This is a genomic window from Solimonas soli DSM 21787 (assembly GCF_000474945.1).
Lineage (GTDB): Bacteria > Pseudomonadota > Gammaproteobacteria > Nevskiales > Nevskiaceae > Solimonas > Solimonas soli.
Genome location: NZ_AXDW01000007.1, coordinates 280,168 through 320,703 on the forward strand (window position 1 = coordinate 280,168; position 40,536 = coordinate 320,703).

A 40,536-nucleotide genomic window follows, 5' to 3' on the forward strand; every position below is an offset into this window, starting at 1 on the left:
TGCGTGTTGTTGGCGATCGCCGCGTTCTCGGCCGGCAGGCCGAAAGCGTCGAAGCCGATCGGCTGCAGCACGTTCTTGCCGAGCATGCGCTGGTAGCGTGAGATCACGTCGCCGATCGTGTAGTTGCGCACGTGCCCCATGTGCAGCTTGCCCGAAGGGTACGGGAACATCGACAGGCAGTAGTACTTCTCGCGGCCCGGCTCCTCCTTCACTTCAAAGGAACGGTTCTCGGCCCAGAACGCCTGGGCGGCCTGCTCGACGGGGGATGGCTGGTACGGCTCGGACATGGAAGCGGCGGCGCTGGAATTCAAAAGAGCGACAGTTTATCAGCCGTTTGCCGGCGCTTCGGGGCGGCGTCAAAAACTTGACGACGGATCCCGTTCGGCGCGTATTGCGGATGGCATGAACAATGCCCGTAACTGGGCTGTCACAGGTTCAGGGACCGACGAAAATGGACAAGAGAAAAGCCGCCTACGGCTTCACGCTGATCGAGCTGATGATCGTGGTGGCGATCATCGGCATCCTAGCGGCGATCGCCATTCCGGCGTATCAGGATTACGTTGTTCGTTCGCAGGTGTCGGAGGGATTGAGCCTGGCGACCGGTGCAAAGGCTGCGCTATGGGACTTCATTTCGGATCGCGGCACGATGCCGCCCTCGAATGCCAGCGCCGGGCTCGCGAGCCCTTCGTCGATCACGGGCAGCTATGTGCAATCCGTCAACGTGACCGGGGGCGACGTGACGATCACCTTCGGCAACAAGGCCAATGCCAGAATCAACGGCAAGACCTTGTTGCTCTCGGCGAGCACCACAGGAGGGAGCATCACCTGGGAATGCACCGGCGGCGATCTCGACTCGAAGTACCGGCCGACGGTTTGCCGCCTGTGAGGTGACGCATTTTGTCACTCGATGACCCAAACGGCATGGCGATTTGTCACATCCGCCTGTGCATAAGCTTGCAAAAGCCCTTGCAGCGCCTGCCGTTGCGTTGGAGGCCCATGGCATAAGCTTTGCGGAAAGCTTGGCTACGCGGGGGACAACCCGGCGGGGGTATGAACCACTCATGGAGATCCAAATGAAGAAAACGCAGCAGGGCTTTACGCTGATCGAACTGATGATCGTCGTCGCGATCATCGGCATCCTGGCAGCCATCGCCATCCCGGCCTATCAGGACTACACCATCCGCTCGCAGGTTTCGGAAGGTCTGTCGCTGGCGGACGGCTCGAAGACGGCGGTCGCCGAGTTCTATACCAACTACGGATATGCGCCAGCCTCTAACGCTTCGGCTGGCGTTGCCGGTGCGTCCAGCATCGGCGGTAATTACGTCGGCTCGGTCACCATCGGTACGAATGGCCTTATCACGGTGAAGTACGGCACGGACGGCAATAGTGCTTTCGGCAAGAAGGCTAATTCGAAGATCGTTGGTTCGACGCTCGCGCTGTCTCCGATTCCTAGCACGGGCAGCATCTCGTGGACTTGCAAGACCGGCACCACGAACGGCTTGGCTTCAAAGTACCTGCCGTCGTCCTGCCGCTAAGTCTCCGCAGTTCAGCTGCAAGAAGGGCCGCCTCGTGCGGCCCTTCTTTTTAGTATCGATCAATCCAATCCGACCACGAGTTCGCAACTTGGCCCTTCGAAAAATCGTGCTGGATCGGGTTTTGACACCGTACATCGCATTTGTGGTGATCGCAGGCCTTGGCTGGATCGCCTACGCTCCCGGCCTGCACGGCGCGTTCCTGTTCGACGACTTCGCCAACTTGCCTGCCATCGGCGCTACCGGCCGCATCGACAACTGGCCGGCGTTCTGGCGCTACACCACCTCGGGAACCGCCGATCCAACGGGGCGGCCTCTCGCCATGCTGAGCTTTCTCCTTGACGCAAGGGACTGGCCGGCCGACCCCTATCTCTTCAAACGCACGAATCTCGTCCTGCACCTCCTGAACGGATTTCTTCTCTGGCAACTGCTGAGACGACTAGGCCATTTGCTCGCGCCCGCGTCGGCCCTCGTTTCACGTGTCGAAGGCGCGGCGCTCATCGGTTCGGCACTATGGCTGCTGCATCCGCTCCTGGTTTCGACGACGCTGTATATCGTGCAGCGCGAGGCCATGCTGCCGGCGACCTTCGCACTGCTCGGCCTGCTTGCGTGGCTGCGCGGCCGAGCCTTGTTGGTGTCCGGTCGGGCAGCGCACGGCGCTATCTGGATGCTTGCCGGCATCACGGCCGGAACCTTGCTCGGCACCCTGAGCAAGGCCAACGGTGTCCTGTTGCCGATTTACGTACTGTTGCTCGAAAGCGTGCTGCTCCGCGACGCTGCGCCATTGCCGGCCACGGCGAAGAGGCGCTACTACGGGATACTGGCCGTGCTCGCCGGCCTGCCCTCGCTCGCCGTCTTCCTCTATCTCGGATGGGAAGGCTGGCACGGCATCGCTTATGGCATCGATCGTCCATGGACCTTGAGCCAGCGCCTGCTGACCGAGCCGGGCGTCATCCTCGATTACCTGCGACTGCTGTGGCTACCCCATCCCTTCACTGCCGGGCTGTTCAACGATCAAGTGCGCGCCGCCCAGGGCTTCTGGTCGCCACCCTCTACGGGTGTGGCCATTATCGCGCTGCTTGCTCTGATGGCACTTGCCGTCTTCATCCGTCGCCGCGCACCGATCGTTTCCCTCGCCTTGCTGTTCTTCCTGGCTGGGCATCTCGTCGAGTCGACGACCATCGCCTTGGAGCTTTACTTCGAACACCGCAACTACGTGCCGGCACTGCTGATGTTCTGGCCGCTCGCGTGGTGGCTGGCAGGACTCGATCTGCGAAGCCCTTCGCACGCGGCCTGCGGCGGCTGGCGAGTGCCACGTCTTGCGCTGACGGCGATCGTGCTGGCCGGATTGTTCACCATGACACGTCAAAACGCCGGCCTCTGGGGTAATGTGCGGGATCAGGCGGTACTGTGGGCAGAATTGAATCCGGACTCGCCCAGGGCACAAGCCTACGCCGCGCAGACGGAGATCAACTCCGGTCATCCCGAGCGTGCCGAGATGCGACTGCGCCGTGCCATCGCGGTGCATCCGGATGAAACGCAACTCGCGCTGAATCTCGTGGCCGCTCAATGCGCGATGGGTGCCGTCACGGCACAAGCATTGCACGATGCGGAAACATCGCTGCGTACCGCACGCGAGGGTGGTGTATTGTTGGCCGGTTGGTTCGAGCGCGCGTTCAACATGAGTGACGGCCGCCGCTGCGCCGGTTTAGACCTTGCGGCCGCGGAGCGCTTGCTCGACGCCGCCTTCGCGAACCCGAACAATGCCCGAAGAGGCAGGATGCAGGATCTCTTCTATCTGAGAGGTCTCGTCGCACTCAAGCGGCAGGATGGAGCAGGGGCGCTGCAGGCACTCGTGCAATCGATCGACCATCAGCCCCGGCCCGGCGCCGCGCTGAGCTATGCGGCGCTCCTCGGTTCGCACGGTTACCCGCGCGAAGGCATCGCGCTTCTGGATCATTACGAAGCCATCAAACGCCACGGAGGCGGTGCCGGCTTGAACATGGCCGCCGTGAACGCGTGGGTGTTCGCTCGACAGGGCTATTGGACGCATGAATTCGGTCATCTGCGAAGCGTCCTGATGGACGATGTCCGAGATTTGAATGACAAGGCCGGGACGTCGCCATGAACGCAAGAGCGAATGGCGCAAGGTTCATGTTGCTCGCGATGCTCGTGACCGTGGCCATCTACTGGTCTGGCCTCTACGGCGGATTTCTGTTCGACGACTATCCGAACATCATCGAAAACACCGCCGTCCAGCCGGAACGGCTCGGCGCCGCCGAGTTGGTACGCGCCGCGCTCTCCTCGCCCGCCAGTGAATTCAGGCGCCCGCTTGCGTCGCTGAGCTTTGCGATCAACTATCTGACGGGCGGCCTTGATCCGTTCTGGATGAAGCTGACGAATCTACTCATTCACCTCGTCAACGGCATTTTGTTCTACCGTCTGTCGCAGCGGTTGCTGTCGCGCTGCGGCACACGAGATGCTGGCCGTGTTGCCGCCTTGATTGCCGCGAGCTGGCTCGTGCTGCCGATCAATCTTACAGCGGTGCTGTATGTCGTGCAGCGCATGGAGAGTTTGGCCAATCTTTTTGTGTTGCTAGGCCTCATCGGCTATGTGGCTGGTCGCGAACAGATGCTACGTGACAAGCGCGCTGGCGGGTTCCTGCTCAGCGTCTTCAGCGTGATTGCCGGCACCTTGTTAGGGCTAACCGCCAAGGAAACGGCAATTCTGCTGCCCCTGTACGCAGCGCTGATCGAATGCTTCGTCTATGGCTTTCGCGGCGCAAACGGTCGGCACGATGCGCGCCTGTCCGTATTGTTCACACTGATACTCGCCCTTCCCTTCGCGCTTGGCTTCGCATGGCAATTGCGCATTGTCTTGAATCCGGCGGCGTGGGCGTCGCGCCCCTTCACACTTGACGAGCGCTTGTTGAGCGAAGCACGCATCGTCGTCGATTACATTGGCTGGACACTGCTGCCCATGCCAGGAGCGCTGTCGTTCTATCACGACGACTTCGTCATTTCGCGCGGCGTGTTGCAGCCATGGACGACTGCAGCAAGTCTCGTCGCGCTCCTGGCACTGTCCGCCGGCTGCGTCGCCATGCGCAAGCGCTGGCCGCTCGCCGCACTGGGTATCGCCCTGTATCTCGGCGCGCATACGTTGACGGCGACCATCCTGCCCCTCGAACTCATCTACGAGCACCGGAATTACTTCGCAAGCTTCGGTCTGCTGCTCACCCTAGTCCCGCTCCTCATGGCAGGCGGGCCGATGTCCGTCGCCCGGCGCGCGCTGCTATCCGGTCTGCTGCTGCTGTGGACGATGCTGACCGCCATCACGGCCTACGCCTGGGGCGAACCCCTCCGCCTCGCCAGGGAATACGCCGCGCGCGCCCCCGATTCGCCGCGCGCGCAGTACGACCTGGGCCGTACCTACGTCGTCCTGTCGCAATATCAGTCGGACTCCCCCTTCGCTGCGCTGGCCTATGAGCCGCTGGAACGAGCCGCCGCGCTGCCCGGCTCGACCAGCCTGCCGGAGCAGGCGCTGATCATGATGAATGCGCGCATGGGCCGGCCTATCGACGAGCGCTGGTGGGACAGCCTGTCGGCGAAACTGGCGGCAAGAACGCCCGGAGCTCAGGACGACAGCGCCATGGGGGCGCTTACGAAATGTGCCCGCGAAGGGCTTTGTGCCTTGCCGCCGCAAAGGATGGTGGATGCTTTTCTCGCCGCCCTCTCGCACGGTCAACCCAGCGCTCGTATGCTGTCCGCCTATGGGGACTATGCTTGGAATATCCTTGACGACCGGCGGCTGGCTGAGCAGCTGGCGCGGGACGCCGTCGCTGCTGCGCCGCGGGAAACTATTTATCGTATTACTCTGATTCGCATGCTCCTCGCGCAAGGCAAAGTCGACGAAAGCCGAGAGCAGCTAGACGCCCTTGAGGCCTTGAATACACAGGGACGTCTCGATCGCGACATCATCGAATTGCAAAGCCTTTTCCCCGCCGATGCACATGCTGGCTGATCTGCGAAAAATCGGTGCCATCTTCACGCCTGCGGAACGCGCGCGCGCGAAGTGGATGCTGCTACTGATTATCCTGATGGCAATGGTCGAGACCGCCGGCGTGCTGTCCCTGGCGCCGTTTCTCTCGGTCTTAAGCAGGCCCGGCATCATCGTCGAGAACCCATGGCTTCATGCCGTTTACGAGCGCTTCCGGTTCGGGAGTGCTCGCGAGTTCATCGTCGCGCTGGGTTTCGCCTCCATCGCGATGGTCATCGCGTCGTCGCTATTCAAGCTCGTGACACAGCACGTACTGAATCGCTTCATCCATCTAGCCCGGCATTCGATCAGCGTACGCCTTCTGAGCCGCTATCTGAATCAGCCCTACGAGTTCTTCCTGGCCCGCAATTCGGCGGAACTGAGCAAGAATATCCTTTCCGAAGTCGACGGCCTGCTTTTCAATCTCGTCCAGCCGCTCGCGCAAACCGTGGCGCAAGGCGCCGTGGTTCTGGCAATGGCGCTTGTGATCGTGCTCTACGATCCATGGATCGCCTTCGGCATCCTTGCCGTCATAGGCCTCATGTATGCCGCCATCTACGGGATCGTACGAAAGAAGCTTGGCCAGATCGGCGGCGAAATCGTCGAAGCCAATGCGGAGCGCTATAAAGCCTGCAACGAGGCCCTGGGCGGCATCAAGGATGTGAAGATCACCCACGCGACGTCGGCATATTTGACAAAGTTCGATGGATCGGCGCGACTGTTCTCCCGCCACCTCGCCGCCAATGAAACGCTCGGTCAAGTGCCGCAGTACCTCGTCGAAGCCGTTGGCTACGCGGGGCTCATTGTCATCGCCTTAATCTTGCTGGTCCGAACGGATGACGCTGCTCACGTTATGCCAGCCCTGGGCCTGTATGGTTTCGCCGCGTATCGCATGCTGCCGGCAGCGCAGATCATTTACCGCGGCTTTGCTCGATTGAAGTTCTCTTCCGTAGCACTCGACACTGTGCACCGTGATCTCACGCTACCAGTGGAGTCATTCAAGCCCCCCCCCATCGCGCTCGCGCTGCGGCAGGAAATTCGATTGGACCGCATTAGCTATGCATACCCTTCCGCACCTGACTCGCCAATCCTTGACAACTTCAGCCTTGTAATTCGAGCCAACACGTGCGTCGGCATCGTTGGCGAAAGTGGCGCGGGCAAGAGCACGCTGATGGACATTTTACTTGGCCTGCTTCATCCACAAGCAGGCACTCTACGCATAGACGGCTCGCCTCTCACTTCTGCCACTGTCGGCAACTGGCAACGAACTATCGGATACATACCGCAGCATATTTATCTCTCGGACGCGACTGTGGCTGAGAACATTGCGTTTGGCGTGCCTAAGGAAAAAATCGACATTGATGCGGTCGAGCGAGCGGCTAAGGTCGCGCAAATTCATAACTTCATCGTTAATGAGCTTAGTGACGGTTATAAGACCGAAATTGGGGAGCGCGGCATCCGCCTTTCCGGAGGCCAGCGACAGCGCATTGGTATCGCTCGTGCGCTGTATCGTGATCCAGCCGTACTATTGATGGATGAGGCGACTAGCGCATTGGACGCGCAGACTGAAGAAGCCTTGAACGAAGCTATACGCAACCTATCGGGGCGCAAAACGATTGTCATCGTTGCCCATAAGGAGACTTCTCTACAGCTTTGCCAAAAAATAATCTCAATATCTCAACGCCAATTCGACTCTTCAGAAAAGAACAGTTCGAATTAGGCTGGATTTAACTTCCAATAGCCGTGCTGAAGAATCTTATAAAGAAGCTAAACCAGTGGAGCGCGTACTGGCTTCCTACCGTCATAATCGGTTTGTTTGCCATTGCACTTTGGAGGCTCATGCCCAAGAAGCGAACATTGCCGGAGCAATCGCGCATTCTCGTCCTAATGATCGAGCATTTGGGCGACATTGTGGTAAGCACGCCTTTCCTGAAAGCCTTACGCGAAACTGAAACGGCTGCCAAGATAACCGTCGTCGTTTCGAAGGGCCCGGCGCAATTCTTGGAGCATTGTCCATATATCGATCATTTGATTATCGCTGAACCTGCAACGGGTTGGCTGAGTCGGCTCGCGCGCGCGTTTGTAATTGCACGCCGCTTGCGCCCGTTGACCGTCGCGACGGCCATTGTGCCGAAAGACGCTCCAAACTATGACTTCAATGAACTCATTTGCCTCCTTTCGGGCGCGCAAACACGTATCTCTCGAGTTCGCCCTCAGCCCATCTATCGCATTAAACCTCTGAAGTTTTTCCCTTTTTACACCAAAATTGTTGTGCATCATGAGGTACGCCATGAGGCCGAGCATAGACTTGAACTCATTCAAAATAGCGCAGGCTTCGACACGCATGAAGCTGTGCTCAGCGCATGGCTAACTTCAGAGGATTTTGATTTCGCCAACAGATTCATTTCCCAGAATGCAATTAGTAAGTCAGCGCCCCTTATCGCCATCGGCATCGGCGCCTCGGCGGCTGGCCGCCAATGGCCCCTTGAAAACTACGCTCAGGTAATCGAAACGCTCGGAAAAGAATTCGGCGTCGGCGTCGTTTTGATCATTGGCCCTTCCGAGCTTCATCTTGCACAGCGAATGGCAATGCTCACGCGGCATCCTATCCATTTTACGCCTCATGCTAGTGTACGTCAGAGTACGGCTTTAATCGGTAAGAGCTCTCTTTTCATCGGCAACGACAGTGGTCCAATGCATTTGGCAGCATCTGTTGGCACGCCAATCATAGAGATTTCAGGGCATTCGATGGGCGCGTCCGCGTGGAGTATCAACAGTCCTGAGCGATTTGGTCCTCTCGGTGTTACCCACAAAATTCTGCGGCCTGCCAGAGTAAGCACGAAATGCAGTAATGGGTGCGTTTATGGGCATGAACCTCACTGCATTAAGAGAATAGATCCAAGTCTGGTCGTTGAAGCGGCAAGAGAGTTGCTTTCCAACCGCATAAAACAGAATTCACGCCGCCAGCACACCCACAAAACACACTTTTCCCCGCTCATTGCAACACAGAGCAAGTGAGTCCTTGTGCAATTGCTCGCCTTAGTCGTTGGTGCAGGCTTCGCCGGCAGCATATGCGCTCAAGAGTTGGCAGATGCTGGGTGGCTCGTGCATGTAATCGATAAGCGGCCACATATCGCTGGCAATGCGTTCGATGAATACGATGAAAGCGGAATACTGATTCATCGCTACGGCCCGCACATCTTTCACACCGCGAGCGAGCGCATTTTTCGATTCCTTTCCCGGTTCACGGATTGGCATCCCTACGAGCATCGCGTACGTAGTGTGGTCGAGAACGAGCTATATCCGTTCCCCATCAATCGTGACACGTTGAATCGTCTATACGGCTTGCGTCTCGACGAAGCCGACGCCGCCGCGTTCTTCGAGCGCGTGCGCGAGCATCGAGATGCTATCCGCAATAGTGAAGACGTCGTACTGAACAGCGTAGGCCGCGACCTCTATGAGAAGTTTTTTCTCAACTACACGCGCAAGCAGTGGGGATTGGAGCCTTCGCAGCTAAAAGCCGGCGTGGCGGCACGCATCCCCACACGAACAAACACGGATGATCGTTACTTCAGCGATACCTATCAAGCCATGCCGCTGCATGGGTATACACGCATGTTCGAGAACATGCTTGATCATCCGAATATCCGCGTGGAAACAGGAGTGGACTTCATCGACGTGAGCGATCGTGATCGCTACTCGCACATCGTTTATACCGGCCCCATCGACGCATATTATGGATATCGCTTCGGCCCACTACCTTATCGATCACTGCGCTTCGAGCATGAGCACTTGCCCAAGGTCGAATGGTTTCAGCCGGTTGGCACGGTGAATTACCCGAACGACCACGCTTATACGCGTATCACGGAATTCAAGCATCTGACCGGCCAGCAGCATGCTGGAACCTCCATCGTTCGCGAATATCCGCAAGCGGAAGGCGAACCTTATTATCCGATCCCGCGGGATGAAAACGAGGTGTTATTCAAACGCTACGAGGCACTGGCGCTTGCGGAGCATCGTGTCACTTTCGTCGGTCGCCTTGCTCAGTACCGCTACTACAACATGGATCAGGTCGTCGGCGCGGCATTGGCGGCAGCCAAGCGGATTCTTGAGCGTCCTTGATGCGCATCGCGTTCCTTTGCAAGCGTCGCTACATGGGCAAGGACGTGATCCTCGATCGTTACGCACGCTTGTATGAAATCCCTCTGCAGCTGGCCAAGCTTGGTCACGATGTCGTTGGCTTTTGCCTCGACTATCACGCAAGCGGCGCCGGAGAATGGACGCATGATGCGGCGCCAGGCTTACTGCAATGGAGGTCATGCTCGCTTGATGCGCTCTTAATCCCGACGCTGGCAAGCTACCCACATCGGCTATTGCGTCGCTTGCGCACGTTCGCTCCGGATATCCTCGTTGGTGCGTCGGACATCCCTCACGTGGTGCTGACCGCTTGGCTCGCTCGCAAGCTGCAGATTCCGTACGCGGTGGACCTGTACGACAACTTCGAAGGATTCGGGCAGGCCCGCATACCGGGCTTCGTGCCGTCGCTCCGGCGCGCAACACGTGGTGCCGATCTGATCATGACGACGAGCGAGCCGCTGCGGCAGTTCGTCATGGAAACCTATCGCGCGCGTGGCTCGGTAGTCGCGATGCCGAGCAGTGTCGACAAATCCGTATTCAAGCCCCTGGACCGCCAGCATGCTAGATATAGGTTGGGCCTTCCCGATAAGGCCCGGCTGATTGGCACGGCGGGCGGCTTGTACCGAGACAAGGGCATCGCGCCACTTTACGAGGCGTGGGCCGCAATCGAAATCGCTCGTCCGGACGTGCATCTGGTAATCGCCGGCCCGCAAGACGCCGGCCTTCCTCCGCCGAGCGGCGAGCGCGTTCATTATCTTGGGCACTTGGCTCACGCAAGTGTCGCTGAGCTATTCAACGCCCTTGACGTTGGCGTGATCTCGGTTCTCGATACGCCGTTCGGCCGCTATTGTTTCCCTCAGAAGGCGTATGAGATGCTGGCCTGCGGACTCAACGTAGTTGCCGCAGACATCGGCGCCTTGTCGAGTCTTTTCGCTGATACGCCTCAGCTCCTGTTCCGCGCCAATGATGCAAGTGCACTCGCAGACGCCGTGATACGGCAGCTGGAACATCCCGTCTCGCCCAATTTGCCGATTCTCGACTGGGCACAACTCATACAAGGCATCGAGCCGCTGCTGAGCCGCCTCGTCAATCCGGCGGCTCCTTGAGCCCTTACCGCCGCGAAGAGGCAGCGAGCAACAGGCTTGCGTAGGCTTGTGCGATCTGATCCCAGTTGAAACGCTTTCGAACATCGTCCCGCATGGCGAGCGCGCGAGTCCGATGCGTTTTGGGATTTGACAGCATGTCTACCAATCGCTTGGCTAAAGCTCTCGTGTCTCTTGGATCGAACAGCACTTCGCGGCGATGCTCGCCCAGCAGATCGGACAGACCGGCAACGTCACCAACGAGAACCGGGCATCCGCATGCGATAGCCTCCATCAGTGCGACGGGCAGGCCTTCCTGATCGCCGGAAGATGCGCGCACGAATGGCGCCACAAAGACTGCTGCCCGGCGATACAGTGCCGGCAAATCGGCCTGTGGCAATGCTCCCAGGAAATGTACGCGCTCAGAAATGCCCAGGGATTCGGCCAATGACTTTAGCTGCTCCTCCTCCGGGCCGAATCCGGCAATGGTCAGGTGCGCGAAAGGCTTTTCATGAAGAACTATCGGCAATGCGCGAAGCAGATAGCTGAGACCCTTCTTCTCCACCAGGCGACCGACAAACAGAATTTCATCCGACGACCGGGACTGCCCACCACCGACGGTGAAACGACCCTCGACATCAACACCCATCGATAGCACGGACACTTTGTCCATCTGCACGCCGATACCGCGCAGAGCGTCCGACATTGCGCTGCTGACCACGGTAGCTGCCACGGCGCGGCGAAGAACGAATCTCTTCAAAGTATCCAGAAACTTTCCAGATAGCGCGTATAGATCAGCTCCGTGCGAAGTAACCACAAAGGGTGTCCGCACAATCGCAGCGATGAGGCCTTGAGGCAGTAGCCAATGGGCGTGGATGACGTCAATGCCCCTCGCACGTGTCAAGCGCCACGCCTGCCAGGCTTGCGCGAACACAAAACCCGGCACCAGCAGGAACTTCCACTTCGCTCGCTTCAGATTGGTAACGATGCCGCCATCATTGACCAGCGTTTCGAGGTGACACGGCGCGTAGCGATACCGTAATACTTCCACGCCATCCATGTGTTCGGACTTCAATGCTCCCGGTGCGTGCGGACATAGCACCAGCACGTCGAACTGCATTGTGAGCCGCTTCGCCAGTTCGTGAACGAAGCCCGGCTCTGCGTCATTTGGCCATCGTGGGTAAGTCGAAGCGAGTACCAGCAGCCGTGGCTTACGCACAGCAGAATTGTCGTGCTCAGGAATCGACATCGCGCTTGTAGCTCAGCGCCGTAATTTGCTCGGAGATCAGGCCGATGAGAAACACGATGACCGAAGCGCTGAACAACAGCGCGCTCATGTTCGTGAAGCGATGCGCGGTCATATAAGTGTAGACGTACTGCGCCAGGCCCAGACTGAAGAATACGAGGCTCGCCGGCGCGAACAACTTCAATGGCGAATACAACGTGGCGATCTTGAAGATGATCAGTAGAAAGCGCACGCCGTCGCGTAGCGGCCGGATGTGGCTCTTGCCCACGCGTTGACTGACGGCGATCGGAATGTAGGCGACCGCATACGCGCTGCGAAAGAACGCCATCGTGCTGGTCGTCGGATACGAAAAACCGTTTGGCAAGAGATAGAGGAATTCGCGGAATTTCTCGGCACGCGCGGCGCGGAAGCCGGAGGTGAGGTCGGCGACCTTGTAATTGGTCATGCGCGAGGCGAGCCAGTTGTAGAGCGTGTTGGCGAGGCCGCGGCCAACGCCGGCCTGGCCTTCCCAGTCGCGGGCGCCGACCACCATGTCGTAGCCTTCGTCCAGCTTGGCCAGCAGACGCGCGACGTCGGCGGGATCGTGCTGTCCGTCGGCGTCCATGAAGACGAGGACCTCGCCCTTCGCGGCACGCGCGCCGCGCTTGATGGCGGCGCCATTGCCCATCGAATACGGCGAGGACAGGCACTGTACGCCGGCGCCGGCACATAGCTCGCGTGTCTCGTCCGTCGAACCATCGTCGATGACGATGATTTCCGCGTCCGGCTGCGCCGCGCGCAGGCGCGGCAGCAGCGTCTTCAGCGCTGCGGCTTCGTTCTTGGCGGGCAGGATGATGCTGATCTTGCTCAAATGAAATCTGCCTCTACGGGAAGGATACTACGGGCCTGATTGTGCTCAGAGTCGCGCGTCGGCGAATCCCTGCGGCAGGACACCTTTGACGTCGAACACCACGTGTTCGGCGCGGCCGAGTTCATGCAGCCGTGTCGTCCCCATTTCCGCGAATGCCGAATGGGCGACGGCGAGGACGATGGCATCGTACGTCGCCGGCGCCGGCTCTCCAAGCACGTGGATGCCGAATTCCGCCTTGGCTTCCTGCGGATCGGCCCAGGGATCGTGGACGTCGACCTCGGCATGCAAGCGCTTCAGCTCGTTGACGATGTCGATGACCTTGGTATTGCGCAGATCGCGGCAGTTTTCCTTGAAGGTCAGGCCGAGCACGAGAATGCGCGAGCCGACGATGTGGATCTTGCGAGCGGCCATCAGGCGCATGACCTGATTGGCGACGTAGATGCCCATCTTGTCGTTGATACGCCGCGCGACGAGCAACAGCTCGGGGTGGTAGCCGAGCACGGTCGCCTTGTGCGTGAGGTAATACGGATCGACGCCGATGCAGTGTCCGCCGACGAGTCCGGGGCGGAACGGCAGGAAGTTCCATTTCGTACCGGCCGCGCGCAGGACCTCGCCGGTATCGATCTCCATCTTGTTGAAGATCATCGCCAGCTCGTTCATCAGGGCGATGTTGACGTCGCGTTGCGCGTTCTCGATCACCTTCGCCGCCTCGGCGACCTTGATGGAACTTGCGCGGTGCGTGCCCGCCTTGATGATGCTGCGGTACACCGTATCGACGAAGGCCGCACATTCCGGCGTGGAGCCGGACGTCACCTTGACGATGTCGGCGACGCCGCGCTGCGCGTCACCGGGGTTGATGCGCTCCGGGCTGTAGCCGCAGAAGAAATCGCGATTGAAGACCAGGCCCGATTCGCGTTCCAGGATCGGTACGCAAACCTCCTCGGTGGTGCCGGGATAGACCGTCGATTCGTAGACCACCGTGTCGCCGCGCTTGAGGCGTTGTCCCAGCAGTCGGCTGGCGCCCTCGAGCGGGGCCAGATCGGGCCGCAGCGCGCTGTCGACCGGCGTCGGCACGGTGACGATGTAGAAATTGCAGTCGTTCAGTGCCTGCGGATCGTCGCTGAAGTGCAGCTGCTGTGCCGCGTGCAAGCGGTCCGCGTCGAGCTCGCCGGTACGGTCATGGCCGGCACGCAGTTCGGCGATGCGTTGCGCCTTGATGTCGAAGCCCACGCTCGGATAGCGCTGACCGAACGCCACGGCGAGCGGCAGGCCGACGTACCCCAGCCCGACGACGCCAATGCGGAGGGCGGCAAGATCGGCTTCCTGACTCATGGATCGAATGCGATGCGTGGACGATGGACCGCGGCCAGGAACGCGCGACCGGCAGCGCCGGCTCCCCTCGCGCTCGGCGAACGCCGATGCCTCGATCCCCTGTCGGAGTATGCCGGGCCGTGGACCGCACGTCATCCGGCCTGCGCGGCCCGCGCGGGCGAGGCGACGGCGATCCGGGCCGTCGCGCGCGGTCGCGAATGTGCGCTTTGTCGCGTTCGGCACGCAGAAGTCCGCCAAACCGCGCAAGAGTTCACAGAATCGGCCAGTAGAGCTTTATGAAACTGGCCCGGCACCGATCTGCGTGCACAAGCCAAAGGGAGCCGTCATGAAAGCAATGCTCGAATCCGCCCTGCTGGCGCTTGGGCTCGGCCTGTCGACGTCGGCGCTGGCCGTGGTCGACATCAATACCGCCGACCAGAAGGCGCTGGAAAGCCTGCCCGGCATCGGCCCGGCGAAGGCCAAGGAAATCATCGCTCACCGCCCCTACAAGTCGAAGGAAGACTTGAAGAAGGTCGACGGCATCGGCGAGAAGACCTACAAGGCGCTGGAGTCCGAAATCACGGTGGGATCGAAGCCCGCCAAGTAGAACCGCGCGCGTTTCCTGAGCGGGCGGCGTGCCGCCCGCTTTTTTGTTGGCGGCGGCCTCTGGCAACATGCCGCAATGAAGCATCTGCTGATCGTCTACAGCGGCCGCGGCGGCCGCACGCGCGCGATGTGTGAGGCCGCACGCGAAGGCGTCGCGCCGGCGGATGCCGAACTGCGCTGCCTCTACGCGCCGGACGCTGGTCTCGATGATCTGCTGTGGGCCGATGGTCTGCTGCTCGGCACGCCGGAGAATTTCGGCTACATGAGCGGGCTGCTCAAGGATTTCTTCGATCGCACCTTCTACCCGGCGGAGGGCAAGAGCGTCGGGCTGCCGTATGCGCTGTTCATCAGCGCCGGCAACGACGGCAGCGGCGCGGCGCGCGCAGTCGAGCGGATCGCGATCGGTTATGGATGGAAGGCGGTCGCCGAACCGCTGATTCTGAAGGGCGAGCCCGATGCCGAGGGTTTGCGCCGATGCCGCGACCTCGGCGAGGCGATGGCGGCGGGCCTCGCGGCCGGCATTTTCTGAGTTTGGGAAGCTGCGCCGCGGCACTCTCCCTCACCCAACCCTCTCCTCCCGGTGGGAGGAGAGGGCTCGCGGCCTGTAGTAGCTGCAGCGTTCAGCGACCGCTGAGGCGCGGACCGAAGTTGTAGCGCAGGCCGACGTCGAAACGATCGTCCTCGCCGCCCTGCACGCCGCCCTCGAGGTCGAGCGCCGGCGTCAGCGCGTAGAGCGCGCCGAGCCGCAGGGACACGCCGTCGGCCTTGTCGTTGTCGATATCGACGTAGCGCAGTTCCGGATTCAGTTCGAGGCGCGTGTTCGGCACGGCCCAGCGCAGTCCGGCGCGCAAGCCGAAGCCGGTGTCGTCGCCACCATGATCGTGGTCGAACTGCTCGAGCGAGGCGCCGAGATTCAGATCCAGATCGCGCGTCAGCGGCGTGTGCCACAGACCGCCGATGCTGAGCTGGCTGAAGTTGTCGACGTCGCCGTACTCGGCGAAAACGGCGATCGGCGACAGGATGTCGAAGGAGCCGGCGACGCGGAAGCCATCCTCGTCGCCCGCCTGATCGCGATGCAGATAGCCGCCTTCGAGGTAGTTGTAGTTGTGCGCCAGCGCCAGACCAGGCGCCAGCAGGAGCACCGCCACGCCGAGCTTGAGCGCGGCACGCGCCCGATTCGCCTTGTAATTCATGTGTCCTCCCGGACGATTCTTAATGGCGGCGCGAGAATCGCGTCCCGCAGCTTGATCGGGGCTGAATCCGGAGCGCTGCAAGCACACGGCGTCGACGGGGAAAGCCGGCGATCAAGACGCCTTCAGGCGATCCACGATCGCCGCCGGACACGCATCCTCCGAGGGCAGGCCGTCGCGCGTGCGGGCCAGCACGGCCTTGTAGCGGCCCTCGGCGTCGAGCGCGGCGGCGCGCTGCAAATCCAGCTCCGCGAGTCGCGCGCACTGCAGCCGGCCGAGCGCGTCGGCGCGATTGTTGCGCGTCGCCACCGTGTCCTCGCGCGCCAGTGCCGCGCTATAGGCGGCGATCGCCGCCGCATTGTCGCCGGCCCGCGCCTGCGCATTGCCAAGCGCGGTCCACGGCAACGCCGTATCCGGCCAGCGCGTCGCGGCGGCCGCATATCCCTTCAGCGCCAGATCGAGTTCGCCGAGCGATTCGAACGGCGCGACCGCGGCCAGCCAGGCGTTCGTGGATGTGGTCGCGGGAATCCGCTCCGGCTCGGTGATGACCACAGCCCAGTGCGCGCCGTAGGCCCAGGCGCGCTCCAGGCGCTCTGCGCCGAAAATGGCGCGGCGCTCGGTGCCGGAGCGCAGGATGAAGCGCTCGTTCGCGGGTTCGTAACCGACGACGACGGCGTAGTGCCAGACCGGCAGCCAGGACAGACCGAGATTCAGAAGCACCAGCACCGGCCGACCGGCACGCAACTCGGCGACGAGTGCCGCGGCATCGCCGCGCACCGGCGCGGCGACGCGCCCATGCCGCCGCGCCGCCGCGACCAGCTCCGTCTGCAGGCTGCCCTTGCGGCCGGGCAGATAGACCTCGGCGGTCAGCGCGTCGGCGCCGATGTCGACGCCGCTGGCGCCCAGGCTGGTCGCCAGGGCGGCCGGTCCGCATTGATGTTCGCGCTGCGGGAAAAACGGCGTCGCCTGCAGTTCGACCGGCGCGCCCTCGCGCGGCAGCCCGACCGGACCTTGCGGACCGGCGCAGGCCGCCAGCAGGACCGCTGCCAGCAGCGCGGCGAGCTGCCTCAAAAGCGGCTGAAGATGTGCGTGACGCCAACCAGCTCGAGAATGATCAGCACGACGAACACGACGCCGATGACCGCAAGCACGTCGCCGCCGGCCGGCTGCTGATCGATGTTCTGCGCCAGCTGACGCAACTCCGCATCGCTGAGCGCGGCGACACGCTGGCGCGCATCGGCCGGATCGACGCCCAGTTGTTCGAACTGCGCGATAACGACGTCGCGCGACATGAAAGCCTGCACCTGCTGCAGGTCATCGGCGCGCGTCGACTCGGCGACCAGTTGTTCGGTGCCGATCATTTCGGCGCCGGCCGGCGCCGTGGACAGCGCAAGCCCGAGGCACAGCAGGCCCGTGAACGCACCGCGAGCAAATCCGTACATGGCAGTCTCTCCTTGCGCCGCTCCCCGGCGAATTGACGCAGGCTGTCGCGGTGCGACTGAACGGCGGCTGAAATGCCCCTCGCCCTTCCCTGCACGGATTTTGCGGGACACAATGCCGGCCCCATCTCCGCTTCGCGTTTCCATGCCCCGCAATCTCACCCTGCGCCGGTCGCCGATTCACGGCAACGGCGTATTCGCCGCGCGCCATCTTCCCTCCGGAACCCGCCTCATCGAGTATCGCGGCAAGCGGCGCAGCCACGACGAAGTCGACGACTGCTATGGCGGCGACTACGACTCCGGCCACACCTTCCTGTTCACCCTGAACGAGGAATACGTCGTGGACGCCAACGTGCAGGGCAATATCGCGCGCTGGATCAACACCAGTTGCGATCCGAACTGCGAAGCGGTCATCGTCGAAGACCCGAAGGGGCGTCGCGATCGCGACCGTATCTTCATCGAAACCATCAAGCCGATCCGCGCCGGCGAAGAGCTGACCTACGACTACGGCATCACGCTCGACGAGCCGCATACGCCGCGATTGCGGAAAATCTGGGCCTGCCGCTGCGGCAAGAGCAACTGCACCGGCACCATGCTGCGCCCCAAGCGGCCACGCAAGAAGAAATAGCGCGGCGCGTCAGGCGCCCAGCGCGCGGCGTCGGGTCCAGCAGAAGACCGACAGTCCACCCGCGAGGACGAGGCAGGCGATATTGATCGCCATTTCGAGCATCATCGCGCCGCTGTGCCGCGCGTACATGCCGTTGCCCAGGTTGTAGTTGATGTCGATCAGGCCGACGAAGAAGAAGCCGCCGGCGGTGAGCAAGGCCCACGCCACAGCGCTGGCGCGGCGGCGACGCAGCCCTTCCGCCGCCAGCACGGCGCACAGCGCCACGAAGCCGTCCGGCAAGGGAAAGCTGCGCTCGAAGACCAGGTAGCAGGCATCGCTCGACGCCTGCACGCTACCGCCCAGGAAGAACGCCAGCCAGTACGCAACGATGCACGTGGCGCCAAGCCAGAGCAGGACGATGACGGTGGCGCGTGCCGCGGGTGAAACGGTCTGGGCTTCCATGTGCGCCTTCCTTCTCCTCGCTGTGATCCCGAGATGACTTGGGGCAAAGACGTCGTGCCGCGGACGAAAAAAAACCGCGGCTCGCGCCGCGGTTTTTGACCGGCAAAGTGCCGAAGGCGAAACCGCTCAGAGCGGGCGGATCGCGGCGGCCTGCAGGCCCTTCGGGCCGCGGCGCACTTCGTACTGAACCTTCTGGCCTTCCTTCAGGGTCTTGAAACCGGTGCCCTGGATTTCGCGGAAGTGCGCGAAGAGATCTTCACCACCGCCTTCCGGCGTGATGAAACCAAACCCCTTGGCATCGTTGAACCACTTGACGGTGCCGGTCGAGACATTAGACATGCAACTTTCCCTCTGACGTCAATTGAAAAACGGGCTTACACCCACTCCAGTGCAAGTAGCGCTCAAGAAACGTAGCCGGAGGTTCGTACCGCATGTCGAAGCCACCTGCCGCCGAAACCTTGCTTGAAACACGACTGCGAGTCCGACTGTACACCGACATCCGGGGCGCCGCCAACAAGGGACTTGCGGGTCGTCGGCGACTGCGTCACGGATCGGCAGCCGTGCCCGCATCGGCCGCAGCGCACGCGGATTGGCCGTGGCGAAGGGCAAATATTCGCGCCTCACGTCGTTACGCAGGCGACCACAAAAAGAACGGCCCCATGAAGGGGCCGATCGTCATTGCACAATCGACAAGGAAACGTCAGTCGCGCTGCCGGTTGACCTGCACGACGGCATGCTGCTCGATGTCGCCCACGTCGCTGTCGGTGCTGGTGATCGTGGCGAATACGCGCCCGACGCCGCCGACGTTTCTCGGCGTCAGCAAGCCCCCATCGGTGCCGCCCGATTGCACGCTGAAAAGGCCGGCGGCATCCGTGTCGAAGATGCTCCACGTCACGAAGCGCGTGATCGGCCGCTCGATGCCGTCCTTGAACATGCCATAGGCCTGCAGCCGACCGAGGTCCGGGAAATTGAGAACCAGCGGCGTATCGGTATCGGTGGCCGGATCAAGACGCACGCTTTCGAGATCGATGTCGGAGAACCTGTAGACGCGCGAGTTCGTCGTCAGCTTGAGCCCCTCATCGTCGAAAGTGAGCTTCAATGCGATATCGCGGTCGAGGCGATCGCCGTCGCCGGACACGATAAGGTACGGAGTCGATTCGAGACGCGTGCCGCTGCCATCGGTCACCGTACTGGCCGTGACCGTCGAAGTTGTCGCATTGGCTTCGTTGTAGCCGTCAGCGGCATCGACCGTGAGCTGGTCGGAGATGTTTTGCGGCGGGGCGCTGGCGTCCTCGAAAACCGCATCGACGCGTACACGGTCGCCGATGCTGATCGGCACCGGCTCGCCTTCCGGCTGCTCGTAGCTCAGCTTGAGCGACGAAACGTTGCCGAGGCTCATCGTCTGGTTCAGGTACTGATTGCACGCCGGCAGACGCGCCTCCAGGGTAAACGGCTGGTCGACCGGGGAACGCGACGCCACCACCGTCGACGCCCCCGTCACCACCGCCGGAGAACCGGAATCCGTGATCGTCCACACCGCGCTGCTCGTCAGGTCCTGTTCGAGCTGATCGACCTTCGGCTGCACATAGAGATGGAAAGTCGTCTGCGAATCCGGCGCCATGCGCGTCAGCACGGGCGAAATGCGCATGCTGGTCATTTCGCCGACGCTGACACCGATCGAGGCTGTCATCGCATCGGCGTAGGTGGCGGTAATGACGGCACCGCCGGTCCCGCGGGCGATGATGGTGCCGACGGGATAAAAGGCCCCCGATCCGGCATAGGTCTCTATATCGCCGTTGCTGACGTCGATGACGCCCGGCGCGCTGCTGCTCCACACCACACGGCTCGTGACCGGCGCCGTGCTTTCGTGGCCACCGTCACCGTCAGCGAATGTCACGGTCGCAGCCAGCTGCGCCGTCTGGCACTCGACCATGTCGACCGCATCGGTGCTTGAGCCAAAGGTGACCGCCAGCGACTTCGGCCCCTGGCCGGAACCGACCGGAGATCCGTTGCTGCCGCTACAAGCCGCCAAAAAGACTGCGGCGCCCATTACGGCGCCGCAGGACATGCGAAGGACCATCACGGCGAGTACATCTCCACGCGGCTGTTGCCACGATCAGTGATGTACAGCACGCCACTTTCAACGTAGACGCCGGTCGGACCATTGAGCGTGTGCTCGGTCGCCGCTCCGTTCTTCTGGTCGTCGTCGGTATTGTCGGTCTTGCCGTTCTGGTCGTCGTCGTTCGCTGCGGAAGCGGTGTAGTTCTGGTTGTCCTGGCCGTACACGAGCGAGGCACTCATGCCATTGACGGTCGGCATCGCGCTGAACTTGAGGACGCGGTTGCTGCCGGAATCCGCCACCCAGAACTGGGCGCCGTCCGAGGTCACGCCGGTCGGCGACTGGAAGGTCGATGAGGACGTGCTGTGCGTCGAGCGCGAGAAGTCGGTCTGCCCGACCACGTTGAGCGCCGCCGTGCCGGACACCTGCGGGAACGTTCTCCAGTAGAGGACACGATAGTTCTGCGTATCGGCGACCAGCAGCTGAGCACCGTCGCTCCACACCGAGCTCGGCTGGTACATGCTCTTGGCGTCGTCATCGTCGCCATTCGACGTGAAGTTGGTCTGACCGAGAACGAGGTTCGCATCGGTGGTGCCGCTCTTCGTCGTCGGGATGGTGTTCCAGATCAGCACACGGTTGTTGCCCGTATCGCAGACGATCAGCTTGTTGTTGACGATGATGGCCGAGGTCGGACCATTGAGCGTGTGCGCCGTCGGGCTTGCGCCGCCGTCGCCCACCACCGCGTCCGGGCCGGCGTCGATTGCCGCCTGAGTCGTCGGCGCGGTATTCCAAATCAGCACGCGGTTATTGCCCGTATCGGCGATCACCAGCTGGCCGCCGTTGCCAATCGAAACCGTGTTCGGCGTCGACAGCTTGCCGAGCGCCGTACCGCTGGTCTTCGTGGTGAAGTCGGATTGACCGATCACCAGGTTGGCAGCGCCGCCATTGGCGTTCGGAATGCTCGTCCACACCAGCACGCGATTGTTGGCGGTATCGGCGACGTAGAGCTTGGTGCCGTCGGTGCCCACATTGCCATACGGGGTCGCCAGCGTGTACGCCTGCGGCGTCGAGCCGTCATTCGGATCGTCTTGCTGGAAATTCTTGTGACCGATCACCTGAAAGGCCGTTTCCCAATCGGTCTTGTCGCCGCCGCCGCCGCCGCAGGCGGCCAACAGCAGGCTCGCCGCCACGGCCGCGAGCGCGGCTCCTGGACGGCTTCGGGACAGGAAGGACTGAGCCTGAAAGGCACGACGGAAATGCATGGAAACTCCTAAACGCAGGCAGGACTTACGACCAATGGTCGCCGACCCTTGCATCGTGCAGGCACGCCGCGCAAGGGGCTGAAACATTATGTATCGGGTTGTATCTTTTAACACATTGCCGCCGATCGACACCATCGCTTTACAAAAAGTTCAGTGTGCCGACAGCTGCGGCGCTCGGGACGCGAAGGGTAATCGCAAACGCCTGGTTCTTGCAGGCCGGCCGCATGCGCAAATCGCCGCCGTGCTGCTCGGCGACGCGTTGCACGATGGCCAGCCCCAAGCCCGCACCACCCGGATTCCGGGCTCGCGATCCCTGTGCGAACGGCTTCAACAATTGCTCCCATTGTCCGGGCTCGATACCCGGTCCAGCGTCTTCGACAGTCAAAGTCGCCATTTCGTTCTCGGCCCGCGTCGAAACGCGGATCGGCGACGCCCCGTGCAGGGCGGCGTTGTCGAGCAGGTTACGCAGGGCCCGGCTCAGGGACTGGCGCCGCAGGCGCAGCGGCAACGACGCCCGCAGGTCGAGCTGGACGCCGGCATCCGCCGGCTGGCGCAGGACGCCGCGCACCAGATCGTCGAGCGACAGCGACACGGTCGGCTCGTCGCGACCGTCACGGACGAAGTCGATGCATTGGCCGACGATATGATTGATCTCCTGCACGTCGCGCAGCACCGGCGCCCAGTCCTCATCCGGCCGCGCCCGCAACTCGACGGCAGCCTGGATGCGCGCCAGCGGCGAGCGCAGGTCGTGCGACATGCCGGCCAGCATCAGCTCGCGCTCCTGCGTGTTGCCGCGCAACTGGCGCGCGAGACGGTGCAGGGCCACGCCGATCTGCCGCAATTCGCTCGGCGCCACCATGCCGCCGGCGCTCGGCACCCCGCCATGCTCGATGTCCTCGATCGCCTGCAACAGGCCGCGTACCGGCCAGCGCACGATCAGCGTGAAGGCGACCATCGCCAGCACCACGACGATGCCGAGACTGACGATGTTGATCCACAGGAAATGGCGGCGCAGGGCGGCAAATTCCGGCGGCTCGGGACCGCGCCCGCTCGCGATCAGCGGACTGAAGGCGCTCGCCCCGAGCGCCGATTCGCCCAGGGGGCCACCCGGCTCCGCATCGGGCGGCGGGCTGCGCGGGTCGCGGTCGGGCGGTGGCGGCGGCCCGCCACGATCTCCCGCCTTTCGAGTTTCCGGCCTGAACGGCGACACGCCTCCGGACAGCGGGCCGCCCGGTAAATGACCGTCGGCATGATCGGCCGGCGCGCGCAGGCACGAACCCGAGGACGCTTCGCGGCTCTCGCCGGGCGCACAGCCGGACAGGTGCAGGGAAACCGACGGCGGCGGAAACAGCCTGAGCAGCATCCAGTTGACGGTCGGCACGGCCACCACGGCCGCCGCCACGAACAGGCCGAGCCACCAGCGCAGGCTCATCGCCGTGCCGGGCCTGCTGTGGTGATCTGCCGCGGGCTGGTGCGGAAGCGCCGTGCCGGCGCCCGCCACCTCATGCCGGCTGGTCCGGCACGAACATGTAGCCGCGTCCCCAGACCGTCTGGATATAGCGCGGCGTCGTCGGGTCCGGCTCGAGCACCTGACGCAGGCGCGAGATCAGGATGTCGATCGACCGCGACAGCGCGTCGCTCGGCCGGCCGTTGGTGAGCGTCATCAGCTCGTCGCGGTTGAGTACGCGCCGCGCGTGCTGGACCAGCGCCTCGAGCAGCTGATATTCGCGCGTCGTGATGTGCACGGCCTCGCCGTCGCGCGTCAGCGCCCGCGCCCAGAGGTCGAGCTCGAAAGCCCCGATGCGCACGGTTTTCGGCGTGCTGACGGCGTCGGCGCGCGCGGTCTGGCCGATGCGACGCAGCACGGTGAAGATGCGCGCGACGAGCTCGCGCATGTTGCAGGGTTTGGCCAGGTAGTCGTCGGCGCCGACTTCGAGACCGACGATGCGGTCGACGTCGTCGCCCTTGGCCGAAAGGATGATGATCGGCACCGGCGAGGCCGCCGCGCGCAGGCGCCGGCACAGGGCGATGCCGTCATCATCCGGCAGCATCAGGTCCAGCACGATCAGGTCGAAACGCTCGCGCGCCAGTGCACGCACCGCGGCGGCCGCCGTGGAAACGCCATCGGATTCGATGCCATGCCGCAGCAGATACTCGGCCATCATCTGACGCAGCCGCACGTCGTCATCGACCAGCAGGACCTTGGCTTTCATCACAGTGCTTCCGCGGAAACTCCCGGCAGTCTGACAGCCTGCGCGCTATGCTGTTCCATCCCGATACACTTCGAAACAAATTCAACGGCCACGACAACGCCGTCGGCGTCGCCGCGGCGCTACCGTACCGGCACTCACCGCGACCCGACCATGCATCCAACTCGTCCCTTGCTGCCGCTCGCCGGCCTGCTCGCCGCCCTCCTGCTCGCCGGCTGCGAAGCGCAACTCAAGGTCGACCTCGCCGTCTCGGCACCGAGCGGTGCCAGCAAGGTCGTGCTGAACGTCACCGAAGTCGATCTGAAGACCGACAACAACGCCGTCAAGGAATACAGCACCGACATCGACGATCCGTTCGATCTGCTGCCCTACGGCCACGACCAGGACTTCAACAACAAGGACGGTTACGAAGACCGTCTCGAGCTGACCAACAAGGACAACGTCTCCGGCGATTTCATCGGCGTGCGCCCGGTCTTCGACGCGACCGATTCGTACGTGCAGCTCAGCAACGGCACGAAGCTGCCGATCACCCTCAGCGCGCAGGCCGACTACGCCGACGTGAGTTTCTCGCTGTCGGACAGCGCGACCTCGGGCAGCGATTCGGAAGACATCGTCACGACGCTGGAATTGCCGTTCTCGCTGATCAAGGCCGATGACGGAAACAGCTACACCTTCAAGCCGGTCGTGCGCGCGACCAGGAAGGACAATGCCGGCGCGATCAGCGGCACCCTGCCGGCCAGTTCGGTCACCGGCGGCAGCTGCGACAGCTCGGCCGGCAGCGGCGTCGCGGTCTACGTGTACAGCGGCTCGGGCATCACGCCGGTCGACTACTACGACAGCGGCACCACCACCAATCGCAACCAGCCGATGGCTTCGTCGATCCTGACCTTCGACTCGGCGAACGACGACTATCTGTTCGAGATCCGCTACCTGCCGGCCGGCGACTACACCGTGGCCTGGACTTGCGACGCCGGCAGCGATGCCCCGAACAGCGCCGATACGCTGCAGTTCCTGGACAGCAAGAACGTGACGGTGTCGGCCGGCAGCGAGGCAAGCGTCAGCCTGGACGACTGATCGCCTCGCCGCGTTCGCCGGCGCGCGCGGCTACGGTCGCGGCGCGCCCGCCGCCGTCAGCGCGCGGATTCGCTCGCGCAGCCAGGCGTGACCGGGATCGTGTTCGGCGTTGCGGTGCCAGTACAGCATGATCTGCAGGCCCGGCAGCGCGAGCGGCAGCGGCACGAGCTTCAGCGGCAGGTGCGCGGTGAACCACTCGCCGTAGTAGCGCGGCAGCAGGAGCAGCAGATCGCTGCCGGCGACGACATGGCAGGCCGCATAGTAGTGCTGGCAACGCACGGCGACATCGCGGCGCAGGCCTTCGCGCTGCAGCACCACGTCCTCCAGCACCAGCCCGGCGCGGCGCGACGACACGGCGACGTGGCGCGCCGCCAGCCACTGCTTCGTCGTCAGCCGTCCGCGCGCCAGCGGATGCTCGGGCCGCATCGCCACGCACAGCACCTCCTCGAACAAGGGCTCCTGCACGATGCCTTCGCCGACCGGCGTCGGGATGTCGATGGACAGGTCCAGCGTGCCGGCCGCCAGTTCGCGGCCGGTGCGCCGCCGCTCGATGCGCGCGCTCTGCAGCTGCAGCCGCGGCGCATCGGCGAACACGCTCTGCGTCAGGCGCGGCAGCAGCGCGAACTCGATGAGATCGCGCATGCCGATGACGAAGCGGCGCGAAGCCGAGCCGGCATCGAAGACCTGCGGCGTCGCCAGCGCTTGCTGCAGGGTCTGCAGCGCCGCGGTGATCTCCGGCGCCACCGCCCGGGCGCGCGGCGTCGGCGCCACGCGGCGGCCGTCGCGCACGAACAGCGGATCGTCGAAATGCGCGCGCAGGCGCGCCAGCGCATTGCTGATCGCCGGCTGCGTGAGGTGCAGCTGCGCCGCCGCCTGCGTCAGGCTGCCGGCGCGATAGACCGCTTCGAACACGCGGAACAGATTGAGGTCGACACGGCTCGTGCCCGGCTTCATTCATTCACTCCATGAATGAAAAATGATTCAGAAATATTAGTGGATCGAATGGGAATACGGGGCGTATCGTGGCGCCCATCGAATCGCAGGAGACCGTCATGGATTTCGCCCACAGCCCGCGCGCGCAGGAGCTCATCAAGCGCGTGCGCGCCTTCATGCGTGAGCGCATTGCGCCGGTCGAGGCGGAACTCCTGCGGGAGCGGCAGGCCGCCGGGCACGGCGGCGACTGGCGCGGCTGGCAGGTGTCGCCGCAGGTCGAGGCGCTGAAGGCGCAGGCACGCGAGGTCGGGCTCTGGAATCTGTTCCTGCCCGATCCGGCACTCGGCGCCGGCCTGTCGAACGTGGAGTACGCGCCGCTCGCCGAGGAGATGGGCAGGAGTTTTCTCGCGCCGGAGATCTTCAACTGCAACGCGCCGGACACCGGCAACATGGAAGTGCTGTGGAAGTACGGCACGGACGAGCAGAAGGCACGCTGGCTCGAGCCGCTGCTCGCCGGCAAGATCCGCTCCGCCTTCTGCATGACCGAGCCCGACGTCGCCTCCAGCGATGCCACCAACATGCGGGCGACGGCCATCGTCGACGGTGACGAGATCGTCCTCGACGGCCGCAAGTGGTGGTCGACCGGCATCGGTCACCCGAACTGCCAGGTCGCGATCTTCATGGGCCTGTCGGACCGCGGCGCGCACCGCCATCAGCAGCACAGCATGGTGCTGGTGCCGCTCGACGCGCCGGGCGTGCGGATCCTGCGCATGCTGCCGGTGTTCAACGAGTACGACGAGCCTTACGGCCACGGCGAGGTGCAGTTCGACCAGGTGCGCGTGCCGAAAGCGAACCTGATCAAGGGCGTCGGCAAGGGCTTCGAGATCGCGCAGGGTCGTCTCGGGCCGGGTCGCATCCATCACTGCATGCGCTGCATCGGCGCCGCCGAGCGCGCGCTCGAGCTGATGATCGAGCGCGGCCTGACACGCGTCGCCTTCGGCAAGCCGCTGATCCAGCTCGGCGGCAACCGCGAGCGCATCGCCGATCTGCGCATCGCCATCGACCAGGCGCGCCTGTTGACGCTGTACGCGGCCTGGAAGATCGACAAGATCGGCGTCCACGCGGCGCTCAGCGAAATCTCGGCGATCAAGGTCGTGGCGCCGAACGTGCTCGAGCAGGTCGTCAGCGAAGCGATCCAGCTGCACGGCGGCGCGGGGCTCTCCAACGACTTCCCGCTGACGGCGCTGTACGCGACGGCGCGCATCCTGCGCCTGGCCGACGGCCCGGACGCCGTGCATCGCGGCATGATTGCCCGCGTCGAGCTCGGCAAGCACGCCAGGCTGATGGCGCAGGCCGGAGTGCGCGCATGAGTCCGCGCGGCGCCGCGCAGCGCGCCGGAACGCAAAGAGTGTTCATCACCGGCGGCGCCTCCGGCCTCGGCCGGGCGCTGGCCGAGCGCTACGCACGGGCCGGCGCCCGGGTCTGCATCGGCGACGTCAACGACGCGCGCGGCGCCGAAGCGCTTCAGGCCCTGCGCGCACGCGGCATCGAGGCGCATTACCTGCACTGCGACGTGACGCGCGAGGCGGACCTCGAAGCGGCGGCGCAATGGCTGCGAACGCAGTGGGGCGGCGCCGATGTCGTCGTCAACAATGCCGGCGTCGCCGCCAGCGGCGGCATCACCGAGCTGCCGCTCGCCGACTGGCAGTGGATCGTCGACATCAACCTGCTCGGCGTGGTGCGCGGCTGCAAGGCCTTCACGCCGCTGCTCGCCGCGCAGAAACGCGGCCACATCGTCAACGTCGCCTCGATGGCGGGCCTGATCCATCCGCCGCTGATGTCGGCCTACAACGCGGTCAAGGCGGCGGTCGTCGCCCTCTCCGAAACGCTGAAGGTCGAGCTGGCGAAGGACGGCATCACGGTCTCCGTCGTCTGCCCGGCCTTCTTCCGCACCAATCTGACCGAGACCGCGCGCGCCGGCGATGCCGATTCGAGCCGCATGATGAACAAGCTGGTCACCCAGGCGCGGCGCGGCGCCGACGAGATCGCGGCGCAGGTCTACGACGGCATCCGGCGCGGCGATTTCCACATCCTCACGCATCGACGCGAGGCGCGCATCTGGCGCCTGAAGCGCCTGCTGCCCTACCCGCTCTACGCGCGCATGATGATCAAGGCGACGCGGCAGATGATGGGCAAGGCCGCGCGGCGTGCGGTGGCCGACTGAGCCGCCCGTGAGCCGCGATCCGCGCCTGAGGTCGCAGCGCGTGCCGAGCGTGCTCGGCGAGCTGCACGTGCGCGTCGGCGGCACCGGACCCGCGATCCTGTTCTGGCCGAGCCTGCTGATGGACGGCTCGATGCGGGCCGCGCAGGCCGCCTGCTTCACCGCGCGCGGCTACCGCGTGGTGCTGATCGACCCGCCCGGCGCCGGCGCCAGCGAAGCGCTGACGCGCTCCTTCAGCTTCGACGAATGCGCGCGCTGCATCGTGCAGATCCTCGACGCGCTGCGGATCGAGCGCGCGCACTGGGTCGGCAACAGCTGGGGCGGCATGATCGGCGGAACCTTGGCGGCCCGCCATGCGGAGCGCATCGGCGTCGCGGTGCTGATGAACGCGACCGCCTCGGGCGCCGGCCTGCGCCATCGCGTCGAGTTCCCGATCCGCGCCGCCATCACCCGCCTGCTCGGTGGCATCCGGCCGCCGCTGACCGCGCGCGTCATCGATGCCTTCGTCAGCGCGCACGATGGCGCAGGCCATTCCCGGCGCGCGCTTCGAGCTGCTGTCCGGTACCGCGCATCCGGCCGGGCGCGAATGCGCGGAGCGCGTCAAGCCGATGATCGAAGCCTTCATTCGCGACCATGAGCACCACTGATCGTCCGCCTGTCGATCGCGCCGGCGTCGTGCGCGCCGGCGAGGAACTCGATGGCGCCGCCGTCACCGCCTGGCTGCAGGCGCAGGGCGTGGCGCTGCACGGCACACCGCAGGTGACGCAGTTCGCCGGCGGTGCCTCGAACTGGACCTATCGCCTGCAGTACGAGAACCGCGATCTGATCCTGCGTCGCCCGCCGTCCGGCACCAAGGCCAAGTCGGCGCACGACATGAACCGCGAGTACTCGGTGCAGAAGGCGCTGAAGCCGGTCTATCCGGCGGTGGCCAACATGGTCGGCCTGTGCCGCGACGCGGCGGTGATCGGCTGCGAGTTCTACGTGATGGATCGCATCGAAGGCCTGATCCCGCGCAAGAACATGCCGCCCGGCGTGCACCTCACGCCGGAGCAGAACCGGCGGCTGTGCTTCAACGTCATCGACAAGCTGATCGAGCTGCATCGCGTCGACTGGCGGGCCGCGGGCCTGGAGAAACTCGGCAAGGGCAGCGGCTACGCGAGGCGGCAGATCGACGGCTGGTGCGATCGCTGGGAAAAGGCGCGTACCTGGAACGTGCTGCCCGGGCGCGACGTCATGCGCTGGCTGAAGGCCCATGTCCCGGACGACGTCGCCACCTGCGTGATCCACAACGACTGGCGGCTCGACAATCTGGTCTTCGACGCGAGCGATCCGACACGCGTGATCGGCGTGCTCGACTGGGAAATGGCGACGCTCGGCGATCCGCTGATGGAGCTCGGCACCACGCTCGCCTACTGGGCCGAGGCGAGCGACGACCGCTTCATCCTCGGCATGCGCCGCCAGCCCACGCACCTGCCCGGCATGCTGACGCGCCGCGAGATCGTCGACTACTACTGCGCGCAGATGAAACTCGCGCCGGACAACTGGGCCTTCTATGAAACCTACGGCCTGTTCCGCCTCGCGGTGATCATCCAGCAGATCTACTACCGCTATCACCACCGGCAGACGCGCAATCCGGCGTTCAGGCCATTCTGGCTGCTCGCCAATTACCTGATCTGGCGCAGCCGCCGCGTCATCAGGGAGGCCCGGGCCTGATGGGCGCGATCTATCTCATTCGCCACGGGCAGGCCTCGTTCGGCGCCGGCGACTACGACAAGCTGTCGCCGCTCGGCGAGGAACAGGCCGCCGTGCTCGGCCGTGCGCTGGCGGCGCGCGGCGTGCGGCCCGATCTCGTCGTCTGCGGCGATATGCTGCGCCATCGCGAAACCGCGAGCGGCTGCCTGGCGGCCATGGGCCTGGCGACGCCGTGGCAGACCGATCCGGCCTGGAACGAGTACGACCACGAGATGATGATCGAGGCCTACCGCCCGCGCTTCCGCAGCAAGGCGGTGATGATGGCCGAGCTCGCCGCGACGCTGCAGCCGCGCCGCGCCTTCCAGGACATCTTCGCGGAGGCGATGCGGCGCTGGATCTCCGGCGAGCACGACGCCGATTACGCCGAGAGCTGGCCGGCCTTCTGCACGCGGGTCACCGGCGCGGTACAGCGCCTGCGCGAGCGGCTCGGCAAGTCGCAGACCGCGCTGGTGTTCACCTCCGGCGGCCCGATCAGCGCGGTGATCCGCGATCGGCTCGCGCTCGCCGATGAGCGCACGGCGCGCCTCAACTGGACCCTCGCCAATGCCGCCGTCACCAAGCTCATCTACAGTGAACGCGGCCTGTATCTGTCGAGCTTCAACGAGCACGCGCATTTCGAACACGAGGCGCGCCTGATTTCGTACCGCTGAAACGAACCTTGAGGCGAGCGGTCGCGCGCCGACCGCTCGCCTCAACGATCGTCGGAGTGTTCGATGCGCAAGACCATTCTCATCACCGGCGCCAGTTCCGGGCTCGGCCGCGGCATGGCGCGCGAGTTCGCCAGGCGCGGCCACGATCTGGCGCTGTGCGCGCGCCGCACCGAGCGCCTGGCCGAGCTGCAGGCGGAACTGCTGCAGGCGCATCCGGCGATCAAGGTGTCGAGCCGCGCGCTCGACGTGCTGAACTACGAGCAGGTGTTCGAGGTGTTCCGCGCCTTTCGCGACGAGTTCGGCACGCTGGACCGCGTCATCGTCAACGCCGGCCTCGGCAAGGGCCGGCCGCTCGGCACCGGCTATTTCTGGGCCAACCGCGAGACGGCCGAAACCAATTTCGTCGCCGCGCTCGCGCAGTGCGAGGCGGCACTGGAAATCTTCCGCGCACAGAACGCCGGGCATCTGGTGGTCATCTCGTCGATGAGCGCCCTGCGCGGCATGCCGCGCAACATGACGACCTACGCCGCGACCAAGGCCGGCGTCGCCGCGCTCGCCGAAGGCATCCGCGCCGATCTGCTTGCTACGCCGATCAAGGTCAGCACGATCTATCCGGGCTACATTCGCTCGGAGATCAACGAGAAGGTGAAGCACACACCGTTCATGATCGACACAGAGACCGGCTGCCGCCTGCTCGCGCGCGCGATCGAACGCGAACCTTCGAGCGCCTGCGTGCCGCGCTGGCCGTGGGCACCGCTCGGCATCGCCATGCGCCTGCTGCCGCTGCGCATCGTCGCCAGAATGAACTGAGGAGCGTACCGACATGCAATGGATGATCTATGGCGCCAACGGCTACACCGGCGAGCTGATCGCGCGCGAAGCGCTGAAGCGCGGGCAGCGGCCGGTGCTGGCGGGACGCAGCGCGGACAAGCTCGCGGCGCTGGCCGCCGAACTGGGTCTCGAATCGCGCGCCTTCGGGCTCGACGACGAGTCGGCCTTGCGCAAGGGTCTGGCCGGCATCGAGCTGGTGCTGCACTGCGCCGGTCCATTCTCGGCGACCAGCGCGCCGATGATCGAGGCCTGCCTCGAGGCGAAGGCGCATTACCTCGACATCACCGGCGAAATCGCCGTGTTCGCGCATGCGCACGCCCAGCATGCGCGTGCGCAGGCGGCCGGCATCGTGGTCTGCCCCGGCGTGGGCTTCGACGTGATTCCGACCGACTGCGTCGCCGCGCAGCTCAAGGCCGTGCTGCCGGACGCCACGCATCTGGCGCTCGGCTTCGATTCGCGCTCGGGCTTCTCGCCGGGCACGGCGAAGACCTCCGTCGAGGGCCTCGCGCAGGGCGGCAAGGTACGCGAGAACGGCGTGATCCGCGCCGTGCCGCTCGCCTACCATGTGCGCCGCATCGACTTCGGCGACGGCGAGAAGCTGGCGATGACGATTCCCTGGGGCGACGTCTGCACGGCGTACTTCAGCACCGGCATTCCGAACATCGAGGTCTTCATTCCCGGCTCGCCGGCCATGATCGCCAACGCCAGGCGCGCCAACTACTTCCGCTGGTTCCTCGGCCTCGGCTTCGTGCAGCGCTTCCTCAAGAACCGCATCGGCAAGACCGTCAAGGGTCCGAACGCCGCGCAGCGCGACAAGCTGCCGACCTATGTGTGGGGCGAGGCGCGCAATGCCGCCGGCGCAACGAAGACGGCGCGCATCAAGGTCGCCAACGGCTACGCGTTGACCGTGACCGGGGCGCTGGCCGTCGTCGACTTCCTCGCGCAGGGCCGGCCGGCCGGCGGCGCCTACACGCCGTCGAAGCTTTGCGGCGCCGATCTGGTCGCCCGGCTGCCCGGGTCGGGGCCTTTGCAGATCAGCTGAAGCGGACTCGGGAATGCGCCAACTAATGGTGGCAATTCCCAAGCGCGTCGCCGATCTCGCCACGTCAAGATCGGCGACGCACATAACTCATTGATTGAAAAGGGTCGAAAAACTGGCAAAGGCTTTGCGGACTCCCTGGCACACGCACACCGTTCCGGGAGTTCCAGCCATGCTCAAGCCCTTCGCCCTCGTTCCGCTCGCCGTCCTCGTCGCTTTCACCGCCACCCCGGGCCGCGCCGCGGCGGCGCAGACCGCCGAGTGCCAGTTCAGCCTGCAGGCGGATGTCGCGCTCAAGGGCGACAGCGTCGAGCTGCATGGCGACGGCGGCGACTATCGCTTCGACGGCGACCGCGTCTGGCGCAACGGCAGCGAGCTGGCGCTGAACGGCGAACAGCATGCCGCCGCCGACCAGTATCGCCGCGGCCTGCAGCGCATGGTGCCGGCGGTCAGCGCGATCGCGGTCGACGGCGCCATGCTCGGCCTCGAAGCGGTGACGGTGTCGTTCGCCGCGCTCGGCGGCGACGCGCATGATCTGCACAAATACGAGTCGCGCATGGCCCGGCTCAGCGAGCAGATCCACACGCGCTACAACGGCCGCGAGCTGCTGCGCGGCGCGCTCGGCGAAAACGTCGACGACGCGGCGCTCGACGGCGAGATCGATGAACTGGCGGAGGACATTGCCACCGACATGAGCGGCAACATCGCCTCGATGGTGTTCACCGCGCTGGTCAACCCGGGCAAGATCGAGGCGCGCGCCGACGCCACCGAACGCATCGTCGAACGCCGCCTGCAGCCGAAGGCGGACGCGCTCGAAGCGCGGGCGCGGCCGCTGTGCGCGCAGTTCGTGCAGCTCGACCGCCTGGAGACGACGCTGGGCATCGACGCGATCGAAGTCGAACAGAAGGCCGCCGCTGCCACGAAGGCGAAGCACGGCGTTTCGTTCCCGTTCTGAGCCGGCGTGCCTAGCGAATTCCCTCTCCTCATCGCTCCGCGATGGGGAGAGGGAATCATTTTGTTGGATCCGTGGAAGATTGCGCACGGTGATTCGATACGGCTTGCATCGCCCGCCACGCGCTGGCACCGTGCGCGCCGTTCCCCGCCACCCGCAAGCACACCTCCACCATGCGCATCCTCCACACCATGCTCCGCGTCGGCGATCTCGATCGCTCGATCGCCTTCTATCGCGACGTGCTCGGCATGAAGCTGCTGCGCCGCCACGAATATCCGGACGGCAAGTTCACGCTCGCCTTCGTCGGCTACCAGGACGAAGCCGAGGGCGCGGTCCTCGAGCTCACCTACAACTGGGGCGTCGACCGCTACGAGCTCGGCAGCGCCTACGGCCACATCGCCCTCGAAGTCGACGATGCCTACCAGGCCTGCGCACGGGTCCGGCAGCGCGGCGGCAAGGTCACGCGCGAAGCCGGGCCGATGAAGCACGGCACCACGGTCATCGCCTTCGTCGAAGATCCGGACGGCTACAAGATCGAGTTCATCCAGAAGGGCGCGCATTGAAGCCGGTTGACGCGATGGAGGCCGGCGCTTGCGCAGGGTTCGCCCGCGCCGCTAGACTGCGCGCGCTTTCCCTCGAGCGAATGCAATGAACTTCAAGCAGCAGACCCTCATTCTCGTAGTTGCGGTCGTCGTTACCGACGCGCCGTAGGGGCTGCTGCACGCATCGAACCCCCGCCGGCGCATCGACCGGCGGGGGTTTTCCGTTTCAGCGTTCAGGAAACCGCCGGTCCATCGCCAAGGGCTTCACCTTTGGAACCGACATGGACCTCAATGGCGCACAACTGATCACCCGCTTCCTCGAAGACCGCGTCGACGCGGTCGGCCCGAGCGCGGCCTTCGTCGCCGGCATCCCGGGCGGCGCACTGCTGCCACTGTATCGGGCGCTCGCCGATTCGAAGCTGACGCACGTGCTCGCGCGCCATGAACAGGGCGCGGCGTTCATCGCCCAAGGCATCGCCCGCGTCGGCGGCCGCGCCGGCGTCTGCTTCGCGACCTCCGGGCCCGGCATCACCAACACGGTGACGGCGATCGCCGACGCCAAGGCCGATTCGGTGCCGCTGGTCTGCATCGCCGGCCAGGTGCCGCGCGCGCTGATCGGCACCGACGCGTTCCAGGAAGTGCGCACCTGCCACATCGTCGATTCGATCACGAAAGCGCAGTTCCACGTGCGCTCGGCCGACGAGCTGGTCGATCTGCTGCCGGAAGCGTTCCGCATCGCCGAGAGCGGTCGGCCCGGCCCGGTCGTGCTCGATGTGCCGAAGGACGTGCAGACCGAACGCCTGCGCATCGAGCGCATCCCGCGAAGCATCACGCCGCAGCGCGCACCGGCGCCGGACGCCACGGCGATCCTGCGGGCGGCGGACCTGATCGCGCGGGCCCGGCGGCCGGTCCTGTATCTGGGCGGCGGCGTCACGCAGGCGCGCGCGCAGTCGGCCGCGCAAGCGCTGGCCGAATGCGCCGGCCTGCCGACGACGACGACGCTGATGGCGCTCGGCACCCTGCCGCCGGATCACCCCTTGGCGCTCGGCATGCTCGGCATGCACGGCGCGCGCTACACGAATCGCGTGATCGACGAGTGCGATCTGCTGATCGCCGTCGGCGCGCGCTTCGACGATCGCGCCACCGGCCGTCTCGATCGCTTTGCGCCGAACGCGCAGGTGATTCACGTCGATGCCGATCGCCGCGAACTCGGCAAGCTGCGCAAGCCGACGCTCGCGATCGAAGCCGACGCCGGCGCCGCCCTGCGTGCGCTGGCCGGGGCGGTGAAGCCGCAGCTGCGCGCCGACTGGCTGGCCCGCGTCGGCACGCTGCGCCGCGAATGGCCGCTGGCGCAGCCGGGCCGCGACGACCCGCGCCGGCCGTATGGCCTGATCGCGACCATCGCCGCGCTGATCGACCCGGAAACGGCGATCACCACCGACGTCGGCCAGCACCAGATGTGGGTCGCGCAGGCTTACCCGTTCCGGCGCGGCGATCGCTGGCTCACCTCCGGCGGACTCGGCACGATGGGCTTCGGCCTGCCGTCGGCGATCGGTGCGGCGCTGGCACTTCCGCACGCCGGCGCGGTCTGTTTCTCCGGCGACGGTTCACTGCTGATGACGGTGCAGGAGCTGGCGACGCTGGCCGAGACGCAGGCGAACGTGAAGATCGTGGTGATGGACAACAGCGCGCTGGGCCTCGTGCGGCAGCAGCAGAATCTGTTCTACGACGCGCGCTACAGCGCCTCGCTGTACCGCGCGCCGCCGTCCTGCTGCGCGATCGCCGAGGGCTTCGGCATCCCGGCGCTCGATCTCGGCTTCGTGCGCGATCCGGCGCAGGCGCTGCGCGACGCCTTCGCGCAGCCGGGTCCGCTGCTGATCCGCGCGCCGATCGCCGCCGACGAAATGGTGCTGCCGATGGTGACGCCCGGCAGCGCCAATACCGAAGCACTTGGTTAACCTTACGAATGACAACGGAGCTGAAGATGCACACGCCCCCGCCCGGGTCCTACCAGGCGCTCTACGAAGCCGCCCTGCCGGCCGACTGGCCGCAGCCCGAGCAGCTCGGCTTCGGCCGCCTGCTCGGCCCCTACCTCGTGCACGCCCAGCACGGCGACGACAGCGGCTGGCACGCACCCAGCGTCAGCGCCCGCAGCGCGCTGCCGGTGCCGGTCGCCAGCGGCGGCCTGCAGTACGGCTTTTCGGTCTTCGAAGGCCTCAAGGCCTATCGCGATCCGCAAGGCAACATCCACCTGTTCCGGCCGCGCGATCACGCGCGCCGCCTGCAGCAGAGCGCGCGGCGTCTGGTCATGCCGGAGCCGCCCGAAGAACTGTTCATGACGCTCTGCCAGCTCGCCGTGCAGGTGCACGCCCGGTACGTGCCGCCGCACGGCCGCGGCGCGCTCTACCTGCGGCCGACGCTGTACGCCGAGGAAGATGCGCTCGGCTTCCGGCCGGCGACGCGGCATCGTCTCGCCGTCGCCGTCACGCCGTGCTCGGACCCGGCGCCGAAGACCGTGCGCCTGTGGGCCGAACTCGAACTGACGCGCGCCGCGCCCGGCGGCCTCGGCGCCGCCAAGACCGGCGGCAACTACGCGGCCGGCCTCGCCGGCCTGCAGCGCGCCAAGGAACGCGGTTACGACGACGTGGTGTGGCTCGACGCGCTGACACATCGCCAGCTCGGCGAAGCCGGCACCATGAACATCTTCGTGCAGATCGGCGACGAGGTGCTGACACCGCCGCTCGACGGCACCATCCTCGCCGGCATCACGCGCGACAGCGTGCTGCGCCTGCTGGCGGCCTCCGGCGTGCGCGTCTCCGAGCACAACCTCAGTCTCGACGAGCTGATGCACGCGCAGATGGCCGGCCAGCTCGGCACCGCCTTCGGCGTCGGCACGGCGGCGCGCACGGTGACGATCGCCGAAATCGGCGACGGCTCGCGCTCGATCCTGTTCAGCGATACCGGCCTCGCCGCGCGCGTCTACGAAGGACTCAAGCAAGTCCAGGAAGGCAGCACGCACGCGCTGCGCGAATGGCGCGCCGCCGTGCCGACGCCGCAGGCCTGAGCATGGTGCAGCACGTCATCGACGGCGACGCCCTGCCGTATGCGCCGGACAAGCTGCCCCGCAAGGACGTCTGCGGCGTCGACGGCTTCGTCGCCGTCGACCTGCGCGTCGGCACGGTGCTGGCCGCCGAACCCTTCCCGCAGGCACGCAAGCCCGCCTACCGCCTGCGCGTCGATTTCGGCCCCGTCGTCGGCGTGCTCGAGACCAGCGCGCAGATCACGCACTATCCGGCCGAGACGCTGATCGGCCGCCGCGTGGTCGGTGCCCTCAATCTCGGCGAGAAGCGCATCGCCGGCTTCAAGAGCGAGTTCCTCGTGCTCGGCGCGCTCGCTCCGGACGGACGCGTGCATCTGCTGGCGCCGGATCGCGGACCCGAAGGCGGCCCGCCGGACGGCGCGCCGATCGCGTGACACCCGCCCGCGCCCACCTCCCCTGACCCCTCCGCCCGCTACGGGCGGAGGGGAACGGCATCTCGCGGCATCGCTCGCCACGCGCCTCCGCGCCCGAGCCCTCTCCTTCTCCGGAGGAGAGGGTTGGGTGAGGAGGGGCCAAACCCTCCGCCCGCTGCGGGCGGAGGGGAACGGGGATCACGGCGTCGTCGCTTGCAGATGGCAGGCGCGCCGGGCGTCGCCGATGCCTTGCGCCGCCGGCCGCAGTTGCACGCAGACTTCCATGGCCTGCGTGCAGCGTGGCGCGAACACGCAGCCGCCACCCGCCTGGCCGGCCCGTGGCGGCGCGCCCGGAATCGCGTACAGGGGCACGCGCGTATCACCGTCGAGGCGCGGACGCGCGCGCAGCAGGGCCTGCGTATAGGGATGCGCCGGCCGCGCGAGCACGTGTGCCGTCGCGCCCGTCTCCATCATGCGCCCGGCATAGAGCACCAGCGTGCGCTCGCAAAGCTCGGCGACGACGCCGAGATCATGCGTGATCAGCAGCAGCGCGAGCGCGAATTCGCGGCGCAGATCGCCGAGCAGCGTGATGAGCTGCTGTTGCACGGTCACGTCGAGCGCGGTGGTCGGTTCGTCGGCGATCAGGAGCTGCGGCCGGCAGGCGAGCGCGATGGCGATCATCACGCGCTGCCGCATGCCGCCCGACATTTCGTGTGGATACTGGGCGAGGCGTCGCGGCGCGTCGGCGATGCGCACGGCGTCGAGCAGGCGCCGCGCTTCGGCGAGCGCCGCCGGCCGCGTCGCACCCTGGTGCAGTTCGAGCATTTCGGCAATCTGCGCGCCGACCGTGAGATAGGGATTGAGGCTCGTCGCGGGGTCCTGGAAGACGAAGCCGATGCGCGCGCCGCGCACGCGCCGCAGTGCCGCGGCTGCCGCGCCGATCAGCTCGAAGCCTTCGAAGCGCGCACTGCCCCGCGCACGCAGGGCCGGTGCCTGCAGGCCGAGCAGCGCGAGCGCCGCCTGCGTCTTGCCGGAGCCCGATTCGCCGACCACGGCCAGGCTCTCGCCGCGATCGAGCGTGAAGGAGAGATCGTCGACGATCGTGTGCGATGCGTGGCCGCGATCGAGCGTCAGACACAAGCCGCGCACGTCGAGCAGGCTCATCGCACCTCGCTCGTGGCCGGCCGCGCGAAGCGCAGACGCAAGCGCTCGCCGATCACGTTGAGCAGCAGCAAAGTGGCGGTCAGCAGCGTCGCCGGAAAAAGCAGCGACCACGGCGCCGTTTCCATCTCGCGCGCGCCGTCGTTGACGAGCGCGCCCCAGCTGGTCGCCGGCTCCTGCACGCCGAGGCCCAGGAAGCTGAGAAAGGATTCGATGAGGATCACCTGCGGCAAGGTCAGCGCGGCATAGACGACGACGGTCGAGGCGAGGTTCGGCACGATGTGACGGAGGATGATGTCACGATCGCGCAGCCCGGAGAGCTGCGCCGCGGCGACGAAGTCGCGACGGCGCAGGGCCAGCGTCTGGCCGCGCACGACGCGCGCCATGTCGAGCCAGTTGACCGCGCCGATGGCAACGAACATCAGCAGCAGATGACGTCCGAACAGCACCATCAGCACGATGACGAAGAACATGAACGGCAGCGCGTAGAGCACGTCGACGCCGCGCATCATCAGCGTGTCGAGGCGTCCGCCGACGTACCCCGCGACGGCGCCGTACAGCACGCCGATCAGCAGCGAGACGAGCGTCGAGGCCAGGCCGACCAGCAGCGACAGGCGGCCGCCGCAGAGGCCGCGCACGAACAGATCGCGGCCGAGGCTGTCGGTGCCGAACCAGTGCGCGCCGGCGAGCGTCGGCGGCGCCGACCAGTCGCCGGCGAAATCGATCTCGTCGCAGGCATACGGACTGAACCACGGGCCGACGACGACGAACACGAGCAGCACCGCCAGCAGCACGACGGCGATCGACAGCGCGCGATCGTGACGCAGGAAGTTCATCGGCGCGGATTCATGCCAGGCGCAGGCGCGGGTCGAGCGCGCCGTACAGCAGATCGACGATGAAATTGCAGGCGATGATGAGGCTGCCGTACAGCAGCACGGCGCCGAGCACCAGCGTGTAGTCGCGGTTCAGCGCCGCCTGCACGAAGTAGCGGCCGAGTCCCGGGATGTTGAAGACCTGTTCGATGACCACCGAGCCGGTGATCAGACCCGCCGCCGCGGGGCCGAGATGCGAGATCACCGGCAGCAGCGCCGGACGCAGGGCGTGGCGCAGCAGGACCGCCGATTCGTCGAGACCCTTGGCGCGTGCGGTGCGCACGAACGGCGCCGTCATGGCCTCCAGCAGGCCGCCGCGCAGCAGGCGCGCGACGTAGGCGATCTGCGGCAGCGCGAGGGCCACGACCGGCAGCAGCATGTCGGCGACGCTGCCCGGCCGCCAGCCGCCCGCGGGCAGCACGCCGAGACCGATCGCGAACAGCAGAATCAGCAAGGGCGCGACGACGTAATTCGGAATCGAGACGCCGAGCAGCGCCAAGGTCATCAACCCACGATCGACGATCGTGTCCGGCCAGCGCGCCGCGACGAAGCCGATCGCCGAGCCGATCAGCAGCGCCAGCGCGAGCGCGCCGATGCCGAGGCGCAGCGACACCGGCAGGGCCGCCGCGATCAGCTCGGAAACGCGATAGCCCTCGTACTGGAACGAGGGACCGAGATCACCGTGCGCGAGGTCGGCGAGATAGCGCGCGTACTGCCGCCACAGCGGCTCGTCGAGATGGTATTCGGCGCGCAGGGCTGCCTCGATCTGCGGCGGTAGCGTGCGTTCGCCGTCGAACGGCCCGCCCGGCGCGGCGCGCATCAGGAAAAAGGCCAGCGTCAGCAGCACGAACAGGGTCGGGACGGCCGAGGCCAAGCGGCGGATTGCGAAGCGGGTCATGGCGCTACGACCAAAGAAAACCTCCTCTCCCCGCTTGCCGGGAGACCTCGGCCCTCGCCAAGGGAGGGCTCAAGCACGAACGAATTCCTGACGCGCTATTCCAGTCGCTCATGGCGGGCTCGAGCATCGT

The 40,536-nt window shown here is 65.3% G+C and carries 41 protein-coding genes (1 of these 41 only partly in view); 24 read left to right on the forward strand and 17 right to left on the reverse strand.

The genetic code is table 11. The features are described from left to right. Positions 1–287: the 5' end (the start) of a leucine--tRNA ligase gene (gene leuS, locus K344_RS0105660; protein WP_028079844.1), read on the reverse strand. 2,386 nt of this gene lie to the left of the window's left edge; 287 of the gene's 2,673 nt are visible here — the first part of the coding sequence; the start codon lies at positions 285–287; the stop codon falls past the left edge of the window. 164 nt (positions 288–451) lie between these two features. On the opposite strand from leuS, the gene K344_RS0105665 reads away from it, so the two are divergent. From K344_RS0105665 to K344_RS0105695, 8 genes are all read left to right on the forward strand, one after another. Continuing rightward, a complete protein-coding gene (locus tag K344_RS0105665) occupies positions 452–886 on the forward strand; it encodes a pilin (RefSeq protein ID WP_028079845.1) in 435 nt (144 codons plus the stop codon). A gap of 187 nt (positions 887–1,073) precedes the next feature. Next, positions 1,074–1,535 carry a pilin gene (locus K344_RS0105670; RefSeq protein ID WP_028079846.1) on the forward strand — a complete coding sequence of 154 codons (462 nt, stop codon included), beginning with the start codon at positions 1,074–1,076 and terminating at the stop codon, positions 1,533–1,535. 88 nt (positions 1,536–1,623) lie between these two features. Further along, the gene (locus tag K344_RS0105675; RefSeq protein WP_157622788.1) at positions 1,624–3,660 is read left to right on the forward strand and encodes a tetratricopeptide repeat protein; all 2,037 of its coding nucleotides are present in this window, start codon (positions 1,624–1,626) and stop codon (positions 3,658–3,660) included. Between the two features lie 26 nt (positions 3,661–3,686). Beyond that, entirely contained in the window at positions 3,687–5,552 is a 1,866-nt protein-coding gene (locus K344_RS0105680) for a glycosyltransferase family protein (protein WP_211234476.1), read from the forward strand. Further along, positions 5,542–7,287, forward strand: coding sequence for an ABC transporter ATP-binding protein (locus K344_RS20420; RefSeq protein ID WP_051361941.1), 1,746 nt, complete (start codon positions 5,542–5,544; stop codon positions 7,285–7,287). The genes K344_RS0105680 and K344_RS20420 overlap by 11 nt, the downstream gene beginning before the upstream one ends. Before the next feature lie 119 nt (positions 7,288–7,406). Next, the gene (locus K344_RS23365) at positions 7,407–8,585 is read left to right on the forward strand and encodes a glycosyltransferase family 9 protein (RefSeq protein WP_084197036.1); all 1,179 of its coding nucleotides are present in this window, start codon (positions 7,407–7,409) and stop codon (positions 8,583–8,585) included. A gap of 12 nt (positions 8,586–8,597) precedes the next feature. Further along, positions 8,598–9,689, forward strand: coding sequence for a UDP-galactopyranose mutase (gene glf / locus K344_RS0105690; RefSeq protein WP_157622798.1), 1,092 nt, complete (start codon positions 8,598–8,600; stop codon positions 9,687–9,689). Next, the gene (locus K344_RS0105695; protein ID WP_028079850.1) at positions 9,689–10,810 is read left to right on the forward strand and encodes a glycosyltransferase family 4 protein; all 1,122 of its coding nucleotides are present in this window, start codon (positions 9,689–9,691) and stop codon (positions 10,808–10,810) included. Before glf ends, K344_RS0105695 begins: the two co-directional genes overlap by 1 nt. Before the next feature lie 4 nt (positions 10,811–10,814). Here K344_RS0105695 and K344_RS0105700 read toward each other — a convergent pair whose 3' ends face one another. Genes K344_RS0105700 through K344_RS0105710 form a run of 3 tightly spaced genes read right to left on the reverse strand, consistent with a single transcriptional unit; the run spans position 10,815 to position 14,214 of the window. Continuing rightward, positions 10,815–12,035: a glycosyltransferase family 4 protein gene (locus K344_RS0105700; RefSeq protein ID WP_051361931.1), complete on the reverse strand. Its 1,221-nt coding sequence runs from the start codon at positions 12,033–12,035 to the stop codon at positions 10,815–10,817. Beyond that, on the reverse strand, positions 12,022–12,882 hold the full coding sequence (locus tag K344_RS0105705) for a glycosyltransferase family 2 protein (protein WP_028079852.1): 861 nt from the start codon (positions 12,880–12,882) through the stop codon (positions 12,022–12,024). Before K344_RS0105705 ends, K344_RS0105700 begins: the two co-directional genes overlap by 14 nt. Positions 12,883–12,927: 45 nt before the next feature. After that, positions 12,928–14,214: a nucleotide sugar dehydrogenase gene (locus K344_RS0105710; protein WP_028079853.1), complete on the reverse strand. Its 1,287-nt coding sequence runs from the start codon at positions 14,212–14,214 to the stop codon at positions 12,928–12,930. Positions 14,215–14,539: 325 nt separating this feature from the next. Here K344_RS0105710 and K344_RS0105715 point away from each other — a divergent pair, with 325 nt between their 5' ends. Together K344_RS0105715 and K344_RS0105720 are read left to right on the forward strand one after the other, a co-directional pair. After that, positions 14,540–14,800 carry a ComEA family DNA-binding protein gene (locus K344_RS0105715; RefSeq protein WP_028079854.1) on the forward strand — a complete coding sequence of 87 codons (261 nt, stop codon included), beginning with the start codon at positions 14,540–14,542 and terminating at the stop codon, positions 14,798–14,800. Positions 14,801–14,875: 75 nt separating this feature from the next. Continuing rightward, the gene (locus tag K344_RS0105720; protein WP_028079855.1) at positions 14,876–15,328 is read left to right on the forward strand and encodes a flavodoxin family protein; all 453 of its coding nucleotides are present in this window, start codon (positions 14,876–14,878) and stop codon (positions 15,326–15,328) included. Positions 15,329–15,419: 91 nt separating this feature from the next. Here K344_RS0105720 and K344_RS0105725 read toward each other — a convergent pair whose 3' ends face one another. From K344_RS0105725 to K344_RS0105735, 3 genes are all read right to left on the reverse strand, one after another. After that, positions 15,420–15,992, reverse strand: a complete 573-nt coding sequence (locus K344_RS0105725; RefSeq protein ID WP_028079856.1) for a porin — start codon at positions 15,990–15,992, stop codon at positions 15,420–15,422. 111 nt (positions 15,993–16,103) lie between these two features. After that, the gene (locus K344_RS20425) at positions 16,104–17,060 is read right to left on the reverse strand and encodes a PA2778 family cysteine peptidase (protein WP_051361932.1); all 957 of its coding nucleotides are present in this window, start codon (positions 17,058–17,060) and stop codon (positions 16,104–16,106) included. Continuing rightward, positions 17,057–17,431 (reverse strand): PA2779 family protein, encoded by a 375-nt coding sequence (locus tag K344_RS0105735; protein WP_028079857.1) that lies wholly within the window; start codon positions 17,429–17,431, stop codon positions 17,057–17,059. The genes K344_RS20425 and K344_RS0105735 overlap by 4 nt, the downstream gene beginning before the upstream one ends. A 142-nt stretch (positions 17,432–17,573) precedes the next feature. Between K344_RS0105735 and K344_RS0105740 the strand changes: the two genes are divergently transcribed. Continuing rightward, positions 17,574–18,056, forward strand: a complete 483-nt coding sequence (locus K344_RS0105740; RefSeq protein ID WP_028079858.1) for an SET domain-containing protein — start codon at positions 17,574–17,576, stop codon at positions 18,054–18,056. Positions 18,057–18,065: 9 nt separating this feature from the next. On the opposite strand, the gene K344_RS0105745 is transcribed toward K344_RS0105740, so the two are convergent. The 6 genes from K344_RS0105745 to K344_RS0105770 all read right to left on the reverse strand — a co-directional run bounded on the left by K344_RS0105745 (position 18,066) and on the right by K344_RS0105770 (position 24,034). After that, the gene (locus tag K344_RS0105745) at positions 18,066–18,497 is read right to left on the reverse strand and encodes a hypothetical protein (RefSeq protein WP_028079859.1); all 432 of its coding nucleotides are present in this window, start codon (positions 18,495–18,497) and stop codon (positions 18,066–18,068) included. A 126-nt stretch (positions 18,498–18,623) separates the two neighbouring features. After that, on the reverse strand, positions 18,624–18,836 hold the full coding sequence (locus K344_RS0105750) for a cold-shock protein (protein ID WP_028079860.1): 213 nt from the start codon (positions 18,834–18,836) through the stop codon (positions 18,624–18,626). A 361-nt stretch (positions 18,837–19,197) separates the two neighbouring features. Next, positions 19,198–20,547 carry a hypothetical protein gene (locus K344_RS24600; RefSeq protein WP_245586124.1) on the reverse strand — a complete coding sequence of 450 codons (1,350 nt, stop codon included), beginning with the start codon at positions 20,545–20,547 and terminating at the stop codon, positions 19,198–19,200. Between the two features lie 29 nt (positions 20,548–20,576). Then, positions 20,577–21,905, reverse strand: coding sequence for an NHL repeat-containing protein (locus K344_RS0105760; RefSeq protein WP_169729251.1), 1,329 nt, complete (start codon positions 21,903–21,905; stop codon positions 20,577–20,579). Positions 21,906–21,957: 52 nt separating this feature from the next. Next, positions 21,958–23,250: an ATP-binding protein gene (locus K344_RS22880; protein WP_051361933.1), complete on the reverse strand. Its 1,293-nt coding sequence runs from the start codon at positions 23,248–23,250 to the stop codon at positions 21,958–21,960. Positions 23,251–23,320: 70 nt separating this feature from the next. Then, positions 23,321–24,034 (reverse strand): response regulator, encoded by a 714-nt coding sequence (locus K344_RS0105770; protein ID WP_028079863.1) that lies wholly within the window; start codon positions 24,032–24,034, stop codon positions 23,321–23,323. Positions 24,035–24,181: 147 nt separating this feature from the next. On the opposite strand from K344_RS0105770, the gene K344_RS0105775 reads away from it, so the two are divergent. After that, positions 24,182–25,102 carry a hypothetical protein gene (locus K344_RS0105775; RefSeq protein WP_157622791.1) on the forward strand — a complete coding sequence of 307 codons (921 nt, stop codon included), beginning with the start codon at positions 24,182–24,184 and terminating at the stop codon, positions 25,100–25,102. Positions 25,103–25,132: 30 nt separating this feature from the next. Here K344_RS0105775 and K344_RS0105780 read toward each other — a convergent pair whose 3' ends face one another. After that, positions 25,133–26,056 carry a LysR family transcriptional regulator gene (locus K344_RS0105780; protein WP_028079865.1) on the reverse strand — a complete coding sequence of 308 codons (924 nt, stop codon included), beginning with the start codon at positions 26,054–26,056 and terminating at the stop codon, positions 25,133–25,135. Between the two features lie 98 nt (positions 26,057–26,154). Here K344_RS0105780 and K344_RS0105785 point away from each other — a divergent pair, with 98 nt between their 5' ends. The 12 genes from K344_RS0105785 (at position 26,155) to K344_RS0105840 (ending at position 37,496) form a co-directional block, all read left to right on the forward strand. Next, entirely contained in the window at positions 26,155–27,405 is a 1,251-nt protein-coding gene (locus K344_RS0105785; protein WP_028079866.1) for an acyl-CoA dehydrogenase family protein, read from the forward strand. Next, entirely contained in the window at positions 27,402–28,259 is an 858-nt protein-coding gene (locus K344_RS20435; protein ID WP_043113850.1) for an SDR family oxidoreductase, read from the forward strand. Before K344_RS0105785 ends, K344_RS20435 begins: the two co-directional genes overlap by 4 nt. Before the next feature lie 49 nt (positions 28,260–28,308). Further along, complete coding sequence (locus K344_RS20440) at positions 28,309–28,893, forward strand: alpha/beta fold hydrolase (RefSeq protein ID WP_211234477.1); 585 nt, start codon at positions 28,309–28,311, stop codon at positions 28,891–28,893. Further along, positions 28,890–29,969: a phosphotransferase family protein gene (locus K344_RS0105800; RefSeq protein WP_028079867.1), complete on the forward strand. Its 1,080-nt coding sequence runs from the start codon at positions 28,890–28,892 to the stop codon at positions 29,967–29,969. Before K344_RS20440 ends, K344_RS0105800 begins: the two co-directional genes overlap by 4 nt. Then, the gene (locus tag K344_RS0105805) at positions 29,969–30,658 is read left to right on the forward strand and encodes a histidine phosphatase family protein (RefSeq protein WP_028079868.1); all 690 of its coding nucleotides are present in this window, start codon (positions 29,969–29,971) and stop codon (positions 30,656–30,658) included. Before K344_RS0105800 ends, K344_RS0105805 begins: the two co-directional genes overlap by 1 nt. A gap of 63 nt (positions 30,659–30,721) precedes the next feature. Further along, positions 30,722–31,468: an SDR family oxidoreductase gene (locus K344_RS0105810; protein WP_028079869.1), complete on the forward strand. Its 747-nt coding sequence runs from the start codon at positions 30,722–30,724 to the stop codon at positions 31,466–31,468. A 13-nt stretch (positions 31,469–31,481) separates the two neighbouring features. Next, positions 31,482–32,531, forward strand: coding sequence for a saccharopine dehydrogenase family protein (locus tag K344_RS0105815; RefSeq protein ID WP_028079870.1), 1,050 nt, complete (start codon positions 31,482–31,484; stop codon positions 32,529–32,531). A 169-nt stretch (positions 32,532–32,700) separates the two neighbouring features. After that, positions 32,701–33,483: a DUF2884 family protein gene (locus tag K344_RS0105820; RefSeq protein WP_028079871.1), complete on the forward strand. Its 783-nt coding sequence runs from the start codon at positions 32,701–32,703 to the stop codon at positions 33,481–33,483. 170 nt (positions 33,484–33,653) lie between these two features. Beyond that, positions 33,654–34,043, forward strand: a complete 390-nt coding sequence (gene gloA / locus K344_RS0105825; protein WP_028079872.1) for a lactoylglutathione lyase — start codon at positions 33,654–33,656, stop codon at positions 34,041–34,043. Positions 34,044–34,303: 260 nt separating this feature from the next. Then, complete coding sequence (gene ilvB, locus K344_RS0105830) at positions 34,304–35,980, forward strand: biosynthetic-type acetolactate synthase large subunit (protein ID WP_028079873.1); 1,677 nt, start codon at positions 34,304–34,306, stop codon at positions 35,978–35,980. Between the two features lie 26 nt (positions 35,981–36,006). Further along, positions 36,007–37,086, forward strand: coding sequence for a branched-chain amino acid aminotransferase (locus tag K344_RS0105835; protein ID WP_245586125.1), 1,080 nt, complete (start codon positions 36,007–36,009; stop codon positions 37,084–37,086). A gap of 2 nt (positions 37,087–37,088) precedes the next feature. Continuing rightward, the gene (locus K344_RS0105840) at positions 37,089–37,496 is read left to right on the forward strand and encodes a tRNA-binding protein (RefSeq protein ID WP_028079875.1); all 408 of its coding nucleotides are present in this window, start codon (positions 37,089–37,091) and stop codon (positions 37,494–37,496) included. A gap of 177 nt (positions 37,497–37,673) precedes the next feature. On the opposite strand, the gene K344_RS0105845 is transcribed toward K344_RS0105840, so the two are convergent. Genes K344_RS0105845 through oppB form a run of 3 tightly spaced genes read right to left on the reverse strand, consistent with a single transcriptional unit; the run spans position 37,674 to position 40,406 of the window. After that, entirely contained in the window at positions 37,674–38,639 is a 966-nt protein-coding gene (locus K344_RS0105845) for an ABC transporter ATP-binding protein (protein WP_028079876.1), read from the reverse strand. Continuing rightward, a complete protein-coding gene (locus K344_RS0105850) occupies positions 38,636–39,472 on the reverse strand; it encodes an ABC transporter permease subunit (RefSeq protein ID WP_028079877.1) in 837 nt (278 codons plus the stop codon). Before K344_RS0105850 ends, K344_RS0105845 begins: the two co-directional genes overlap by 4 nt. Positions 39,473–39,482: 10 nt before the next feature. Continuing rightward, complete coding sequence (gene oppB, locus K344_RS0105855) at positions 39,483–40,406, reverse strand: oligopeptide ABC transporter permease OppB (protein WP_028079878.1); 924 nt, start codon at positions 40,404–40,406, stop codon at positions 39,483–39,485. Positions 40,407–40,536: the final 130 nt, after the last annotated feature.

Coding starts and splice junctions, on each gene's coding strand:
- K344_RS0105665 (WP_028079845.1), top strand. CDS start 452: ATGGACAAGAGAAAAGCCGCCTACGGCTTCACGCTGATCGAGCTGATG.
- K344_RS0105670 (WP_028079846.1), top strand. CDS start 1,074: ATGAAGAAAACGCAGCAGGGCTTTACGCTGATCGAACTGATGATCGTC.
- K344_RS0105680 (WP_211234476.1), top strand. CDS start 3,687: ATGTTGCTCGCGATGCTCGTGACCGTGGCCATCTACTGGTCTGGCCTC.
- K344_RS20420 (WP_051361941.1), top strand. CDS start 5,542: ATGCTGGCTGATCTGCGAAAAATCGGTGCCATCTTCACGCCTGCGGAA.
- K344_RS23365 (WP_084197036.1), top strand. CDS start 7,407: ATGCCCAAGAAGCGAACATTGCCGGAGCAATCGCGCATTCTCGTCCTA.
- K344_RS0105695 (WP_028079850.1), top strand. CDS start 9,689: ATGCGCATCGCGTTCCTTTGCAAGCGTCGCTACATGGGCAAGGACGTG.
- K344_RS0105700 (WP_051361931.1), bottom strand. CDS start 12,035: ATGTCGATTCCTGAGCACGACAATTCTGCTGTGCGTAAGCCACGGCTG.
- K344_RS0105710 (WP_028079853.1), bottom strand. CDS start 14,214: ATGAGTCAGGAAGCCGATCTTGCCGCCCTCCGCATTGGCGTCGTCGGG.
- K344_RS0105715 (WP_028079854.1), top strand. CDS start 14,540: ATGAAAGCAATGCTCGAATCCGCCCTGCTGGCGCTTGGGCTCGGCCTG.
- K344_RS0105720 (WP_028079855.1), top strand. CDS start 14,876: ATGAAGCATCTGCTGATCGTCTACAGCGGCCGCGGCGGCCGCACGCGC.
- K344_RS0105725 (WP_028079856.1), bottom strand. CDS start 15,992: ATGAATTACAAGGCGAATCGGGCGCGTGCCGCGCTCAAGCTCGGCGTG.
- K344_RS0105735 (WP_028079857.1), bottom strand. CDS start 17,431: ATGTACGGATTTGCTCGCGGTGCGTTCACGGGCCTGCTGTGCCTCGGG.
- K344_RS0105740 (WP_028079858.1), top strand. CDS start 17,574: ATGCCCCGCAATCTCACCCTGCGCCGGTCGCCGATTCACGGCAACGGC.
- K344_RS0105745 (WP_028079859.1), bottom strand. CDS start 18,497: ATGGAAGCCCAGACCGTTTCACCCGCGGCACGCGCCACCGTCATCGTC.
- K344_RS0105750 (WP_028079860.1), bottom strand. CDS start 18,836: ATGTCTAATGTCTCGACCGGCACCGTCAAGTGGTTCAACGATGCCAAG.
- K344_RS24600 (WP_245586124.1), bottom strand. CDS start 20,547: ATGGGCGCCGCAGTCTTTTTGGCGGCTTGTAGCGGCAGCAACGGATCT.
- K344_RS0105760 (WP_169729251.1), bottom strand. CDS start 21,905: ATGTTTCAGCCCCTTGCGCGGCGTGCCTGCACGATGCAAGGGTCGGCG.
- K344_RS22880 (WP_051361933.1), bottom strand. CDS start 23,250: ATGAGCCTGCGCTGGTGGCTCGGCCTGTTCGTGGCGGCGGCCGTGGTG.
- K344_RS0105775 (WP_157622791.1), top strand. CDS start 24,182: ATGCATCCAACTCGTCCCTTGCTGCCGCTCGCCGGCCTGCTCGCCGCC.
- K344_RS0105780 (WP_028079865.1), bottom strand. CDS start 26,056: ATGAAGCCGGGCACGAGCCGTGTCGACCTCAATCTGTTCCGCGTGTTC.
- K344_RS0105785 (WP_028079866.1), top strand. CDS start 26,155: ATGGATTTCGCCCACAGCCCGCGCGCGCAGGAGCTCATCAAGCGCGTG.
- K344_RS20435 (WP_043113850.1), top strand. CDS start 27,402: ATGAGTCCGCGCGGCGCCGCGCAGCGCGCCGGAACGCAAAGAGTGTTC.
- K344_RS0105800 (WP_028079867.1), top strand. CDS start 28,890: ATGAGCACCACTGATCGTCCGCCTGTCGATCGCGCCGGCGTCGTGCGC.
- K344_RS0105805 (WP_028079868.1), top strand. CDS start 29,969: ATGGGCGCGATCTATCTCATTCGCCACGGGCAGGCCTCGTTCGGCGCC.
- K344_RS0105810 (WP_028079869.1), top strand. CDS start 30,722: ATGCGCAAGACCATTCTCATCACCGGCGCCAGTTCCGGGCTCGGCCGC.
- K344_RS0105815 (WP_028079870.1), top strand. CDS start 31,482: ATGCAATGGATGATCTATGGCGCCAACGGCTACACCGGCGAGCTGATC.
- K344_RS0105820 (WP_028079871.1), top strand. CDS start 32,701: ATGCTCAAGCCCTTCGCCCTCGTTCCGCTCGCCGTCCTCGTCGCTTTC.
- gloA (WP_028079872.1), top strand. CDS start 33,654: ATGCGCATCCTCCACACCATGCTCCGCGTCGGCGATCTCGATCGCTCG.
- ilvB (WP_028079873.1), top strand. CDS start 34,304: ATGGACCTCAATGGCGCACAACTGATCACCCGCTTCCTCGAAGACCGC.
- K344_RS0105835 (WP_245586125.1), top strand. CDS start 36,007: ATGCACACGCCCCCGCCCGGGTCCTACCAGGCGCTCTACGAAGCCGCC.
- K344_RS0105840 (WP_028079875.1), top strand. CDS start 37,089: ATGGTGCAGCACGTCATCGACGGCGACGCCCTGCCGTATGCGCCGGAC.
- K344_RS0105845 (WP_028079876.1), bottom strand. CDS start 38,639: ATGAGCCTGCTCGACGTGCGCGGCTTGTGTCTGACGCTCGATCGCGGC.
- K344_RS0105850 (WP_028079877.1), bottom strand. CDS start 39,472: ATGAACTTCCTGCGTCACGATCGCGCGCTGTCGATCGCCGTCGTGCTG.
- oppB (WP_028079878.1), bottom strand. CDS start 40,406: ATGACCCGCTTCGCAATCCGCCGCTTGGCCTCGGCCGTCCCGACCCTG.